Origin of the sequence: Carboxylicivirga sp. M1479, from assembly GCF_007097485.1 — a bacterium.
Taxonomy (GTDB): domain Bacteria; phylum Bacteroidota; class Bacteroidia; order Bacteroidales; family Marinilabiliaceae; genus Carboxylicivirga.
Window position 1 is genome coordinate 230,687 of the sequence record NZ_VKDE01000002.1, and the last position, 40,801, is coordinate 271,487.

At 38.4% G+C, this 40,801-nt stretch carries 43 protein-coding genes (1 of these 43 only partly in view); 36 read left to right on the forward strand and 7 right to left on the reverse strand.

Annotated features, from left to right (window positions below; translation table 11 throughout):
* The 6 genes from FNN09_RS02760 to murI form a co-directional block, all read left to right on the forward strand.
* Nucleotides 1–691 carry the 3' portion of an isoprenyl transferase gene (locus FNN09_RS02760; RefSeq protein WP_143299947.1) on the forward strand. The gene continues 53 nt to the left of window position 1, outside the view, so 691 of the gene's 744 nt are visible here — the last part of the coding sequence; its start codon lies off the left edge, out of view; it ends in the stop codon at nt 689–691.
* Between the two features lie 76 nt (nt 692–767).
* Complete coding sequence (gene bamA, locus FNN09_RS02765; protein WP_255433978.1) at nt 768–3,374, forward strand: outer membrane protein assembly factor BamA; 2,607 nt, start codon at nt 768–770, stop codon at nt 3,372–3,374.
* Between the two features lie 63 nt (nt 3,375–3,437).
* Nucleotides 3,438–3,950, forward strand: a complete 513-nt coding sequence (locus FNN09_RS02770) for an OmpH family outer membrane protein (protein ID WP_143299948.1) — start codon at nt 3,438–3,440, stop codon at nt 3,948–3,950.
* A 14-nt stretch (nt 3,951–3,964) separates the two neighbouring features.
* Nucleotides 3,965–4,477, forward strand: a complete 513-nt coding sequence (locus FNN09_RS02775; protein WP_143299949.1) for an OmpH family outer membrane protein — start codon at nt 3,965–3,967, stop codon at nt 4,475–4,477.
* A gap of 24 nt (nt 4,478–4,501) precedes the next feature.
* Complete coding sequence (locus FNN09_RS02780) at nt 4,502–5,014, forward strand: OmpH family outer membrane protein (RefSeq protein ID WP_143299950.1); 513 nt, start codon at nt 4,502–4,504, stop codon at nt 5,012–5,014.
* Nucleotides 5,015–5,084: 70 nt separating this feature from the next.
* Nucleotides 5,085–5,915, forward strand: a complete 831-nt coding sequence (gene murI, locus FNN09_RS02785; RefSeq protein ID WP_143299951.1) for a glutamate racemase — start codon at nt 5,085–5,087, stop codon at nt 5,913–5,915.
* A gap of 40 nt (nt 5,916–5,955) precedes the next feature.
* Here the strand turns inward: murI and FNN09_RS02790 are convergent, their stop codons facing one another.
* Complete coding sequence (locus FNN09_RS02790) at nt 5,956–6,480, reverse strand: gamma carbonic anhydrase family protein (protein WP_143299952.1); 525 nt, start codon at nt 6,478–6,480, stop codon at nt 5,956–5,958.
* 381 nt (nt 6,481–6,861) lie between these two features.
* On the opposite strand from FNN09_RS02790, the gene FNN09_RS02795 reads away from it, so the two are divergent.
* Both FNN09_RS02795 and FNN09_RS02800 read left to right on the forward strand, forming a co-directional pair.
* A complete protein-coding gene (locus tag FNN09_RS02795) occupies nt 6,862–8,709 on the forward strand; it encodes a 2-oxoacid:acceptor oxidoreductase subunit alpha (protein WP_143299953.1) in 1,848 nt (615 codons plus the stop codon).
* Between the two features lie 3 nt (nt 8,710–8,712).
* Nucleotides 8,713–9,729: a 2-oxoacid:ferredoxin oxidoreductase subunit beta gene (locus tag FNN09_RS02800; protein ID WP_143299954.1), complete on the forward strand. Its 1,017-nt coding sequence runs from the start codon at nt 8,713–8,715 to the stop codon at nt 9,727–9,729.
* A gap of 137 nt (nt 9,730–9,866) precedes the next feature.
* On the opposite strand, the gene FNN09_RS02805 is transcribed toward FNN09_RS02800, so the two are convergent.
* Nucleotides 9,867–10,544 (reverse strand): TetR/AcrR family transcriptional regulator, encoded by a 678-nt coding sequence (locus tag FNN09_RS02805; RefSeq protein ID WP_143299955.1) that lies wholly within the window; start codon nt 10,542–10,544, stop codon nt 9,867–9,869.
* A gap of 202 nt (nt 10,545–10,746) precedes the next feature.
* Here FNN09_RS02805 and FNN09_RS02810 point away from each other — a divergent pair, with 202 nt between their 5' ends.
* Nucleotides 10,747–12,342 carry a SulP family inorganic anion transporter gene (locus FNN09_RS02810; protein WP_143299956.1) on the forward strand — a complete coding sequence of 532 codons (1,596 nt, stop codon included), beginning with the start codon at nt 10,747–10,749 and terminating at the stop codon, nt 12,340–12,342.
* 21 nt (nt 12,343–12,363) lie between these two features.
* Nucleotides 12,364–12,993 carry a carbonic anhydrase family protein gene (locus tag FNN09_RS02815; RefSeq protein WP_143299957.1) on the forward strand — a complete coding sequence of 210 codons (630 nt, stop codon included), beginning with the start codon at nt 12,364–12,366 and terminating at the stop codon, nt 12,991–12,993.
* Here FNN09_RS02815 and FNN09_RS21065 read toward each other — a convergent pair whose 3' ends face one another.
* Nucleotides 12,994–13,134 carry a hypothetical protein gene (locus FNN09_RS21065; RefSeq protein ID WP_185968830.1) on the reverse strand — a complete coding sequence of 47 codons (141 nt, stop codon included), beginning with the start codon at nt 13,132–13,134 and terminating at the stop codon, nt 12,994–12,996.
* Between the two features lie 285 nt (nt 13,135–13,419).
* Between FNN09_RS21065 and FNN09_RS02820 the strand changes: the two genes are divergently transcribed.
* The 15 genes from FNN09_RS02820 to FNN09_RS02890 all read left to right on the forward strand — a co-directional run bounded on the left by FNN09_RS02820 (nt 13,420) and on the right by FNN09_RS02890 (nt 25,439).
* The gene (locus tag FNN09_RS02820) at nt 13,420–14,835 is read left to right on the forward strand and encodes an anthranilate synthase component I family protein (protein WP_143299958.1); all 1,416 of its coding nucleotides are present in this window, start codon (nt 13,420–13,422) and stop codon (nt 14,833–14,835) included.
* A gap of 116 nt (nt 14,836–14,951) precedes the next feature.
* Nucleotides 14,952–15,536: an aminodeoxychorismate/anthranilate synthase component II gene (locus FNN09_RS02825; RefSeq protein ID WP_143299959.1), complete on the forward strand. Its 585-nt coding sequence runs from the start codon at nt 14,952–14,954 to the stop codon at nt 15,534–15,536.
* Between the two features lie 77 nt (nt 15,537–15,613).
* Nucleotides 15,614–16,612 carry an anthranilate phosphoribosyltransferase gene (gene trpD / locus FNN09_RS02830; RefSeq protein ID WP_143299960.1) on the forward strand — a complete coding sequence of 333 codons (999 nt, stop codon included), beginning with the start codon at nt 15,614–15,616 and terminating at the stop codon, nt 16,610–16,612.
* A 10-nt stretch (nt 16,613–16,622) separates the two neighbouring features.
* A complete protein-coding gene (trpC, locus tag FNN09_RS02835; RefSeq protein WP_143299961.1) occupies nt 16,623–17,420 on the forward strand; it encodes an indole-3-glycerol phosphate synthase TrpC in 798 nt (265 codons plus the stop codon).
* Nucleotides 17,421–17,501: 81 nt separating this feature from the next.
* Nucleotides 17,502–18,101 (forward strand): phosphoribosylanthranilate isomerase, encoded by a 600-nt coding sequence (locus FNN09_RS02840; RefSeq protein WP_255433981.1) that lies wholly within the window; start codon nt 17,502–17,504, stop codon nt 18,099–18,101.
* Entirely contained in the window at nt 18,101–19,294 is a 1,194-nt protein-coding gene (trpB, locus tag FNN09_RS02845; RefSeq protein WP_143299962.1) for a tryptophan synthase subunit beta, read from the forward strand. The genes FNN09_RS02840 and trpB overlap by 1 nt, the downstream gene beginning before the upstream one ends.
* A 141-nt stretch (nt 19,295–19,435) precedes the next feature.
* Complete coding sequence (gene trpA, locus FNN09_RS02850; RefSeq protein WP_143299963.1) at nt 19,436–20,209, forward strand: tryptophan synthase subunit alpha; 774 nt, start codon at nt 19,436–19,438, stop codon at nt 20,207–20,209.
* Between the two features lie 72 nt (nt 20,210–20,281).
* A complete protein-coding gene (gene purU / locus FNN09_RS02855) occupies nt 20,282–21,139 on the forward strand; it encodes a formyltetrahydrofolate deformylase (RefSeq protein WP_143299964.1) in 858 nt (285 codons plus the stop codon).
* 29 nt (nt 21,140–21,168) lie between these two features.
* Nucleotides 21,169–21,687, forward strand: coding sequence for a TlpA disulfide reductase family protein (locus FNN09_RS02860; protein ID WP_143299965.1), 519 nt, complete (start codon nt 21,169–21,171; stop codon nt 21,685–21,687).
* Between the two features lie 61 nt (nt 21,688–21,748).
* A complete protein-coding gene (locus tag FNN09_RS02865; RefSeq protein WP_143299966.1) occupies nt 21,749–22,099 on the forward strand; it encodes a four helix bundle protein in 351 nt (116 codons plus the stop codon).
* A 2-nt stretch (nt 22,100–22,101) separates the two neighbouring features.
* Entirely contained in the window at nt 22,102–22,767 is a 666-nt protein-coding gene (gene hisH / locus FNN09_RS02870) for an imidazole glycerol phosphate synthase subunit HisH (protein ID WP_143299967.1), read from the forward strand.
* Nucleotides 22,768–22,773: 6 nt separating this feature from the next.
* The gene (gene hisA / locus FNN09_RS02875; RefSeq protein ID WP_143299992.1) at nt 22,774–23,499 is read left to right on the forward strand and encodes a 1-(5-phosphoribosyl)-5-[(5-phosphoribosylamino)methylideneamino]imidazole-4-carboxamide isomerase; all 726 of its coding nucleotides are present in this window, start codon (nt 22,774–22,776) and stop codon (nt 23,497–23,499) included.
* Between the two features lie 2 nt (nt 23,500–23,501).
* On the forward strand, nt 23,502–24,260 hold the full coding sequence (gene hisF, locus FNN09_RS02880) for an imidazole glycerol phosphate synthase subunit HisF (RefSeq protein WP_143299968.1): 759 nt from the start codon (nt 23,502–23,504) through the stop codon (nt 24,258–24,260).
* A gap of 40 nt (nt 24,261–24,300) precedes the next feature.
* A complete protein-coding gene (hisIE, locus tag FNN09_RS02885; RefSeq protein WP_143299969.1) occupies nt 24,301–24,894 on the forward strand; it encodes a bifunctional phosphoribosyl-AMP cyclohydrolase/phosphoribosyl-ATP diphosphatase HisIE in 594 nt (197 codons plus the stop codon).
* Between the two features lie 5 nt (nt 24,895–24,899).
* Entirely contained in the window at nt 24,900–25,439 is a 540-nt protein-coding gene (locus FNN09_RS02890) for a phosphohydrolase (RefSeq protein WP_143299970.1), read from the forward strand.
* Nucleotides 25,440–25,461: 22 nt separating this feature from the next.
* Here FNN09_RS02890 and FNN09_RS02895 read toward each other — a convergent pair whose 3' ends face one another.
* A complete protein-coding gene (locus tag FNN09_RS02895) occupies nt 25,462–25,794 on the reverse strand; it encodes a hypothetical protein (protein ID WP_143299971.1) in 333 nt (110 codons plus the stop codon).
* A 355-nt stretch (nt 25,795–26,149) separates the two neighbouring features.
* On the opposite strand from FNN09_RS02895, the gene FNN09_RS02900 reads away from it, so the two are divergent.
* On the forward strand, nt 26,150–27,586 hold the full coding sequence (locus FNN09_RS02900) for an MATE family efflux transporter (RefSeq protein ID WP_143299972.1): 1,437 nt from the start codon (nt 26,150–26,152) through the stop codon (nt 27,584–27,586).
* Between the two features lie 199 nt (nt 27,587–27,785).
* Entirely contained in the window at nt 27,786–29,840 is a 2,055-nt protein-coding gene (locus FNN09_RS02905) for a hypothetical protein (RefSeq protein ID WP_143299973.1), read from the forward strand.
* 71 nt (nt 29,841–29,911) lie between these two features.
* On the opposite strand, the gene FNN09_RS02910 is transcribed toward FNN09_RS02905, so the two are convergent.
* Nucleotides 29,912–30,415 carry a sigma-70 family RNA polymerase sigma factor gene (locus FNN09_RS02910; RefSeq protein ID WP_143299974.1) on the reverse strand — a complete coding sequence of 168 codons (504 nt, stop codon included), beginning with the start codon at nt 30,413–30,415 and terminating at the stop codon, nt 29,912–29,914.
* A 463-nt stretch (nt 30,416–30,878) separates the two neighbouring features.
* On the opposite strand from FNN09_RS02910, the gene FNN09_RS02915 reads away from it, so the two are divergent.
* From FNN09_RS02915 to FNN09_RS21440, 4 genes are read left to right on the forward strand one after another with little or no spacing between them, the layout of a single operon-like run.
* Nucleotides 30,879–31,091 (forward strand): DUF4492 domain-containing protein, encoded by a 213-nt coding sequence (locus FNN09_RS02915; RefSeq protein WP_143299975.1) that lies wholly within the window; start codon nt 30,879–30,881, stop codon nt 31,089–31,091.
* A gap of 14 nt (nt 31,092–31,105) precedes the next feature.
* Nucleotides 31,106–32,701, forward strand: coding sequence for a cytochrome ubiquinol oxidase subunit I (locus tag FNN09_RS02920; RefSeq protein ID WP_143299976.1), 1,596 nt, complete (start codon nt 31,106–31,108; stop codon nt 32,699–32,701).
* Nucleotides 32,701–33,837 carry a cytochrome d ubiquinol oxidase subunit II gene (locus FNN09_RS02925; protein ID WP_143299977.1) on the forward strand — a complete coding sequence of 379 codons (1,137 nt, stop codon included), beginning with the start codon at nt 32,701–32,703 and terminating at the stop codon, nt 33,835–33,837. The genes FNN09_RS02920 and FNN09_RS02925 overlap by 1 nt, the downstream gene beginning before the upstream one ends.
* A gap of 9 nt (nt 33,838–33,846) precedes the next feature.
* The gene (locus tag FNN09_RS21440; RefSeq protein ID WP_255433982.1) at nt 33,847–33,981 is read left to right on the forward strand and encodes a hypothetical protein; all 135 of its coding nucleotides are present in this window, start codon (nt 33,847–33,849) and stop codon (nt 33,979–33,981) included.
* 56 nt (nt 33,982–34,037) lie between these two features.
* On the opposite strand, the gene FNN09_RS02930 is transcribed toward FNN09_RS21440, so the two are convergent.
* Entirely contained in the window at nt 34,038–34,766 is a 729-nt protein-coding gene (locus FNN09_RS02930; protein ID WP_143299978.1) for a phosphatidylcholine/phosphatidylserine synthase, read from the reverse strand.
* Nucleotides 34,767–34,952: 186 nt separating this feature from the next.
* Between FNN09_RS02930 and FNN09_RS02935 the strand changes: the two genes are divergently transcribed.
* From FNN09_RS02935 to hisB, 5 genes are all read left to right on the forward strand, one after another.
* Nucleotides 34,953–35,336: a bacteriohemerythrin gene (locus tag FNN09_RS02935; RefSeq protein ID WP_255433983.1), complete on the forward strand. Its 384-nt coding sequence runs from the start codon at nt 34,953–34,955 to the stop codon at nt 35,334–35,336.
* Between the two features lie 388 nt (nt 35,337–35,724).
* Nucleotides 35,725–36,585, forward strand: a complete 861-nt coding sequence (hisG, locus tag FNN09_RS02940) for an ATP phosphoribosyltransferase (protein ID WP_143299979.1) — start codon at nt 35,725–35,727, stop codon at nt 36,583–36,585.
* 114 nt (nt 36,586–36,699) lie between these two features.
* Nucleotides 36,700–37,986 (forward strand): histidinol dehydrogenase, encoded by a 1,287-nt coding sequence (gene hisD / locus FNN09_RS02945; RefSeq protein WP_143299980.1) that lies wholly within the window; start codon nt 36,700–36,702, stop codon nt 37,984–37,986.
* Nucleotides 37,987–38,081: 95 nt separating this feature from the next.
* A complete protein-coding gene (hisC, locus tag FNN09_RS02950) occupies nt 38,082–39,119 on the forward strand; it encodes a histidinol-phosphate transaminase (RefSeq protein WP_143299981.1) in 1,038 nt (345 codons plus the stop codon).
* Nucleotides 39,120–39,209: 90 nt separating this feature from the next.
* Nucleotides 39,210–40,337, forward strand: coding sequence for a bifunctional histidinol-phosphatase/imidazoleglycerol-phosphate dehydratase HisB (hisB, locus tag FNN09_RS02955; RefSeq protein WP_143299982.1), 1,128 nt, complete (start codon nt 39,210–39,212; stop codon nt 40,335–40,337).
* Nucleotides 40,338–40,515: 178 nt separating this feature from the next.
* On the opposite strand, the gene FNN09_RS21070 is transcribed toward hisB, so the two are convergent.
* Entirely contained in the window at nt 40,516–40,665 is a 150-nt protein-coding gene (locus FNN09_RS21070) for a hypothetical protein (RefSeq protein WP_185968831.1), read from the reverse strand.
* Between the last annotated feature and the right edge of the window lie 136 nt (nt 40,666–40,801).

The following is a 40,801-nucleotide window of genomic DNA, read 5'->3' on the forward strand; positions in this document are numbered from 1 at the left end:
TATAATGGATGGTAACGGGCGCTGGGCTAAAAAACGAGGTAATGCTCGTGTTTTTGGTCATAAGCATGGTGTTACCGCCGTTCGTGAAACTACAGAAACCGCCGCTGAGTTGGGTATTGAGTACTTAACGCTTTATGCTTTCAGTACCGAAAACTGGAATCGTCCTAAAACAGAGGTCGATGCTTTGATGAGTCTATTAGTTTCTACCATCAGTTCAGAAACTGGCACCTTAATGAAAAATAACGTACGCCTAAATACAATAGGCTGCAAAGAATCATTACCTAAAGGTGTTCAGAAAAAACTCAATGACTGTATCGAAAAAACTTCTGCAAATAGCGGATTGACTTTAACATTGGCCCTGAGCTATAGTTCGCGATGGGAAATTATTGAGGCATTTAAAAAAGTGGCTCAGGATGTTAAAGATAATCAATTAGATGTGGATGATATTGATGCTGACATGGTATCCAATTATATGACTACTGCCGGTATTCCTGATCCTGAATTAATGATCAGAACTAGCGGTGAGTATCGGATAAGTAATTTTTTACTTTGGCAGTTAGCTTATTCTGAGCTATATTTCTGCGATATTTTATGGCCCGACTTTAGGAGAGATGATTTATATCGGGCTCTACTTGATTTTCAAGGGCGCGAAAGGCGTTTTGGAAAAACAGGTGATCAGATAAAAAAATAAAGGTTATTCAGAGCGAGAGGATGAGAGGAGAGGATGACACTTTATAGTAATCTAAACGAACAAACTATTGAATTGCATGAAGGGTAATATGCTTAATAAGATAATAATTGTTTTACTATTTGTATTTTCATTAATAAATATAAATGGACAAACAACCGAAGTCCCCAATATCTCCTATTCAGGAACGCCACGTAAATATGTGATAGCCGAGATTAATGTTACAGGAGTAGAAAATCTCGATCCAAAAATATTGGTGAATATTAGTGGCTTGAAAGTAGGACAGCAAATTACAGTTCCTGGAGATGAAATATCGGAAGCCATTCGTCGCTATTGGCAACACGGACTTTTTTCTGATGCAAAAATCAAAGCAACTAAAATTGAAGGACGTGATATATATCTTGAGATTTATTTGAAAGAACGTCCGCGATTGTCGGAGATGTATTTCAGCGGTTTAAAAAAGAACGAAATTGAAACAGTGGAAGAGAAAGTGGCCATGATGAAAGGTTCACAGGTAACTCCATTTATGGTTTCAAGGGCTGAGAAATATATTACGCGTCATTTTGTTGATAAGGGATTTTACAATGTGGAAGTCAACATTGTTCAAAAAGATGACCCAGCAAAAGCCAACCACGTAACTTTAGATATTAACGTTGATAAGAAAGATAAAGTAAAAGTTAACTCTCTATCATTTGAAGGTAACGAGGTGCTGACAGATAGCAAGCTTAATCGTACCATGAAAAAGACCAACGAAAAGGGTCAGGTACTTAATTTCTTCCGTAGTAAAAAATTCATCGTTGAAAAATACGAAGAAGATGTAGCTGCTATTATCACAAAGTATAATGAAATGGGTTATCGCGATGCCCGAATTGTAACCGAAGAAGTTTCAAAAAATATTGAGGACAATACTGTAGATGTAAAACTTGTTCTCGAAGAAGGTAATAAGTATTTCTTTGGTGATATTTCTTGGGTGGGAAATACAATTTATCCATCTGAATTATTAGCATACGATTTACGCATTCAAAAAGGTGATGTTTTTAACCAAACCTATTTGGATGAACGTTTAATAAGTGATGAAGATGCTGTTCATAATCGCTACATGGATAATGGCTACTTATTTTCTAACATCAACCCTGTGGAAACAGGTGTTAGAGGTGATACCATTGATATTGAAATGCGTATTTATGAAGGACAGCAAGCAACCATTAATAAAGTAATTATAAGGGGTAACACAAAAACACACGAGCATGTTGTTCGTCGTGAGATACGTACCAAGCCAGGTCAGTTATTTAGCAAGTCTGAATTAATCAGAACAGTACGTGAATTGGCTCAGTTAGGTCACTTCGATCCTGAAAATATTTCGCCAGATGTTCAGCCTAATCCTGATAACGGAACAGTAGATTTAGTTTATCAGCTTGAAGAAAAAGCCAACGATCAGATTGAATTATCTGGAGGTTGGGGTGCTGGTATGTTTGTAGGTTCCTTAGGTTTGAAGTTTACTAACTTCTCAATGCGTAACTTCTTTAATAAAGAAGCATGGCGACCTTTACCAACAGGTGACGGACAAACTTTAGCATTAAGAGCTCAAACAAACGGAAAATTTTACCAATCATATAGTTTATCATTTACTGAGCCTTGGTTAGGTGGTAAGAAACCAAATTCACTTAGTTTTTCTATTTACCATTCTATTCAAACTGGTGTAAGTTCTAATTATTATGATCCTCGTTATGGTTATGGCGGTGGTTATGGCGGTTACGGCGGAGGCTATGGTGGAGGCTACGGCGGTGGTTATGGCGGTGGCTACGGAATGACTGATCCCGAGGCCATTGATCAGCACATGAAAATTACTGGTATGTCTTTAGGTTTTGGTAAACGCTTACGTTGGCCTGATGATTTCTTCTCGTTATACACTGAGGTGAGTTACCAACGTTATGATATGCTTGATTGGAACTACTTTATTATGCAGAACGGTATTTCTAATAATCTTAACTTTAAAGTTATGTTGAGCCGTCGTTCTATTAATAACCCAATTTATACACGAAATGGATCTGATTTCTCGGTAGGTTTAGAATTTACACCACCTTGGTCAATGTTCCAGGAAGATAAAGATTGGGCCAATGCATCTGATGAAGAAAAGTATCAACGTATAGAATATCATAAATGGACTTTCAAGGGAGCTGTTTACAAACCAATTGATGCCGCACAAAAACTAGTTGTGATGGGTAAAATGGAAATGGGTTTCCTCGGGTATTATAATAAAGATCTTCAATCGCCTTTCGAGAAGTTTGTATTAGGAGGTGATGGAATGGCTGGATTTAGTATGGCTGGTAGTGAGACAATTGGTTTAAGAGGATATGAAAATTCATCATTAACCCCATATAATACAACAGGCTCGTACGATGGTAATATTTATAATAAGTTAACCATGGAAGTACGTTATCCTCTTGCACTTCAACCATCTGCTACTGTTTATGCTTTAGCGTTCTTAGAAGCAGGTAACGCTTGGAGTCAGTACGAAGATTATAACCCGTTTGAGTTGAAACGTGCTGCCGGTGTTGGATTACGTATATTCTTACCTATTTTTGGATTAATGGGTATTGATTGGGGTTATGGTTTCGACGATAGCTTGTATCGACGCAATGCTGGAGGTAGTCAATTCCATTTCGTAATTGGTCAAAGTTTCTAATAAAGAGATGAATAGTAGTTTGGTTTGATTTTTGTTTAAGCTTGTTGCATAAAAATATAAGCTATGAAAAATATCTTGTTATTATTATTGTTGTTTGTTGGCCAAATGGCAATTGCACAAAAGTATGCTTTTGTTGACTCGGAATATATTTTACGCAATGTGCCCGCTTACGAAGCTGCGAATGAACAACTTTCACAGCTTTCAAGTAAATGGCAATCGGAAGTTGAAGTGCGTTTTGACGAAATAGCACAGCTTTACAAAACCTATCAGGCCGAAAATGTTTTCTTGTCCAACGAAATGAAAGTGAAACGAGAAAATGAAATCATTGAAAAGGAAAAACAGGCTAAACAGTTACAGCAAAATTATTTTGGTCAAGATGGTGAATTGTTTAAGCGACGTGAAGCCTTGGTAAAACCAATACAAGATGAAATATTTAATGCGATATCTGATTTGGCATCAGAAAACAACATCGCTGCAGTATTTGATAAAGCATCCGGTATGGGAATAATGTTTGTCGATTCTAAGTACGATATAAGTGATGATGTATTGGTTGAACTTGGATATAAAAGTGAATAACTAAATAATTAAATATGAAGATTTACTACACACTGCTAGCATTAATGCTTTTTTCTATTGGAGCTGTTAATGCACAGCAGCCAATGAAGTTTGGACATATAAATAGTGCTGAAATTTTGCAAGCCATGCCCGATTTGAAGGCGGTTGAAACTCAGCTTGAAGGTGAGTATAAAGAAAAAGAGGCTCAACTATTAACGATGCAGGAAGAGTTACAGGGCATGCAGCAAGCCTATCAGCAACAGGCTGCAAGTTTGACTCCTGCCGAAAGAAGTCAGAAAGAACAAGAGTTAATGGAGCTTAATCAAAAGGTTCAGAATTATTACATGTTATCTCAACAGCAGATTCAAGCCAAACAAAATGAATTGCAAGCACCAATTATTCAAAAATTACAAGCTGCCATTAGAGAAGTTGGTGATGAAGGAAGCTTCTTGTACATCTTTGAAATGACTAGTAGAGTTCCTGTTTATGCCTCCGATAAGAGCGTTGACATAGGGCCTTTGGTAAAAGCAAAATTAGGAATACAATAATCAGTAATTAAAAAATAGACATATATGAAATCTTTAAAAGTACTAATTGTTATAGCAGCCTTTGCCTTTGTAGGTAAAGTGCAGGCACAAGATTTAAAATTCGGTCATGTAAACATTCAGCAATTGGTTGCTGAGTTACCTGAGAAAATGAGTGCTGATCAGGCTTTGCAAGGCGAAGCAACAAAGTTACAAGAGCAATTACAGGTAATGCAAGAAGATTTGCAGAATCGTTACAATACTTACATGTCTCAGCGCGATACTTTACCAGATTTAATTCGTGCAACAAAGGAGAAAGAAATTCAAGACCAAGAACAACGTATGCAGCAGTATAGCCAAATGGCTCAACAGTCGTTAGGTCAAAAAGAGCAACAATTGCTGCAGCCAATTATTATGAAGGTGCAAAAAGCAATTGATGAAGTAGGTCAGGAACAAGGCCTGATTTATATTTTTGATATTAGTACGCAGGTAGTTGTTTATCATTCAGATAAAAGTGTAGACTGTGCACCACTAGTGAAAGCTAAGTTGGGCGTTCAGTAAAACCCACAATATTAAATTATGTAAGCGGGTGACTAGTTTTAGTCACCCGCTTTTGTATCTTTAAAGTTGTATGGAAAGGATTAAAAATGGACCAATTGCGATTTTTGACTCAGGTTATGGCGGGTTAACGGTGCTTAATAAAATTAAAAAGCATCTGCCCCATTACGATTACATCTATTTGGGCGATAATGCTCGTACTCCATACGGTACTCGTTCCTTTGAGGTGGTGTACGACTATACATTAGAAGCTGTGAAGAAACTGTTTTCTATGGGGGCGCATTTAGTTATTTTAGCCTGTAATACCGCTTCGGCAAAAGCATTGCGTAATATTCAACAAAAAGATTTGCCTAACATTGATGTATCACGACGTGTTCTTGGGGTAATCAGACCCAGTGTTGAAGTGGTCGATGAATTAAGTGATACGAAGCATGTAGGTGTTTTCGGCACTTTAGGAACCGTACAGTCTGAATCTTATCCAATCGAAATCAATAAACTTTATCCTAATATTAAGGTGTCTCAAGAAGCTTGTCCTATGTGGGTGCCGTTGGTTGAAAACAATGAGTTTGGGAGTGCAGGAGCCGATTACTTCGTGCATAAACATGTTGATCGTTTATTAACGAATGACCCTTTAATTGATACCATTGTTTTAGGATGTACCCATTATCCCTTATTGCTTAAGAAAATAAAAAAATATCTACCTACCCACATTCAAATTGTTGAGCAAGGTGATATTGTTGGGGAGAGCTTAAAGGATTATTTGATTCGTCATCCGGGGATGGATGAAAAATGCTCAAAAGAAGGGGAGATGCACTTTTATACCACAGAGCAAGTTGAAAAGTTCAAACAAACTGCTGGCATATTTTTCGATGGAGACTTAAATGTTGAACACCTAGTATTGTAAGGCTATCAACATTTGATTACATGCTGATAGCCTTAATGTTTTATTTGTCATCTTCTTTAAACCACCCTGCATACATTAAGTAATTGTTGGCAATTTTTTGAACCATCTCTCTTGATTGTTCAGGTTCAATGTCTTTGACCTTTTTGGCTGGTACACCCGCATAAATGCTATTAGGCTCAACAATTGTTCCTGTTAAAACCAATGAGTTAGCCGCAATAATAGAATTAGTGCCGATAACAGCATGGTCTAGTACAGTTGCTCCTATACCTATTAATACATTATCTTCAATTTTTGCTCCATGTATTGTTACATTATGGCCAATAGAAACATTATGCCCAATTTCAACCGTTGATTTTTGGTAAAGTGTATGTAGTACCGAACCATCTTGGATGTTTACTTTATTGCCAATTCGAATTGAATTAACATCTCCGCGTAGCACGGCATTAAACCAAATGCTACAATCGTCTCCCATTTCTACATCCCCTATTATTGTTGCATTTTCTGCCAGATAAGCATTTTTACCAATTTTTGGTGTGAAATCTCTTACTGTTTTTATTAATGCCATATTTGTATTTTTTGATTGTTATTGTTTACTTTAAAAGTAACAGTATAAGAAACAATTAGTTTGATTTGAATATTGATGAATCATACAGCAAAAATACAATCATCTTTTTGAATAAAAGATGAATTAGCGCGCAATATTAATAGAATATTAATAATGACCTAATGCCATGATGTGTTTAATAAATGTGTTGTATAACACAAGGGGTGCAGAGGCTAAACATGACAAAAGTCACTATGTTGACATGGTCATATCTCTACCTTTACCAGCGTATTTAGAAGGAAATTAATGTCGATAAGAGAGTGCTTATTTTCATTGATTTCCTTTTTATCGATTGCTTAACTTTGTTTTAATATATAGATACAAATCAGAACCTTATCAATCATGGGTAAAAGGTCAAAAGTTATTGAAAGAGATGAAGTAGTAGTTAGGTTTTCTGGAGATTCCGGCGATGGGATGCAGTTGACAGGAACCTTATTCTCTTACACCTCAGCAATTTTCGGAAACGACATATCAACGTTTCCAGATTATCCATCTGAAATACGTGCCCCACAGGGTACCATTAGCGGAGTATCCGGGTTTCAGGTGCATTTTGGACATACCGAAGTTTTTACTCCGGGTGATTATTGCGATGTATTAGTAGCGATGAATCCTGCGGCATTAAAAGCAAATGCCAAATGGATGAAGCCTGGTGGTACTGTTGTTCTTGACGTTGATAGTTGCGACGAAAAGAACTTGCGTAAAGCCGGTTACGAAACTGACGATCCAATTACTGAAAGTAAATTAGGAGATTACAACATTGTAAAAGCACCAATCACAACTCTCACAAAAGAGAGTTTAAAAGATATGGGGCTTGATAATAAAAGTATTCTTCGAAGTAAGAATATGTATGCTCTTGGATTGGTTTACTGGTTATTCGACCGTCCTTTAGATCACACAAAAGAATACATAAGTAAAAAGTTTAAGAAAAATCAACTGGTTGTTGATGCCAACTTAAAGGTGTTGGATGATGGTTACAACTATGGTAACATTATTCAGGCATTAACACCATCATACCATATACACCCTGCCGACATTAAAAAAGGTAAGTACCGTAACTTAAGCGGTAATGTTGCCGTGGCTTGGGGATTTTTAGCTGCTGCAGAAAAGAGTGGACTTGAATTATTCCTAGGGTCATACCCTATTACGCCAGCTACGGAGATTCTTCAAGAGTTAAGTGCACGTAAAGATTTAGGTGTAAAGGTATTTCAGGCTGAAGATGAGATTGCAGGTATTTGTACAACCATAGGAGCTAGTTTTGCTGGTGACTTAGCAGTAACTACTACATCGGGTCCTGGTTTAGCATTAAAAGGTGAAGCGATTGGTTTGGCTGTAATTGCCGAATTACCAATGGTAATTGTAAATGTACAGCGTGGTGGTCCATCAACAGGTTTGCCAACGAAAACAGAGCAATCGGATTTAATGCAAGCCCTATACGGACGTAATGGTGAAAGCCCATGCGTTGTGATAGCGGCTAGCTCACCAACTAATTGTTTTGATTATGCGTTTTATGCTGCTAAAATTGCAGTTGAGCATATGACGCCTGTAATATTATTAACTGATGGTTTCTTAGCCAACGGAACACAACCATGGCGTTTACCTAATTTAGAGGAGTGGCCAAGTATTAATGTTCCTAAGGCTGATGTTAACGATAAAGACTGGCATCCGTATAAACGTGATGTGGAAAAATTGTCACGTTACTGGGCTACGCCAGGTGTTGCAGGTTTAGAGCACCGAATTGGAGGTCTTGAAAAAGATGAGCACACTGGAGCTGTATCGCACGATGCGCTTAATCACGAGCGTATGGTTGAAATACGTGAGGATAAAGTTCAGCGTGTTGCTACTAATATTCCTGAATTGGAATTGTTAGGTGATGAAAATGCTAATGTTTTAGTTGTAGGCTGGGGTGGTACCTTTGGTCACTTATTTACCGCTGTTGATGAGTTGGCAAATGAGGGGCATAACTTCGCTTTGGCTCATTTTAACTACATTAAGCCACTTCCACGCAATACATATGATGTGTTAAAGCGTTACAAGAAAATTGTAGTGTGCGAATTAAACCGTGGTCAGTTTGCTGACTATTTGACAATGAATTTCCCTGATATTCAAACACTACGTTTTAATAAAATACAGGGACAACCATTTACGGTAGTAGAATTAAAAGATCACTTTAAAACATTGCTGGAGGAATAAATAATGGCTGAAAATTGTCAAGTTAAATTTACAGAATTTAAGAGCGACCAAAGTGTAAAATGGTGTCCTGGATGTGGAGACCATGCTATTCTTAATTCAGTGCAGAAAGCAATGGCCGCTATGGGATATAAGAAAGAAGAAGTAGCCGTTATTTCAGGTATCGGCTGTTCATCTCGTTTTCCCTATTATATGGAAACTTACGGGTTTCATACCATTCATGGACGTGGCTCAGCAGTAGCTTCAGGTGTTAAAGTTGCGAATCCTGATTTGCAGGTTTGGCAAATTACCGGTGACGGTGATGCCTTAGCTATTGGTGGTAACCACTTTATTCATACCATTCGTCGTAACATCGACCTAAATGTGATTTTATTTAATAATCAGATTTATGGTTTGACAAAGGGGCAGTATTCTCCAACTTCTAAGCGTGGTTTTATTTCTAAAACATCGCCTTTTGGTACAGTAGAAGCTCCATTCCGTCCGGGTGAGTTATGTATTGGTGCTCGTGGTCAATTTTTTGCTCGATGCATTGATACGGATATTAAACATTCGGTTGTAATGATGGAAGCAGCAGCACGCCATGAGGGAACATCGATTGTTGAAGTATTGCAAAACTGTGTGATTTACAATGATAAAACACATAATGCAATTACGGATAAAGCGCACAATGCTGATAGAACGATTAAACTAGAGCATGGAAAACCAATGATCTTCGGAAAAGAAAGAAACAAAGGTTTAATGCTTGATGGTTTAACGCTAAAAATTGTAACGATTGGTGAAGATGGTATTACTGAAGCAGATATTTTGGTTCACGATGCCACATGTGACGATATTACTTTGCACTTAAAGCTAGCTGATATGGAATATCCTGAATATCCAGTTGCATTAGGTGTTATTCGTTCTGTTGAAGCACCAGTATATGATCAGTGTGTAACTGAACAATTGGCAGCAGTTCAAGAAAAGTCAACAATAAAATCCTTTACAGATCTGATTCATTCAGGAGATGTTTGGGATGTAGAATAATTTTTTATTTGAATTAGCACTTCAGGCCGTTTGGAATTTATTCTGAACGGCTTTTTTTATACAATAAAAAACCCGTGAATAATATTCACAGGTTGTAGTTTTATCTTTTTCTTGAAATCTTACGATTCCATATAGATTTATTTCGCTAGTAGAGAGTCGGTAAATTTCTCAAGCATTGTTTTGACTTCCTCATAATCATCGTCTTTAACCCTTACATCGGTTAAGCGTGGCAAATGAATAGCAAAATAACTATGGCTGTTTGCCATTTCAAATAAATTACTAGCCAAAGCCCTAGGGTAGGCAAAATCCGGATTTACTTCTGAAATTACACCGGCTACTTTCTCACAGAGCATTTTGTAATTAGAGAAAAAACCTTCTGTGTTTTCTTTGTCAACCAACTTTGTGTAATATGCTTTGGTCCCTTCGGCAATTATTAAACGGTGTAAAACACTTTCGTTAACATAGTCGATGGCAGGGTTTTCTTTGTAAGCATAAACCAATGTGCCTATGATTACCTTCAGGCGCTCTTGGGGCGATTTAATATTCATTGTGTGGATATCGATTAGATAGCTAACCCATTCCCAGTACCACGAAACAAGATACAGTAATAATAAGTGTTTGTTTTCGAAATAGCGATACACCGAAGCTTCAGTTGACCCCATTTTAATGGCCAACTTTTTAAAAGTAAAAGCTTCAAACCCGATTTCGTCAATTAATAAAATACTGTGTCGTATAATGTTTTGACCTAATGAAGTCTCTTGCGGGTCGCGAAGATAGAGCTTGTCGTTTAAGCTGATTTTTATTCCAATAGACATAGATGCAAAAGTATTTGTAACAAAAGTAAAATTTTTTTTGAACAAATTGGCGATTTTGACGTTCTAGTAAAACATACTTGTGTGATAGTATTGCTATTGTAACAAAAAGTAATAGCTTTGTACCGGATTTATTGCTAAGTTCAATTATTAATTACGACACTGTTGACCGGTAGCAGTTCAAATGAAAAATAAGTAAAATACGATGAGTGTCACAAAAAAAGATGGTTTGTTTAGCAACCTGAAGCAGGATATTCCTGCCTCGGTGGTAGTGTTTTTAGTTGCGGTTCCTCTTTGTTTAGGAATTGCTTTAGCATCCGGAGCTCCTTTATTCTCCGGTATAATTGCAGGTATAATTGGGGGTATAGTTGTTGGTGCTTTTAGTGGCTCACAGCTAGGCGTTAGTGGCCCTGCGGCAGGTCTGGCGGTTATTGTCCTTTCTGCCATTAGTGAATTGGGTTCTTTCGAAATATTTTTAGCTGCTGTTGTTTTAAGTGGTGTATTTCAGCTCATTTTGGGGTATGCAAAGGCCGGTATTATAGGGTATTATTTTCCATCATCCGTAATTAAAGGGATGTTGTCAGGAATCGGTATCATTATAATTCTAAAACAAATACCTCATAGTTTAGGATACGATAAAGATTATCATGGCAGTTTGGCATTTTCACAGCCCGATGGGCACAATACTTTGTCAGAACTATATTACATGTTTGAGGCGATAACACCAGGAGCGGCTTTAATAACAATTATATCAATGGCAGTTCTTATCTTATGGGAGCAGCCTTTTATGAAGAAAGTCAAGCTTTTTAGTGTTGTACAAGGCCCATTAGTGGTTGTAGCATCAGGTATTGGTTTAAATGTATTATTTCAATCGATTCCGTCTCTTTCATTAAAAGCCAATCAGGTGGTTGCCATTCCTGTGGCTGATAGTTTCTCTGGCTTCATAGGTCAGTTTACTACGCCTGATTTTAGTCAAATGTTAAATCCGGGTATTTGGGTTGTTGCTGCCACTATTGCTATTGTAGCAAGTTTAGAAACGCTACTATGTTTGGAGGCCACCGATAAACTGGATCCTCAAAAGCGTGTGACGCCAACGAACAGGGAGTTAAAGGCTCAAGGAATTGGAAATATTTTGTCTGGACTTGTTGGGGGATTACCGATTACCCAAGTAATTGTGCGTAGTTCAACCAATATTCAGTCGGGTGGAAAAACAAAGATGTCGGCCATATTACATGGTGTTATTATGCTGTTATGTGCCATGGCTATACCAGCAGTTCTTAATTTGATTCCTTTGGCTAGTTTAGCGGCTATCTTATTCATTGTTGGTTATAAGTTAGCCAAGCCAGTTGTGTTTAAGCAAATGTATAAATTAGGTGTTGAGCATTTTGCTCCGTTCATGGTAACCATTGCTGGTATCATATTTACCGATTTATTGGTGGGAATTATTTTAGGGCTAGTTGTCGCGGTTATGTACATCCTTTATAATAATTATAAAAAGCCATTTTTATTTGAAACCGATAAGCACTTAAAAGAAAAAGAACTGCACTTAGAGCTGGCTGAGGATGTTACTTTTATTAATAAAGCAAGCATCTTAAATACACTTGGTCAGGTGCCTAATGGATCCAAAGTAGTGATAAATGCCACTCGTTCAGTTAACATTTGTCAGGATGTAATCGAGATAATTGATGAATTTGAAACGAGTGCTAAATATCGGGATATTACGGTTGAGATATTAAAGCGTGAAAGGCGAGGGGTTGAAAATCAGCGTAAAGTTGCCGAATTTGCCTTGAATGAAGTATAACAACTTAAAATCAGAACAATTATGAGTACAATAACACAAAATGCACAATCACAGTCGAGTATAACGCCCGGTAAGGCCATTGAATTATTAAAAGAGGGAAATAAGCGTTTTTTAGCAGCTAAAGCTTTAAATCGTGATTGGCATCAACAAGTGAAAGAAACAGCCACAGGTCAATATCCATTTGCTGCTATTGTTAGTTGTATCGATTCGCGTATACCAACAGAAGTCGTTTTTGATCAAGGTATTGGAGATGTATTTAATGCACGTGTTGCAGGTAATATTGTTAATGAAGATATACTTGGAAGCCTTGAGTTTGCATGTAAGCTAGCTGGTGCAAAAAGCATTGTTGTTTTGGGTCATACTTCATGTGGTGCAGTTAAAGGCGCTTGTGATAATGCACAACTTGGCAACTTAACACAAATGCTTGATAAAATTAAGCCCGCTGTTGACTTAACACCAACTGCCGATGGTGAAGAAAGAAACTCTGGCAATATTGGTTTTGTCAATAAAGTGGCGGATAAAAATGTAGAGTTAACCATTGAAAATATAAAATCGCAAAGTACAGTACTAAATCAGATGCTAGAAGCAGGTGAGATAAATATTGTAGGTGCTATGTACGATGTGAAAACAGGAGAAATTACCTTTAGTTAGTTATGTTCCCGGATTGAATGTTATCTGTTCCTGAGTTAATTGACATTCAATCCATTTAATTTTACCTGAGTGGGGTGGTTCGATTTCAGACGTGATTTCGACCCACCTTTTTTGTTTTAAATCATCGAAATATACCTGCATACTTGTACGATTTATTAGCTGATGCAGGTGTTTTATGACAATTGGTAGCAATTGAATTAAAAAAATGCCAAATAGTGTTTGGTTTTTAAAATTATTATTCCAAATATTTGTGACGAACAATTGCAAAAGCAAAACATGAATTTGATTTTAACACATAAAGGCTGGTGGCATTATACTTTTCTTTCCAACGAGAGTTAAGGGGAACCGTCGTATATATAAAATATGAACAAAGGCTTACCGAAACTCTCGGTAAGCCTTTTTTTATTTCATAAATTTAACCAAACCATGGATACAATAACAATCAAAACAACTGCAACTCCCATACCAGCTAATGTAGCCGATGTAACCACTCCGGTAAGTTTATACCTAAAGCTGAGAGATGCATACCCTAATACTATTTTATTGGAAAGTAGTGATTATCATGGAAGTAGTAATTCTATGTCATTTATTTGTTTCAAACCATTGTATGAGTTTGTGGCCGACAAGGGGCAGGTTTTACAAGGGGAAGCACACAAAGAGCTTCAGCCGATAAGCATTACTAAAGAAAATAATGTGCCAGAGCTTTTGGATGCTTTTATAAAAAGCTTTGAAGTGGATAATGCCAATTGCCCGGTTAAGGTGAATGGATTATTTGGGTATTCAACCTTTGATGCCGTTCAGTATTTCGATTCTTTAAACTTCAGCGCAGAAAAAAAGGAAGAACACTCAATACCCGAATTACGATATGCATTTTATAAATACATTATTGCTTTTAATCATTTCACTAATCAGTTGCATCTGATTGAGAATTTGCAAGAGGGAGAAGAATCGCAGAGTAATGCTTTAATCGATCAGTTTTACAACCGCTCCATACCAACCTTTCAGTTTCAACCATCCAATAACGAGAAATCAAACCTCACGGATGAAGAATACATGAACATGGTGACCAAAGGAAAGGAACATTGTTTCCGGGGAGATGTGTTTCAGATAGTCTTATCGCGTCAGTTTCGTCAGCAGTTTTCGGGTGATGAGTTCAATGTTTATCGTGCCTTGCGTAACATTAACCCTTCGCCTTATTTGTTTTATTTCGATTATGGTAGTTATAAAATATTTGGTTCATCGCCCGAAGCACAATTGATTATTGAAAATAATGTTGCAACAATCAATCCTATTGCAGGCACTTTTAAACGTACTGGCGATGATACAAAGGATCAGGAATTAGCCATTCAATTAAGTAAGGATGAAAAGGAGAATGCAGAGCATGTGATGCTGGTTGATTTGGCTCGTAACGATTTGAGTCGTAACTGCCAGGATGTAACTGTGAATACCTACAAAGAAGTGCAATACTATTCTCATGTACTACACCTTGTGTCTGATGTGAGTGGTAAACTGCAAAAAGGGTCCATTGCTTCGCGCGTAATGGCCGATACCTTTCCGGCAGGCACACTATCTGGCGCTCCAAAATACAAAGCCATGCAATTGATCGACTCCATTGAAAACCAAAATCGCAGCTATTACGGTGGCTGTATTGGTAACATTGGCTTAGATGGAAGTTTCAATCAGGCCATTATGATACGTTCATTTCTGAGTAAAAACAATACTTTGTTTTACCAGGCTGGTGCGGGCGTAGTGAGCGAATCAAAAGAGGAGAACGAATTAAATGAAGTCAACAACAAGTTAGGTGCCTTAAAAAAGGCCATTCACATGGCTGAGGAGTTTTAGGTTAACTTGTAAGGAGAAACGAATTAAACCAACAAGTTTGGTTTTAAACAAGCAAACTTAATTTAACCAAGCTGTTTGACTCAAAGGAATAGCCAACAGCATCAAGCTTAGAAATTATGAAAATTTTAGTCCTAGATAATTACGATTCATTCACTTATAACCTTGTTCATTACGTTGAGGAAATTATAAATGAAAAGGTAGATGTATTTCGTAATGATGAAATAAGCATTGCCGATGTGGCCAATTACGATAAGATATTGTTATCGCCAGGTCCTGGTATACCGGAAGAGGCTGGTATTTTAAAAGAGCTAATTGCTAGCTATGCCTCAAGCAAAAGTATATTAGGTGTATGCTTGGGTTGTCAGGCAATTGCTGAAGTATTTGGCGGGAGTATTCGCAACTTAAACAAGGTATACCATGGGGTAGCTACTCCGGTAAGTGTGCTTGATCAAAACGAAATACTATTTAAAGGACTTCCAGATACTTTTAAAGCAGGACGTTACCATAGTTGGGTGGTTAACGAGGAGGATTTGCCCAAGGAGCTAACCATCACTTCAAAAGAGGCTGAGGGGCAAATAATGGGTTTACGACATAAAGACTATGATGTGCGAGGAGTGCAATTTCATCCTGAATCGGTATTAACCGAACATGGAAAAGAAATGATTAGAAACTGGATAGAAAATACAGCAACTAGCCTTTAGCTGTGTTTCCTTGCTACTTAAATTTGAATATCAACCAAACGCTAGCTGCTTAAAGCTGGTTCCCAGATATGAATAGTATGAGTATAAAAAATATCATCAAACAATTAATTGATCACAAATTCCTTTCGCGCCAGGAGGCTAAAGAGGTATTAATAAGTATTGCCAAAGAAGAGTACAACCAATCGGAGGTAGTGGCTTTTCTTACGGTTTTTATGATGCGTCCCGTAACTGTTGAAGAACTTTCTGGTTTTCGTGATGCTCTTCTGGAATTGTGCATTCGCATTAACTTATCAGACTATCGAACCATTGATATGTGTGGAACAGGGGGCGATGGACAGAATACCTTTAATATTTCTACCCTTGCATCCTTGGTGGTAGCTGGTGCGGGTGCAAAAGTATCTAAGCATGGTAACTACGGCGTGTCCTCCTCTTGTGGATCATCCAATGTAATGGAGTATTTAGGTTATAAGTTTACTAACGATGAGGATCTGTTGAAGCATCAGTTGGATAAAGCGAATATATGCTTTTTACACGCGCCCATGTTTCATCCAGCCATGAAGGTGGTAGCTCCAATTAGAAAAGAGCTTGGCCTGAAAACTTTTTTTAATATGCTGGGGCCTATGGTCAATCCATCATTTCCACAGCATCAGTTGGTAGGTGTGTTTAGCCTGGAACTGGCCCGCGTCTATCAATATATTTTTCAACAGACTAATAAGGGTTATACCATTTTACACGCGTTGGATGGCTACGACGAAGTTTCGTTAACGGGTGATGTAAAAGCCATTAGTAATAATGAAGAGCAAGTTTATTCGCCTGCAGATTTTGGTATGCGTCAGATAAAAGCCAATGAAATTTTTGGTGGTGATACAGTGCCCGAGGCAGCAGCCATATTTAAAACAGTATTAAATGGCGAGGGAACAGAAGCCCAGAGTAATGTGGTGATTGCCAATGCAGCTATGGCTTTAAATTGCTATTATCCCGATCGCAGTATGGAGCAGAACATTGTTGAAGCACGCAAGTCGCTATTGGAGGGGAAGGCAGCACAAGTATTAACCACTCTATTGAGTTTATCTTAAGCTAGTAATCATGAACATCCTGAATAAAATAGTTGATCAAAAGAAAATAGAAGTAGAGAATGCCAAAAAGACAAGGCCCATTGAGCAGTTGATGGACATACCTATGTTCTTTGAAGCCGTTCCATCTTTAAAAAACTCAATAAGCTGTCATAGCAAAACAGGTGTTATTACCGAGTTTAAACGTCAGTCGCCCTCAAAAGGCCTTATTAACGGAACAGCTAAGGTGGAAGAGGTGGTAAAAGGCTATGAGGAGGTTGGTTCATCGGCTTTGTCGGTGCTGACTGATACGCAGTTTTTTGGTGGATGCAACGACGACTTAAGCGCTGCACGCAAGGTGACAAGCATACCAATTTTGCGCAAAGATTTTATTATTGATCCTTATCAGGTATATGAAGCTAAGGCCATTGGAGCCAGTGCAATTTTATTAATCGCTGCCATATTGGAAGAAAATCAGGCCAAAGAATTGGGTGCGTTAGCCAATTATTTGGGCATGGAGGTGTTAATGGAATTGCACGAGCCAGATGAAGCATCGCGCCTTAATGCTTTTGTTGATGTGGTGGGGATTAATAATCGTAACCTAAAAACTTTTAAGGTTGATTTGAAGCAGTCCATTGCTTTGGCCAAGTCGTTACCATCCGACAAATTAAAGATTTCGGAAAGCGGTATTCATTCGCCTAAGGATGTTCATTTTCTTAGAAGACATGGCTTTGATGGTTTTTTAATTGGCGAGAACTTTATGAAAACCGATAATCCAGGTAAGGCTTTTGCCGATTTTGCCAAAGAAATAAAGGTTAAAGAGAAAGTTTAGTAAGTCATCAGGCAGATAAAAAACTTAACGCTATTGATTAATGTGATGATGAACCAAAGCCCCAAAATAAAAGTATGTGGCATGCGCAACGACGAGAATCTTGCAGCATTGTTAGAGTTAAAGCCCGATTATGTAGGTTTTATTTTCTACGATAAATCGCCACGTTATACTGATAGTAGGCCTCAAGTGAATATTCCATCCACTGTAAAAAAAGTGGGGGTGTTTGTTAATGCCAGCGAACGAACAATTAATGAAAAGCGTATTCAGTTTGGCTTAGATATTATCCAGTTGCACGGCGATGAATCGCCCGAATTGTGTTTTTTACTTAAGCAAACAGGCGTGCAAGTGATGAAAGTGTTCAGGGTGGATGAGACTTTTGATTTTCAGCAGACTCGCCGTTACCAGGATTACTGCGATTATTTTTTGTTCGACACACAAACGAAAGCCTTTGGCGGCAGTGGTAAAAGGTTTGATTGGCGTTTGTTGAAAAATTATAACCAGGCTCGTCCGATGTTTTTAAGTGGCGGCATTGGACCCGATGATGTGAATGACATTCGCCAGATTACCGAGCTGAATATAAAAGCCATTGATGTGAACAGTAAGTTTGAAACGGAACCAGCTCTTAAGAATATAGAATTACTGTCCGAGTTTATGAGTGAAATAAGGAAAACAGAAGCATAATGAGCAAGCAAAATAAATACCATGTAGATGAGAAAGGCATGTATGGCCAGTTTGGAGGGGCTTACATTCCCGAAATGCTATATCCCAATATTGAAAACCTAAAAGCTGTTTATAAAGACATCATCGGCTCTGATGCTTTTCAAGATGAATACAAATCTTTGTTAAAAGATTATGTCGGACGCCCATCGCCTTTGTATTTGGCCAAGCGTTTATCAGAAAAATACCAAACCAATGTATATTTAAAGCGTGAGGATTTAAACCATACTGGCGCGCATAAGATAAACAACACCGTGGGGCAAATTTTAATTGCCAAACACATGGGTAAGCAACGCATTATTGCCGAAACGGGTGCTGGCCAACATGGTGTGGCAACCGCCACAGCCTGTGCTTTAATGGGTTTACAGTGCGTGGTGTACATGGGAGAGGTTGATATAGAACGTCAGGCACCGAATGTGGCTCGTATGAAGATGTTGGGCGCAGAGGTTGTTGCGGCCACTTCAGGCAGTAGAACCTTAAAGGATGCTACCAACGAAGCCTTGCGCGATTGGATTTGTAACCCTGAAGATACTTTTTATTTGATTGGTTCAGTGGTTGGGCCGCATCCATATCCTGATATGGTGGCACAATTACAAGCCGTTATCAGCGAAGAAATTAAGCTGCAGATTGCCGAGAAAACCAATAAAGATTATCCCGATTATGTGATTGCTTGTGTGGGAGGAGGCAGTAATGCAGCAGGTTCGTTTTATCATTTTTTAGACGATGAGCGTGTTCAATTGGTAGCTGTTGAGGCTTCGGGTATGGGTGTTGATTCAGGAGAAACAGCAGCAACCATTGCTAAGGGCGATAAAGGTTTGATACACGGAAGCCTTACCTTTTTAATGCAAAGCAACGATGGACAGATAACTGAGCCTTATTCTATTTCAGCAGGCTTGGATTATCCTGGTATTGGGCCGCAACATGCGCATTTGTTTGATACGGGTCGCGCACAGTTTTTGTCGGCTACCGATAAGGAGGCCTTAGATGCAGCATTGCAGTTAACACAGCTGGAGGGCATTATACCAGCCTTGGAATCGTCGCATGCTTTGGCTGCACTTGATAAAATGAGCTTTAAAAAAGACGATTCAGTGGTTATAACACTATCGGGCCGAGGAGATAAAGACATGGCGACTTATATGAAACGCTTTGGCTTTTAAGTGAATGATGATGATCGTCAACTGAGGAAGTCTAATCCATAGCTTGGATGAACTAAATAACAATGCGACCATTAAGATATTAGGTATAATAATTAAAACATAGCTGATCGTTTTTAGCAATCGGTTTTTAGCCAAATAACAATGAACAGATTACAACAACTTTTTAGCGATAAAAAAGATATATGCTCGGTTTATTACACAGCCGGCTTTCCTCAAGGCAATGATACCGTAACGGTGTTGAAAGCTCTTGAGGATGGAGGAGCCGATTTGGTAGAAATTGGGATGCCTTTTTCTGATCCTTTAGCCGATGGGCCAACTATCCAAGCCAGTAGTGAGCAGGCATTGGATAATGGCATGAGTATAAAAATACTGTTTGAGCAGTTGAAAGATGTGCGCAAGAACGTTCAAATACCCATTGTTCTCATGGGTTACTTTAATCCCGTGTTTAAATTTGGTGTTGAAAAGTTTATAGCCAAGTGTCAGTATTTAGGTATTGATGGTTTAATTATTCCGGATTTACCCTTTGATGAATATCGCGACAAGTACCAGGGTTTATTCGAGAGTGCCGGCATTGCCAATATCTTTTTAATTACTCCTCAAACTTCAAACGAGCGCATACAACTTATTGATGAGCATAGCAAAGGCTTCATTTATGTAGTTTCGTCCGCATCGGTTACAGGTGCTAAAAAAGATGTTGAGCAAAGTCAAATCGATTATTTCAACCGAGTGAATAGTCTTGGTTTATCAACACCTACCTTAATTGGTTTTGGTATTGGCGATCGCTCCACCTTTAAAACCGCCTGTGAGCATGCTTCGGGGGCTATTATTGGCAGCGCATTTGTGAAACTGTTAAGTGAAAACGGCGCCGATGCCGAACGCATTAAGCAGTTTATACAGGGTGTGAAAACAAAATAAAACGATATGAATAAAAGGCATCTAACCAATGTCTTGCATGAAAAGTAACAATAACCATAAACTAATAATCACATGCTTAATACTGCCATTATTCGCATTCATTGCCCCGATCAACAAGGGATTGTTGCCAATGTCTCTGATTTTATTAATCGACACAATGGTAATATTTTGTATCTCGATCAACACACTGATAGGGCCGAGAAACGATTTTTCATGCGTATAGAGTGGGATTTGGATGGTTTTGCATTGGCTCCTGATGAAATTGAAGCGACCTTTGAAAAGGCCATTGCTCAACCCATGCAAATGGTGTGGACTTACCATTTATCTTCGCAAACGCCACGCATGGCTGTTTTTGTGTCGCGAGCTTCGCATTGCTTGTACGACCTTTTGGCTCGCTATAGTGCCAATGAATTAAATGTCGACATTCCACTAATTATCAGTAATCATAAAGATTTAGGTGCAGTGGCTGAGCAATTCAATATTCCCTTTTACCACCTGCCCCTTAACAAAGAAAATAAAGCAGAGGTGGAAGCCGAACAACTGCGACTATGTGCCGAGCACAAGGTTGATTTCATTGTTTTAGCCCGATACATGCAAATATTATCGCCCGAGTTTAATCAGCAGTATCCGCAGCGTATCATTAATATTCATCATTCGTTTTTACCTGCATTTGCAGGAGCTAAGCCCTACCATGCAGCTCACTCACGTGGTGTAAAGCTGATTGGAGCAACTGGTCATTATGTTACATCTGATTTAGATGCTGGTCCTATTATTGAGCAGGATGTTATAAAAATATCTCATCACGATACGGTGCAAAGCCTCGTGCAAAAAGGTAAAGATGTTGAGAAAATGGTATTATCAAGGGCAGTAAGGGCGCATATCGAACGAAAGACATTGGTATATAAAAATAAAACAATCATATTCGCCTAATCAATATTAAACATCAAAAAACACAACTCATGAAGCAGTTTATAGCCTTATTAGCAATTTCATTCATAAGCTTATCAAGCATGGCACAAAAAACCGACGACCGTGGTTACCTTGTAAAAGTTGGAGACACGGCTCCCGACTTTGAAATGACATTAACCGATGGATCAAGCGTTAAGTTATCTGACCTAAGGGGTAATGTGGTGATGTTGCAATTCACTGCCAGCTGGTGTGGTGTTTGTCGTAAAGAAATGCCCCACATCGAAAAGGATATTTGGCAAGCCTATAAGGATAAAGGAGTGAAAGTTTTTGGTGTAGATAGAGATGAACCCAAAGAGAAAGCCATTGAAATGGTGAAATCTACTGGTATTACCTACCCTATGGGTTTGGATGATAATGCTGATATCTTTGGTCTTTATGCCGATAAAAAATCTGGTGTAACTCGCAATGTATTGATTAATAAAGAGGGTAAGATAATATTCTTAACGCGCCTGTTTAATAAGGAAGAGTTTGCTGCTTTGATAGAAAAGATTGGTGAGGAAGTGGAGTAGGGAATAAGTCCGAAGCACAGAGTCCGATAGACCGTATTTATCTAATTAATCTGACGTTTAAATGAAATCTTTTAGAGAAATAAAAGTGTGGCAGAAATCGATGGATTTAGTCACAGATATTTACAAAATAACAAGCAGTTTTCCTCCAGAAGAACGATTTGGATTAACTAATCAAATCAGGAGAGCTTCAGTATCAATTCCATCAAATATTGCAGAAGGCTTTGGTAGGAAATCAGATGGTGATTTTACTAGATTTTTATCCATTGCTTTAGGATCAAACTATGAAGTACAGACTCAAATAGAAATTTCTTGTAATATCGGGATATTGGATAAAAAAGAAATTTCGGGGCTTCTCAGTGAATTAGTGGAAATAGAAAAGATGCTTAAAAGCCTAAAGTCAAAATTAAAATAGATATGAACGAAATTTCTAATAGTTCAGGATCACAGTCTTCGGACTCTGGACAGCGAACTTCGGACTCTCAAAAAATTGTAATCATAAAATACAATGCTGGTAATATTCGATCGGTAAAAAATGCCTTGTTACGTCTGGGCTATGATGCCGAAATTACGGCCGATCCGGATGTGATTCGTAAAGCTGATAAGGTAATTTTTCCTGGGGTTGGCGAGGCAAGTACCACCATGGCGTATTTGCGCAAGAGTGGTTTAGACAAGTTGATTACCAGTCTAAAACAGCCAGTAATTGGAATTTGTCTGGGAATGCAATTAATGTGCAGTTTTTCCGAAGAGGGTAATGTAGATTGTCTCAATATTTTTGAGGAGAAAGTACGTAAGTTTCAAATGCCCGAGCCCAACGCAGAGAACATAAAAATTCCACACATGGGGTGGAATACTATTACTAATGTTCAATCTCCTTTGTTTGATGCATCGCTCGAAGGTGAGTACGTTTATTTTGTGCACAGCTTTTATGTGGCTATGGGCGATCATACAGCCGCTACCACCAATTATATTCATCCTTACAGCTCAGCTTTGCAAAAGGATAATTTTTACGCTACCCAATTTCATCCCGAGAAGAGTGGATCGGTTGGAGAACGTATACTAACTAACTTTTTAAAACTATAATTTGTGATGAGGAAGATTGATCTCATTCCCGCCATCGATATAATTGATGGTAAGTGTGTACGCTTAAGTCAGGGCGATTACGATAGCAAAAAAATATATAATGAAAACCCACTGGAGGTCGCTAAGGAATTTGAGGCTCATGGTATCACGCGATTACATTTAGTTGACTTGGATGGTGCAAAAGCCGGACGTATCATCAATTACAGGGTGCTGGAGCAAATAGCCGGAAAATCAAGCTTGACAATCGATTTTGGTGGAGGATTAAAAACGACCGATGATTTACGTATTGCTTTTGAGTCAGGAGCGCAAATGGTAACTGGCGGTTCCATAGCGGTGAAGAACCCAGCCGAGTTTGAAGGGTGGATTCAACAATATGGCTCAGAGAAAATTATATTGGGTGCCGATGCCAAGGATAACAAAATTGCTGTTACAGGTTGGCTCGAAGAAACGGATCAGCAGTTGATACCTTTTATCAAGGATTATGTGCAAAAAGGCATTCAGAAAGTAATTTGCACCGATATTAGTAAAGATGGCATGCTGCAGGGAGCTGCGGTGGAGCTGTATAAAAACATATTATCCGAATTGCCTGGCTTGTATTTAGTTGCCAGTGGTGGGGTTAGTAATTTGGCCGATATTGAATCGCTTGCTGAAGCAGGTATACCAGCGGTAATTTTTGGTAAGGCCATTTACGAAGGAAGAATTCAACTAAAGGAACTGGAAAGATTTATTTAAATATGCTAGCAAAACGAATTATACCATGCCTCGATATTAAAAACGGACAAACGGTTAAAGGTGTTAAGTTTGTTGAAATAAAGGAGGTGGGCGACCCAGTAGAGCTGGGTGCTTTATATGCCGAACAAGGAGCTGATGAATTAGTTTTTTTAGATATAACAGCAAGTCACGAAGGACGCAAAACCTTTGTGGATTTAGTGAAGCGCATTGCTCGAAATATTAATATTCCGTTTACCGTTGGTGGGGGTATTAGTGAGCTTAAAGATGCTGAAGTATTACTAAATGCAGGTGCCGATAAAATATCGGTTAACTCATCGGCTGTCAAAAATCCACAACTCATTAACGATCTATCGCTTAATTTCGGTAGTCAGTTTGTGGTGGTGGCCATCGATGCCAAGCACCAGCAGGGGCATGATTGGGTAGTAACTGTTAATGGAGGACGTATCCCTACCGATAAGAAGCTCTTTTCGTGGGCCAAGGAGGCTGAAGAAAGAGGAGCTGGAGAAATATTATTCACGAGCATGGATCACGACGGTGTGAAGCAGGGCTTTGCCAACGAAGCATTGGCTAAGTTAAGTGATGAATTGAGTATCCCTATTATTGCATCAGGCGGAGCAGGTTCAATGGAGCATTTTAAAGATGTATTTACACATGGTAAAGCCGATGCTGGTTTAGCTGCCAGTATCTTCCATTTTAAAGAAATACCCATTCCAGTATTAAAGGAGTATTTGAATAAAGAAGGTATTCCAATAAGATTATAAAGAAATAGTTGTTTACGACGAGTTATAAAAAGCTAAAAACATGGATTTCCAAAAATTAGGCAACGGTCTTATGCCGGCCATAATACAAGATGCAGTAACTAATAAAGTTTTAATGTTAGGTTTTATGAATGAAGAAGCCTACGAAAAGACAAAAGCAGAACGTAAAGTCACTTTCTTTTCTCGTACCAAAAATCGTTTATGGACAAAAGGTGAAGAGTCGGGAAATTTTCTTAATGTGGTATCCATGGCGATTGATTGCGATGATGATACTTTATTAATCAAGGTCAATCCTGTTGGGCCAACATGTCATAAGGGAACTGATACTTGTTGGGGCGAAGAGAACACTAGCGATGATGTCCTGTTTTTAAAAACACTTCAAGATTTTATCGATAAGCGTAAAGAGGAAATGCCAGAGGGCTCGTATACTACAAAACTCTTTACAAAAGGTGTTCGCACCATTACACAAAAAGTTGGTGAAGAAGCCATTGAAACAGTTATAGGAGCCATGGCAAACGATGATGAGAACTTTCTTTACGAGGGGGCTGATTTATTGTATCACTTAATTGTGTTGTTAACGCACAAAGGATACCGTATTGAAGATTTGGCACGAGAGTTAAAAAGTCGTCATAAATAAGGTAGGTGAATCCACAAGATATCATTAATAAATATTACTCGGTAGGTAGCCCATTGTGGGTTACCTTAACTGGGCACAGTAAAGCGGTTCGCGATAAAGCATTGGAAATTGTGCAAAAGCATCCTGAGCTTCAAGCCGACTCAGGGTTTGTTTCGGAAGCGAGCATGCTGCATGATATTGGTATCTACCTTACTCATGCTCCCGGCATTCATTGTCAAGGTAAGCATCCCTACATTTGTCACGGTTATTTGGGCCGCCAGCTGCTAGAAAAAGAGGCTTATTATAAGCATGCTTTGGTTTGCGAGCGGCATACTGGCACCGGACTTACTGTTAACGATATTCAAACACAAAGCTTACCCATTCCTCACAGGTCAATGGTACCTGTATCTATCGAGGAGCAAATTATCTGCTTTGCCGATAAATTTTACAGTAAAAGTAAAGAGTTGAGCAAAGCTAAGAGTGTGGATAAGATCATAAAATCCATGCGTAAACATGGCGATCATCAGGTAACACAATTCAAAAAATGGTGCGATTTATTTCTATAAATAGTTTATCTGCAAAAACACCTTACGCAACAAATCGCATGTTTTCCTGAATCCATACCCCAATAAAAGGTACTTTTAAGAAACGGCCTTGTATGGCTCCTACCAATCCTATTAGCCAAAGGATAAAAACACAGATTCCTATAATATTACCAATAAATCCTAGTGAGATAAAGGTTAAAATAATCTTAGTGATCGAGGCTAGGAACGAAAGAATCATTATTCCAAATGATTGGCGCAGGTGGAATAATCCCAGTTCGCTTTTAGGATTTTCATTTTGACGTAATATAAGGGCGATAACCCATCCAATAATGGTGATGTAGCTTATGCTTGAAATTAATCTGCTTTGGTCCTGCATGGTCTTGGTATTTTATTAAAAAAGTAAAGTAAGTAAAAGTTGTTTGATTTTTCCAAGGCATACTTGTGTTTGTGAAATTAATAAGTCAACTTTGTTTCACTATGATGACAATGAGCTATATATACACTTATCCGACCAGTAGCGTCTGCTATATCTTCTAAGAAGGTCGACTCATTGTAACTATTCATTTCATTTTTTATTTATCAGTTTAATTTAAGGAGGATTGTACCATGATGACACTTGCTGTTTATTCAATTGACGTGTGCGCTTGCACCAAGCTAACAAATGTGATAAACATATTTGTTCAAAGCCATTATAAGCTAAAAATACGTTTACGACAGAAACATAAAATAAAATGACTAAGCAAGATATAAAACAAGTAAAAAGAAGAGTGAGTAAACAACAACTGCAAACAATTTGGAATGATTTTGTAGCAGCCTTAAAAGGTAAAAAGCACGATTATACTAATATTCGCTTAGGTAGAGCAGTGTTTTTATTGGCCATTCCTATGGTTTTAGAAATGGTGATGGAATCGGTATTTGCTGTTGTTGATATATTTTTTGTGGGACGCTTGGGTGCCAACGCTGTGGCAACTGTTGGTATTACCGAGAGCGTACTAACCATTGTATATGCAATTGCTTTTGGTTTAAGCATGGCCACAACCGCTTTAGTCTCACGTCGAATTGGCGAAAAAGACGAAGTGACAGCTTCAAAAGAAGGCATGCAAGCCATCATAACTGGCACTGTATTGGCTCTAATAATTGCAATACCTGGTATTTTGTTCGCTAAAGATTTGCTTCGATTAATGGGAGCATCTGATATTATTGTAGAGGAATTATCAGCCTATACGTCCATCATGTTTGGTGGTAACCTGGTAATAATGTTGTTATTTATTAATAACGCCATTTTCCGTGGAGCTGGCGATGCAGCCATAGCCATGCGTGTACTATGGATAGCCAATGGTTTAAATATTGTTCTCGATCCATTGTTGATTTTTGGTATAGGACCGTTTCCTGAACTAGGTATAGCAGGAGCCGCCATAGCAACCAACATTGGTCGGGGTATAGCTGTAGCTTACCAGTTGTATGTATTATGGAATGGCAAAAGTCGGATAAAGATGAAGAATTTGCCTCTAAAGATAGATTGGCAACGTATTCGGCATTTAGTAAAAATATCCTTGGGTGGTATTGCTCAATCTTTAATTGCTACATCTAGCTGGATATTTTTGGTGCGAATCATATCACAGTTCGGCAGTGAAGTACTGGCTGGGTATACAATCGGTATTCGTATCATCTTGTTTTCTCTACTGCCGTCGTGGGGTCTCAGTAATGCTGCAGCTACACTTGTAGGACAAAATTTGGGCGCTCGTAAACCCAAAGAGGCTGAAAAAGCGGTATGGCTAGTTGCACGTAGTAACCTATTGTTTTTAGGAGGATTAAGTGTTGTGTTTATTGTTTTCCCAGCTTGGTTTGTTCAGTTTTTCAGCAACGATTTAGCGGTTATAGATGCAGGTACGAGCTGTTTGCGAATTGTAGCTTATGGTTTTGGCTTTTATGGTATTGGCATGGTTATGACCCAAGCTTTTAATGGTGCTGGCGATACACGAACGCCAACGCGTATAAATATTATCGCTTTTTGGTTGATTGAAATTCCATTAGCTTACCTCTTGGCCATGCAGTTAGGTTGGCAAGAACAAGGCGCTTTTTATGCTATTATTTTTGCAGAGGCCTGCATGACCCTTTTAGCCCTTTACCTTTTTAAAAAGGGGCGTTGGAAAAAAGAGATTGTATAGTCAAATTGCAGAGCATTTGATAGATACTATCAAATGTTCTGTTTTTATCCAATTGTGTTTTATAGATTTGGACTGATAACAAAGTATTCAATTCAAATCATACCTCATGAATTCATCATTAAATTTACTTATTCTTCTTCAAGCTAAAGGAGATAAGTTCATTGACGTGGTGTTGCCATGGTAATAAATTTATATTCATATGAATAAGTACACAATTGTGTTTTTGTTGGTTGTTCTCATTTTCTCAAGTTGTGAAAACAAAAAACAAGTAAGCACCAATCAAGAGTACGCTAATATTTCGGCGTCTGTAGTTGAAACAACAATTTCAACTCTTAAACAATTGCATCCAAGCGCTGATGCCGCATTAATTCAGCGAGGAGTTACTCATGCCGCATCACTTTGGCGAAATGTCGATGGTAGTGAGTCGGACTTTCAAAAATTCTGTGAGCAACAGTATGTAGCTGATGCCTCTCACAAAGAAGTGATGTTTGACAAGGTTAGCAGAAACTTAGAAATTTTGTATGGTCACTTTAATAAAATAGGTTTAGATCTTCAACGTCCATTGCATGAGCCAATGGGTGATATTATGGATATTGATAAAGCCTTTGGTGGTTTTAGTGCTGGCGCCCACCTTATAGAAGATTTATACCGAAATAAGATTGCTTTTGGTATTGCCTTAAACTTCCCATATTATTCATTAACTGAGAAGGAGAGTAATGCTTCGGCATGGACCAGAAAAGAATGGGCTTATGCCCGGATGGGCGATGTATTTACCGCACGTATCCCAGCTGAAATTCTTCAAAATGCTTCGGAAGTAAGTTCTGCATCCGAAATGTATATCGCCAATTACAATATACACATGGGGCAGTTGATTGATGAAAAGGGTAATCGTCCTTTCCCCGAAGATATGGTGCTATTGTCGCATTGGAACTTACGCGATGAAATTAAATCGCAGTACAGCAAAGGTGCCGAAGGTGTTCAGTTGCAGGGGATGGTTTATAACGTGATGAAACGCATCATCGATCAGAGTATTCCTCATGATGTGATTAATAGTGGCGATTATCAATGGAATCCTGCCAGCAATGAAACATTTAAAGATGGGGCTAAGGTAGATTTGCAAAGTGAACCATTTTCGCGTTACCAACAAATACTTAATAATTTTCATGCAATGCGTAAAATGGATGCGTATACCCCACTCAATACTGCGGTTAAGAGAGCTTTTGAGGGAGGAATGGAAATTACCCAAGCTGATGCAGAAAAGTTGTTTGTTGAGTTCATGTCTTCAGAAGAGCTTAAGCAAGTTGGTCAGTTGATAAAAGCGCGTTTAGGAAGAGATCTTCAACCATGGGATATTTGGTACGATGGCTTTAAGGCTCGCAGTTCAATTGATGAGGAGGCCTTAAATAAAATTACACGTTCGCGCTATCCTAACGCTAAGGCTCTGGACGATGATTTAGCCAACTTGTTATTGAAGTTAGGTTTTACAAAAGAAAAAGCTTTGTTCTTGGCTGATCGTATCGATGTTGACCCTGCACGTGGCTCAGGTCATGCCTGGGGCGCTTCAATGAAAGGTGAAACAGCCCATTTACGAACACGTATTCCAGAAAGCGGGATGGATTATAAAGGATACAATATTGCTATTCATGAGTTTGGGCATAATGTTGAACAGACTATTTCACTTTACGATGTTGATTATTACATGTTAAACGGTGTGCCAAATACAGCTTTTACAGAAGCTTTGGCATTCATTTTCCAAAAGAGAGATTTGGAATTGTTAGACATGAAAAACAATAATCCATCAAAAGAGGCTTTACAAATTCTGGATAACTTTTGGTCTACCTATGAAATTATGGGTGTTTCGCTTTTGGATCAACGTATGTGGTTATGGTTGTATGATCATCCGAATGCTAATGCTGAAGAGTTAAAAGTTGCCGTTGAAAGTTTGGCTATTGATATTTGGAATGAGTTTTATGCTCCAGTTTTTGGAGTTCAAGATCAGCCTATTTTGGCCATTTATTCACACATGATTAATAGTCCTATCTATTTATCAAATTATGCTTTTGGTCATTTAATACAATTTCAGGTTGAGCAATATTTAAAATCAGCTGATTTTGCACCAGAGGTTGAGCGCTTGTTTAAAATTGGCTCCATAACGCCAAACGCATGGATGCAAGCAGGGCTTAATGAAGATATCTCAATTAGCTCACTAATTAAGGAAGCAGGTATAGCTGCTGAACGTATAGCAAAGAATTAGAAAACGGGTTTTGATCAATAAAAAAAGGTAAGCATTATGCTTACCTTTTTTTATATCCAATTTAATATTTATTAATCTATGGCTAATTCAATCATCTTTTGCAGCTTTTTACGGCCAAAGAATATGCGGCTTTTAACAGTTCCAATTGGCATCTCCAATTGCTCAGCTATCTCTTTGTACTTATAGCCTTCCATATGCATGGTTAAGGGCTGCTTAAATTCACCTTCTAGTTTACCCATTTGTGTTCTAATTTCACCAGTGTAATGGATTACATCCGGAGTGTCGTGGGTAAAATATTTATTCGATAAGTAATTAACTTCATCAACCAACATAGGAGCCTGACGCATTTTGTACTTGCGACGGTAATTGTTGATAAACGAATTGCGCATGATGGTGTGCATCCATGCAGAGAAGTTCGTATTCATCACAAATTTTTCACGTGATGAAAGCGCTCTAAAGTTCGTTTCCTGAACAAGGTCATTTGCATCCTCCTCATTCGCTGTTAATGTAAGGGCATAGCTAAACATTTTCTGTTGAAGCCCCAATAATCGATGGTTAAATTGTTCTGCGGTCATCTTTGGGTTATTTTGTTTAACAATTTCTGGTTTCTTCAACACAATTGCTTGGGTGTTTAACAATTGTTATTTTTAAAACCAGACTTAATTTACTTATAAAACTTCATTAATGCAACCATTTACAAGTAATAGCCGCTGTAATGGTAAAGCAGTAATTAAATACTGAAATACGTAGTAAAGATGAACAAAATGCAATTAACTACCAAATTTGTTTAAGCTTTTTCGTGGGCAATTAATCATATTTGACGATATTTGTCTAAATGGTGAGGATGGTAACTTCTTGTAAGTCAGTTTTAAGTGATGTTTTTGAATAGAATTTAAATATTTTTCACATTTCTTGAAAAGAATTAATATCACCTGTGGGTTGTATTATAATGTTTATTAAAAGCGATATTTATCGTGTTTATCTAATAATAAAAGTCTCAAATTTGTTTTTTGATCCAATAAACGATTAAGATATGGTATGGGTGTAATTAAAAAAATATATCATTTTTATTTAGATGGGTTTATGACTTTGTCGCCATGGGCCCGAACCTTATGGGTAATTATTTTAGTAAAACTGTTTATCATGTTTGCTGTATTGCGCTTGTTCTTCTTTAGAGATACCTTAAAAAATAAATACACTAATGATGAAGAACGTGCCAATCATGTAATAGAAGAATTAATAAGTAGATAATAATATATAGACAGATGTTTGAAAACATTGATTGGGCGCTCGTCAACTGGTCACGAGCGCAATTTGCTTTAACAGCCATGTTTCATTGGTTGTTTGTTCCTTTAACCTTAGGCTTGAGTTTTATAATTGCTTTTATGGAAACGATATACGTTAAAACGGGAGATCCCGAATGGAAACGTATAACGAAATTCTGGATGAAGCTGTTCGGTATTAACTTTGCCATTGGGGTAGCAACAGGTATTATATTGGAGTTTGAATTTGGTACCAACTGGTCGAACTATTCATGGTTTGTGGGTGATATTTTTGGAGCACCCTTGGCTATTGAAGGTATCATGGCCTTTTTTATGGAAAGTACCTTTATCGCGGTTATGTTTTTTGGTTGGGGAAAAGTGAGCAAGAGGTTTCATTTAACAGCAACCTGGCTTACTGCTGTGGGAGCCAATCTATCTGCTTTATGGATATTGGTAGCCAATGCATGGATGCAAAACCCCGTTGGCATGAAGTTTAACCCGGAAACGGCACGTAATGAAATGCATAATTTTTGGGATGTTCTTCTGTCGCCTTCAGCGGTTAGTAAGTTTTTGCATACGACAACATCGGGTTATGTGTTGGCAGCTGTTTTTGTGGTTGGCATCAGTAGCTGGTTTATGCTCAAGAAACGACATATTCTTTTTGCCAAAAGAAGCATTGTGATAGCTGCAATCTTTGGTTTTGTTTCATCGATAATGCTTATTGCATCTGGTGATGGTTCGGCGCGTGATGTAGCCAAAACACAACCCATGAAGTTTGCTGCAATGGAGTCGTTATATGAAGGGCAAACCCAGGCGCCACTAATAGCCATTGGGTTATTTGGTAAAGAGCATGATGATCCAATGCATCGTGGTTCAGATCAAGAGTTTTTAATGAAAATAGAGATTCCAAATATGCTCTCTTATTTGGCCTTTTTGGAAGTGGATGCTTTTGTTCCGGGTATAAAAGACTTGGTATTGGGTAATGAGCAGCATAATATCATGTCGTATAAAGAAAAGATATTGCGTGGATATGAAGCTCAACAAACTCTAAGGGCTTTTAAAGATGCCAAGGGTGTTGACGAATTAGAATATCAACGCTTAAAAGCTAAATTTGATGATGAAGTTTGGGTGGAGAATTACTTTCGATATTTTGGATATGGTAATTATTACGATCCAAATCCAGAACAATTAGAACTCAATGCCTTTAAAATAGTTCCTCCTATTTCGTTGTCTTTTTATGCGTTTCATATTATGGTAGTTTTAGGCGGCCATTTTATGTTGCTGTTTATGGTGGTGTTGTGGCTTACCTATCGTAAGAAGTTAGAGTCAAACAAAGTTGTGCTCTACACTGCCTTATGGACAATTCCTTTGGCATACATTGCAAGTCAGTCTGGTTGGATTGTTGCTGAAGTTGGGCGTCAACCATGGGTAATACAGGATTTAATGCCTACAATGACGGCTGTTTCAAAAATTGATACTAGCTCGGTGATGATTACATTTTGGTTATTTACCATCACATTTGTGGCTTTGGCAGTTGCCGAAGTAAGGATTATGGTAAAGCAAATTAAAAACGGACCTAAAGAAGGAGGACACAACTAATGTTTGGAGATTTATCACATTTAGTACTACAACAATATTGGTGGATAATTGTATCGCTCTTAGGTGCCTTGCTTGTTTTTTTAATGTTTGTACAGGGTGGACAAACATTGATTTATACCATTGGAAAAACACCTATGCAACGCACCATGTTAGTAAATACATTAGGTCGTAAGTGGGAGTTTACCTTTACTACTTTGGTAACTTTTGGAGGAGCTTTTTTCGCTTCTTTTCCACTTTTCTATAGTACCAGCTTTGGCGGTGCTTATTGGGTTTGGATGGCCATACTATTTGCGTTTGTTTTGCAAGCCATTGCCTATGAGTTTCGCTCACGGCCTAATAATGCATTTGGATCTCGTACCTACGAAACATTCCTGTTGATAAACGGGCTGTTGGGTACCATTTTAATAGGTACTGCCGTAGCAACATTTTTTACCGGTTCGGCCTTCTCTGTAAATGATATGAATCAATCGCAGTGGGAGTTAAAATCACATGGTTTAGAAGCTGCTTTAAACCTGCATAACTTATCATTAGGTTTGGCAGTTTTCTTTTTGGCGCGCGTATTAGGTTTGTTGTATTTTATGAACAGTGTTAATGATCAGGATATTTTTGTAAGAGCCAGGAAACACCTTGTTTATAATGGCGTTCCTTTTCTTGTATTTTTTCTGACATTTGTTATTTGGTTGATGCTGCGCGATGGCTTTGCTGTTAATCCTCAAACACAGGAAGTATTTATGGAGCCTTTTAAATATTGGCATAACCTTGTTTCGATGCCTCTTGTATTTATCTTGTTTGTGCTTGGTGTAGTAGGTGTTTTGCTTGGCTTGGTGGGCAGTATTGTGCGTCAGGATTGTACCAAAGGTATTTGGGCATCGGGAATTGGAACTGTACTTACGGTATTTAGTTTATTTCTGTTGGCTGGTTTTAATAATACATCGTTTTATCCATCAACGTTTGACTTGCAAAGTTCTTTAACGATCAAAAATTCATCATCGAGCCATTTTACATTAACAACAATGAGTTATGCATCGCTAATGGTGCCATTTGTGTTTGGATATATTTGGTATGTTTGGAAAGCCATGAACAACAAGCCAATTGATGAGGATGAGATGAAGTCAGATGATGTACACGTTTATTAATTATTTATTATGCAATATTTACACGAAATAGGATGGTATATGGCCTTACCAATTACCATTATAGTTAGTTACTATGCGGTACTTTGGGGAATTAAAAAATTTGAAAAGTTACCACAGGCTCAAAAGGAAACTAAGGAAGATTAAACAAAAAATCCCGTTGCCATGCAACGGGATCTTTTTATGCTTCTAATTTATGTTGTTTACTTGATCCCAAGTATCCATTTGGCGCAAGAAATAGCAATGTAATACAGAATGATGGCTGCTATGCCTCCAACGCCTAATAATGCAATTAGTATAGCTGCTAATATAAGAAGTACAAAACGCTCTTTGTTTTCAGCCCATTTCATGTTTTTGAATTTTAATGAAAACATTGGCACCTCACTGATGAGTAAAGCGCAAAATACACCAATGATAACAAGAATGATGGCAGGAGATAACCAGCTAAACCATTCAGGTTTTTGCATAAACTGGTAGGCAAAGGCTGCCGTAAAAATACCAGTAGCCGTTGTTGTTAAGCCAATAAAGTTTTCCGATTGGCGGGTGTCAACATTAAATTTGGCCAAACGAAGGGCTGCAAATGCCACCATGGTAAATGGCAATAGAACAAGTATTTGTTGTGGAGTTTCCAGGCTAAAAAAATCGGTGGTGTAACTATTGCTTAATTGAAATTTTATAAGCGTAGACCAAATGGCTGCTGGAGCCGCTCCAAAGCTAATGAGATCGGCTAATGAGTCCAGCTCTTTCCCCATATCGCTATATGCCTTAAGAGCACGTGCAGCAAATCCATCTCCAAAATCAAATAGTGCACCAATGAAAATTAGCCATATGGCTGTTGTTATGTGACCATTTATGGCAAAGAAAACGGCTAGGATGCCGCATAAAACATTAAGGCTGGTTAAGAAATTGGGAATATGTTGCTTTATACTCATGTCACTGCATTTTGTTATTTGTGCTCGAAATTAAAGGAATAGTAAAGAGAAACAAAATTTTGATAAAGCTATTAAGCTTCGCACACCTAGGGGCGGAGTATTCTTATTGAGTAATTTATTACTTAAAAAGTTTTTTCATTGATGCATGACATCTATTTTTGTCCTAAATAATAATGTATTTAATTTATGTGGACGAAAGATTTATCCGTTGATAATAAGGTAATAGATAAGGAGCACCAGCAGTTGTTTGCTTTAATCGATAATTTTTATGCTGGTATTAAAGATAATTCGCCAAGGGAGCGATTAGAAGAGTTGATTTTAGGTTTGGTGGATTACACCAAGATTCACTTTAAAAACGAGGAGGATTACATGGTAGAAATCAATTATCCTGACTTGGCGAAGCATCAAGCCTTGCACCAGTCTTTCATTGATAAGGTCAATAACTATTATGAAAGATTGAAAAATGGAAAGTTGATTTTGTCCATTGAAGTAACGAATTATTTGAAAGATTGGTTGGTGAACCATATCAAGGGTTCCGATCAGCAATATGCCGCTTTCGTAATGAAGTAAAAGCTGATTTTTGTCACTTAACTTTTAATTAATGTAAAAAATAGGCGCATATATTTGTGATTGTAAATATTGAGGCTACATTTGTATCGAATTAGAAAAACAAAGACATGCAAAATTTTATTCATCATCATGATTATGTATTCTTCCAAAACTGGTAGGCGGTGATAGATGTGTAAAAACTAAAATATCAACAAAGGCTTATCAGAAATGATAAGCCTTTTTTTATTACTTATAATCATGACAACAAAACAATTCCATATGCACCATCATCATTACTTATTCCCTCGGATGAGCTGATAGATTGTATGTGTAATTGAAACAATAATAGGCTTATCCATAAATGGGTAAGCCTTTTTTTATAACTGATAATAATTTAAACAAACATAACATGGAAACGAAATTACGAATTGCTCTGCAAAAGAAAGGTCGCTTAAACGAAGACTCAATGAAACTGCTAAAAGAGGCAGGTATTAAATTTAACGTTGGTAGTGGTAAGTTAGTTGCCTCATCGCCTAATTTCCCAATTGAAGTATTATTTCTTCGCGATGATGATATTCCGCAAACAGTTGCTGACGATGTGGCTGATATAGGTATTGTCGGTGAAAATGAAATGGCCGAAAAAGGCTTTGAGTTAAACATTGTTAAGCGTTTAGGTTTTAGTAAATGCCGTTTATCATTGGCGATACCAAAGGCTGACGAATACACTGGTTTGAGTTACTTCGAAGGGAAAAAGGTAGCCACTTCCTACCCCGTTATTTTAAAGAAGTACTTTAAAGAACAGAAGATAAATGCAGAGATACATGAAATTGCAGGTTCGGTAGAGATCGCTCCTGGTATTGGTTTGGCCGATGGTATTTTTGACATTGTTAGTTCAGGAAGTACACTGGTAGCCAATCGACTTAAAGAGGTAGACGTGGCTATGAAATCGGAAGCTCTTTTGGTATCGGGTTCCAACTTATCAGCCGAAAAACAAGCTTTATTAGACGAGTTGTTGTTTAGAATCAATTCGGTAATGGCGGCCAGCTCAACTAAATATATTTTAATGAACGTACCGAACGATAAGGTAAGCGAAATTGTTAAGGTATTACCAGGTATGAAAAGCCCTACGGTTCTTCCATTGGCAGAAGAGGGCTGGAGCTCGGTGCACTCGGTTATTCAGGAAAAGGAGTTTTGGGCCATTATTGGTCAGTTAAGAGCTTTAGGTGCCGAAGGACTGTTAGTGGTGCCAATTGAGAAAATGATACTGTAGTACATCCGATGCTACTATATCAATCGTTCTCAAAGTGAAATAATTTGTTATTGAAATATCCCAATAAAGGGAGTAGTTATTGGCCTAGGCTAAGAGCTATAAGCCTTATAGAATATGCAAAAAATACTTTACCCCCCAAAGAATCAGTGGAGCCAGTTATTGGAACGACCCGATAATGGTTTGGAAGATGTGTACGATACAGCTCGAGGCGTTTTAGACGATGTGCAGCGTAATGGCGATGCGGCTCTGATTAAATACACCAGTATTTTTGATGGAGTGCAGTTAAGTCAATTGCAGGTTTCGCAAGAAGAAGTGGATGAGGCCTGCATGCAGGTAAGTTGTAACTTGAAAGATGCCATTTTGGTGGCCAAGAAAAACATTGAAATCTTTCACCAGGCACAAAAGCAGCAGCGCGAAGTGGTGGAGACCATGCCTGGGGTTCAGTGTTGGCAAAAATCAGTGGCCATCGAAAAAGTGGGTTTATATATCCCTGGTGGTACAGCTCCTTTGTTTTCAACCGTACTAATGTTGGGTATTCCTGCTCAAATTGCTGGATGCAAAGAGGTCGTATTATGCACACCTGCCAATAAAGAGGGGAAAGTAGATCCTGCCATATTGTATGCTGCATCCTTGGTGGAGGTAAGTCGTATTTATAAATTGGGAGGTATTCAGGCGATTGGAGCCATGGCTTACGGAACCGAGACCGTGCCCTCTGTCGCCAAAATTTTTGGACCAGGCAATCGATTTGTAACAGCAGCCAAGCAATTGGTAAGTCTAAAGGATGTGGCCATTGATATGCCGGCAGGTCCATCGGAGGTTATGGTAATGGCCGATGAAAGTGCCGATGCTGCTTTTATTGCTTCAGATTTATTGTCGCAGGCCGAGCATGGTGCCGATTCGCAGGTTATTTTTGTTACCAATAATGAGAACATGCTACGCGAGGTGGAGGAAGAAGTAGAAAAACAACTGGAGGAATTGCCTCGCAAAGAGATTGCCAAAAAAGCTTTGGATAATAGCCGTTTAATTGTTCTGAATGATGCCGATGAGATGCTGGATATGTGCAATCAATATGCGCCTGAGCACTTAATTATCTCCATGCGCGATGATGAGCTTATTGGTAATAAAGTTGTGAATGCAGGGTCGGTATTTTTAGGCAATTACTCGCCCGAAAGTGCTGGTGATTATGCATCGGGTACCAATCACACCCTACCAACGCATGGTTACGCCAATGCTTTTAGTGGTGTTAACCTCGATAGCTATATGAAGAAAATTACTTTTCAAAAGATTAGTGCTTTTGGCTTGGCTAAACTGGGACCATCCATTGAAATAATGGCTGAGGCTGAACAGTTAATGGCCCATAAAAATGCGGTTACTGTCCGTTTAAAGAAAATGAATGTGTAATGATAAAATTATAAGTATCAGGATGAAAGACACAAGATGATTTACATTCTGGGAATTGTCTTGATACCTGATACTTAAATCTTGATACTTAAGATATGAAACCACTTACTCAACTCTTACGACCCAATATTATTAACCTCAAACCTTACTCATCGGCACGCGATGAGTATACTGGTGGGGCGGCTGTCTTTTTAGATGCCAATGAAAACCCATATAACGAACCTTACAATCGATATCCTGATCCTTATCAGCGTAAGCTAAAGGAGTGCATTGCTAGTTTGAAGAATGTAGAAGCGAAGCAAATATTTTTGGGTAACGGCAGCGACGAACCCATTGATTTATTGTTTAGAGCCTTTTGTCAACCAGGCATTGATAACATTGTGTCCATCGATCCAACCTACGGGATGTACCAGGTGGCGGCTGATATCAACAATGTGGAAGTGCGCAAAGTGTTGTTAACGCAGGACTTTGAGTTGGATGTGGAAAGCTTGCTTGCGCGTTGCGACGATCAAACGAAACTTCTGTTTATTTGTTCGCCCAACAATCCGACTGGTAACTGCTTTAGGGAGGAGGATATGATTAATCTGCTTAAACGTTTTGAAGGCATAGTGGTGATTGATGAGGCCTATATTGACTTTGCTCCTGATAAAAGCCTCTTGAAGAATCTTGGTAAATACGAGAATCTGGTGCTTTTGCAAACCTTTTCAAAAGCATGGGGCATGGCAGGCATTCGATTGGGGATGGCCTTTGCTTCGCCCGAAATTGTACAGGTATTAAGCAATATTAAATATCCTTATAACATCAATACCCTTACCCAGCAAACGGCTTTGGAGCTATTGGAAAAGGAATCGGAGAAAAAATATTGGGTTGAGCAATTGTTGAAAGAGCGTGATCGCATGCAGAATGCTCTGAATGATTTCTCATTTACTGTTAGGGTGTATCCATCTGATGCCAATTATTTATTGGTGAAAGTGAACGATGCCAAAGCCGTATATGACTTTTTGGTGAGTAAGAAAATCATCATACGCGATCGTTCATCGGTTTCTTTGTGTAAGGGATGCTTGAGAATGACCATTGGGCAGCCAGCTGAGAATAGTTTGTTGTTGGAGGCTTTAACAATGTATGAGAAATAATCATAGGTATAAGTATCATGAACTATTACTATTCTTAACCAAGTTTCAAAAAGTTTTTTGCTAGAAGCCAGTAACTATAAGCTTATTAAAATGAAAAAAATACTCTTTATAGATCGTGACGGAACACTTATCAATGAGCCGCCCATCGATTACCAGGTCGACAGTCTTGAGAAACTGGAGTTTTATCCAGGTGTATTTCAAAACTTGTCGAAAATTACCGATTTACTCGATTTTGAATTGGTCATGGTTACCAATCAGGATGGATTGGGAACCGATTCGTTTCCTGAAAATACCTTTTGGCCTGCTCAAAACAAGATGTTGAAAACATTAGAGAACGAAGGAATTGTATTCGATGATATTTTAATCGATCGATCTTTTCCAGAGGATAATGCACCCACACGAAAGCCACGCACTGGTTTGTTAACCAAATATATGAACGGCGATTACGATTTGGCCAATTCATTTGTTTTGGGCGATCGCATTACCGATGTGGAGTTGGCTAAAAATATCGGGTGTAAGGCTATCTTTTTAAAAGATGGAGATGAAGCCACGTCACAACTTAGCAGTTCAAAGCTCTCTGAAGTTTGTGCCTTGTCATCAACTAGCTGGAGTGATATTGCCAACTTCTTGTTTTTAACCGAACGCTCAGCCACCATCGAGCGCAACACCGCAGAAACAAAAATTAAAGTATCCATTAATTTGGATGGAGAAGGGCGATGTGATATCAGTACTGGGCTTAACTTTTTTGATCACATGCTGGAGCAGATTGGTCGTCATTCGGGTTGTGACCTTGCCATTGCTGTTGATGGCGATTTAAAAGTGGATGAACACCATACCATTGAAGACACCGCCATAGTACTTGGCGAAGCGCTTAAAAAGGCTTTGGGCGATAAACGTGGTATTGAACGTTATGGTTTTTGCCTGCCAATGGATGATTGTCTGGCACAGGTGGCTCTTGATTTTGGTGGTCGCGCATGGTTAATGTGGGAAGCCGATTTTAAACGCGAGATGATTGGCGATATGCCCACCGAAATGTTCTATCATTTCTTCAAAAGTTTTTCCGATGCAGCTGCATGTAACCTAAACATCAAAGCTGAAGGACGAAATGAACACCATAAAATAGAAGGCATCTTTAAAGCCTTGGCTAGAGCCATAAAAGCAGCCATTCGTAAAGATCCTTACAATAATCGTTTACCTAGTACTAAGGAGATGTTGTAGTCTGTCCTTGAAAGTTCCTTAAAAGGGCAAAAAGGGTCTGTTTAATTATATGACGGGTCTTGGGAATTCAAATGAATCTCTTGAAAGACAAGTTCATAAACTGTTATTACGAAGTGCTTTCAAGTGCGTGGAAGAACAAAGGAAGCTAGATGTCAGTTTTTGACATCTAGCTTTATATTTATGGTTTTATTTCAAATGCTTTGTCTTCTGTATTTTCATCATCAACAATGTCAATCTGTTCGGTTTTTACCTCGATAAACTCATCTTTTTTGTTGTTGCCCGATAATGGTATTGCCCCACCAATACCAATGCCAATCGTTGCGAGCAATTCCCCCTATAAACCCATAGTATTGATTTAAAACTAAGGTAATCAATACTTTTTAAGTTAATTGATTTCTGAAGCTAACGGGAGTACCTTTACGTTATGCTCTATGCAAGGCCGATCTTTAAAGTGTTGCTCATAA

What these genes read in the sequence shown, in the direction of transcription:
- bamA (WP_255433978.1), top strand. Translation starts at nt 768, where the DNA reads ATGAAGGGTAATATGCTTAATAAGATAATAATTGTTTTACTATTTGTA.
- FNN09_RS02770 (WP_143299948.1), top strand. Translation starts at nt 3,438, where the DNA reads ATGAAAAATATCTTGTTATTATTATTGTTGTTTGTTGGCCAAATGGCA.
- FNN09_RS02775 (WP_143299949.1), top strand. Translation starts at nt 3,965, where the DNA reads ATGAAGATTTACTACACACTGCTAGCATTAATGCTTTTTTCTATTGGA.
- FNN09_RS02780 (WP_143299950.1), top strand. Translation starts at nt 4,502, where the DNA reads ATGAAATCTTTAAAAGTACTAATTGTTATAGCAGCCTTTGCCTTTGTA.
- murI (WP_143299951.1), top strand. Translation starts at nt 5,085, where the DNA reads ATGGAAAGGATTAAAAATGGACCAATTGCGATTTTTGACTCAGGTTAT.
- FNN09_RS02790 (WP_143299952.1), bottom strand. Translation starts at nt 6,480, where the DNA reads ATGGCATTAATAAAAACAGTAAGAGATTTCACACCAAAAATTGGTAAA.
- FNN09_RS02795 (WP_143299953.1), top strand. Translation starts at nt 6,862, where the DNA reads ATGGGTAAAAGGTCAAAAGTTATTGAAAGAGATGAAGTAGTAGTTAGG.
- FNN09_RS02800 (WP_143299954.1), top strand. Translation starts at nt 8,713, where the DNA reads ATGGCTGAAAATTGTCAAGTTAAATTTACAGAATTTAAGAGCGACCAA.
- FNN09_RS02805 (WP_143299955.1), bottom strand. Translation starts at nt 10,544, where the DNA reads ATGTCTATTGGAATAAAAATCAGCTTAAACGACAAGCTCTATCTTCGC.
- FNN09_RS02810 (WP_143299956.1), top strand. Translation starts at nt 10,747, where the DNA reads ATGAGTGTCACAAAAAAAGATGGTTTGTTTAGCAACCTGAAGCAGGAT.
- FNN09_RS02815 (WP_143299957.1), top strand. Translation starts at nt 12,364, where the DNA reads ATGAGTACAATAACACAAAATGCACAATCACAGTCGAGTATAACGCCC.
- FNN09_RS21065 (WP_185968830.1), bottom strand. Translation starts at nt 13,134, where the DNA reads ATGCAGGTATATTTCGATGATTTAAAACAAAAAAGGTGGGTCGAAATC.
- FNN09_RS02820 (WP_143299958.1), top strand. Translation starts at nt 13,420, where the DNA reads ATGGATACAATAACAATCAAAACAACTGCAACTCCCATACCAGCTAAT.
- FNN09_RS02825 (WP_143299959.1), top strand. Translation starts at nt 14,952, where the DNA reads ATGAAAATTTTAGTCCTAGATAATTACGATTCATTCACTTATAACCTT.
- trpD (WP_143299960.1), top strand. Translation starts at nt 15,614, where the DNA reads ATGAGTATAAAAAATATCATCAAACAATTAATTGATCACAAATTCCTT.
- trpC (WP_143299961.1), top strand. Translation starts at nt 16,623, where the DNA reads ATGAACATCCTGAATAAAATAGTTGATCAAAAGAAAATAGAAGTAGAG.
- FNN09_RS02840 (WP_255433981.1), top strand. Translation starts at nt 17,502, where the DNA reads ATGCGCAACGACGAGAATCTTGCAGCATTGTTAGAGTTAAAGCCCGAT.
- trpB (WP_143299962.1), top strand. Translation starts at nt 18,101, where the DNA reads ATGAGCAAGCAAAATAAATACCATGTAGATGAGAAAGGCATGTATGGC.
- trpA (WP_143299963.1), top strand. Translation starts at nt 19,436, where the DNA reads ATGAACAGATTACAACAACTTTTTAGCGATAAAAAAGATATATGCTCG.
- purU (WP_143299964.1), top strand. Translation starts at nt 20,282, where the DNA reads ATGCTTAATACTGCCATTATTCGCATTCATTGCCCCGATCAACAAGGG.
- FNN09_RS02860 (WP_143299965.1), top strand. Translation starts at nt 21,169, where the DNA reads ATGAAGCAGTTTATAGCCTTATTAGCAATTTCATTCATAAGCTTATCA.
- FNN09_RS02865 (WP_143299966.1), top strand. Translation starts at nt 21,749, where the DNA reads ATGAAATCTTTTAGAGAAATAAAAGTGTGGCAGAAATCGATGGATTTA.
- hisH (WP_143299967.1), top strand. Translation starts at nt 22,102, where the DNA reads ATGAACGAAATTTCTAATAGTTCAGGATCACAGTCTTCGGACTCTGGA.
- hisA (WP_143299992.1), top strand. Translation starts at nt 22,774, where the DNA reads ATGAGGAAGATTGATCTCATTCCCGCCATCGATATAATTGATGGTAAG.
- hisF (WP_143299968.1), top strand. Translation starts at nt 23,502, where the DNA reads ATGCTAGCAAAACGAATTATACCATGCCTCGATATTAAAAACGGACAA.
- hisIE (WP_143299969.1), top strand. Translation starts at nt 24,301, where the DNA reads ATGGATTTCCAAAAATTAGGCAACGGTCTTATGCCGGCCATAATACAA.
- FNN09_RS02895 (WP_143299971.1), bottom strand. Translation starts at nt 25,794, where the DNA reads ATGCAGGACCAAAGCAGATTAATTTCAAGCATAAGCTACATCACCATT.
- FNN09_RS02900 (WP_143299972.1), top strand. Translation starts at nt 26,150, where the DNA reads ATGACTAAGCAAGATATAAAACAAGTAAAAAGAAGAGTGAGTAAACAA.
- FNN09_RS02905 (WP_143299973.1), top strand. Translation starts at nt 27,786, where the DNA reads ATGAATAAGTACACAATTGTGTTTTTGTTGGTTGTTCTCATTTTCTCA.
- FNN09_RS02910 (WP_143299974.1), bottom strand. Translation starts at nt 30,415, where the DNA reads ATGACCGCAGAACAATTTAACCATCGATTATTGGGGCTTCAACAGAAA.
- FNN09_RS02915 (WP_143299975.1), top strand. Translation starts at nt 30,879, where the DNA reads ATGGGTGTAATTAAAAAAATATATCATTTTTATTTAGATGGGTTTATG.
- FNN09_RS02920 (WP_143299976.1), top strand. Translation starts at nt 31,106, where the DNA reads ATGTTTGAAAACATTGATTGGGCGCTCGTCAACTGGTCACGAGCGCAA.
- FNN09_RS02925 (WP_143299977.1), top strand. Translation starts at nt 32,701, where the DNA reads ATGTTTGGAGATTTATCACATTTAGTACTACAACAATATTGGTGGATA.
- FNN09_RS21440 (WP_255433982.1), top strand. Translation starts at nt 33,847, where the DNA reads ATGCAATATTTACACGAAATAGGATGGTATATGGCCTTACCAATTACC.
- FNN09_RS02930 (WP_143299978.1), bottom strand. Translation starts at nt 34,766, where the DNA reads ATGAGTATAAAGCAACATATTCCCAATTTCTTAACCAGCCTTAATGTT.
- FNN09_RS02935 (WP_255433983.1), top strand. Translation starts at nt 34,953, where the DNA reads ATGTGGACGAAAGATTTATCCGTTGATAATAAGGTAATAGATAAGGAG.
- hisG (WP_143299979.1), top strand. Translation starts at nt 35,725, where the DNA reads ATGGAAACGAAATTACGAATTGCTCTGCAAAAGAAAGGTCGCTTAAAC.
- hisD (WP_143299980.1), top strand. Translation starts at nt 36,700, where the DNA reads ATGCAAAAAATACTTTACCCCCCAAAGAATCAGTGGAGCCAGTTATTG.
- hisC (WP_143299981.1), top strand. Translation starts at nt 38,082, where the DNA reads ATGAAACCACTTACTCAACTCTTACGACCCAATATTATTAACCTCAAA.
- hisB (WP_143299982.1), top strand. Translation starts at nt 39,210, where the DNA reads ATGAAAAAAATACTCTTTATAGATCGTGACGGAACACTTATCAATGAG.